This is a genomic window from Shewanella atlantica, from assembly GCF_003966265.1.
GTDB classification, from domain to species: Bacteria; Pseudomonadota; Gammaproteobacteria; order Enterobacterales; family Shewanellaceae; genus Shewanella; species Shewanella atlantica.
Window position 1 is genome coordinate 692,058 of sequence record NZ_RXNV01000001.1, and the last position, 57,671, is coordinate 749,728.

The window sequence follows — 57,671 nt, forward strand, 5'->3', positions numbered from 1 at the left end:
ATGTACAAGATGGGTGAGTGGATGCGTGACGCAATGAAACTCAACCGTGACCAGCGTAACCTGCGTATCTTCAGCCCGGATGAAACTTATTCGAACCAGCTTCAAGCCGTATTCGAAGAGACAGACAGAGCATGGACGTGGCCAATCGAAGAGTGGGACGAAGATATGGCCCGTGACGGTCGTGTCATCGAGCTGCTATCTGAGAACTTGCTTTTCGGTATGATGCACGGCTACACAGTGACAGGTCGTCACGCGATGTTCCCAACTTATGAGTCATTCTCTCAAGTTGTTTCATCAATGGCTGACCAATACTGTAAGTATGTATATGCGAGCCAGGGCGTACACTTCCGTAAGCCGGTACCATCATGTAACGTCGTTCTCTCTTCACTGTTAGAGCGTCAGGATCACAACGGTTACTCACATCAGAACCCATCATTCCTGGGTGCTATGCTTGAGAAACACCCTAAGATTATCTCTGCATATCTACCTGCAGATGGTAACAGCACATTGGTTTACACTGAGCGTGCCTATGCGGATCGTGACAAGCTAAACATCATCGTTGCAGGTAAGAAAGACTTGCCACAATGGTTATCACTTGATGAAGCACGTCAACAGGCTAAAGACGGTGTCATGGTTTGGGACTTCGCATCAGATGACAATCCAGATGTTGTTCTGGTTGGTTGTGGTGATTATGTCACTCAAGAAGCGATGGCAGCTCTGGTATTAATCAGAGAAATTCTACCACGCGTTCGTATCCGTTTCGTCAGTGTTACTGAATTAACCAGCAGCGGTCTTGGTAGCCTCGACTTCCAAAGCAAGCCATGGTTAATGGACGAAGTATTTACAGCCGATAAGGGTGTTGTATTCAACTACCACGGTTACCCGAACACCATCAAGAAACTTGTATTCGATTATAAGGGCAGCGAGCGCTTCAGAATCAAGGGTTATGAAGAGGAAGGTTCAACGACTACTCCATTCGATATGGGTGTTCGTAACGGTACTTCACGTTATCACTTAGTTATTGATATGGCTTACAAGCTATTCCAACAAGGCGTGATCGATGAAACTCAGCATGTTGCAATAACAACCGATATGCTACAGCGTTTAGTTGACCACAGAAACTACATCAAGGCTAACGGTGTAGACCCAATCAGCCTTGAAAACTGGGTATGGACTCGATAGAGAACCAACCAGAAGTCATAAGCTGATAACAGTAAGTGCACTCTTTTAGAGTGCACTTTTTTTTGCCTGAAAAACTATGAATAAACGCTGAAAAATCACTGCTTAGCCAATAATAAGCTTGCTTGAGATCACAAAAGCAATGGATAATATCGCCAGCTGGCAGATAAGCCAAAGGATCCCCTCTTCAAAATGCTAGCCGTGTTTTATCAGATGATAAGACAGCATGGGGAACGGAAAACAAAAAAGGATTTGAGATGATGAACCAAACAGTAAAAGCAATTCTGCTTACTTCAATGCTTCCATTCGCTGCAAACGCAGCACAAGAACTCACCCCCTGGTATGTCGGTGGCGGACTGGGTGTTAACAATTACGAGCCCAGCTGCGACATGAAAACCATGAAGGTCTGCGGTGAGGATGCTCCTTATGCATGGGACGTCTTCGGTGGCTACCTGTTCAACGACTATTTTGGTGTTGAACTCGGTTATCGGGATCTTGGGCGCGCCGAATGGATAGACTATTCTAACAAACTCAATGATGTAGGCGCTAAAGGGATGAGTTTAGGTGTGGTCGGCTTCTGGCCTATTGCTAACCGCTGGAGCCTATCTGTAGAAGCCGGCGCAATGAACTACCTGCTATCAAACAACAAAGAATACGGTAGTGAGTATTATAGTGATAGTGGTGTTGCGCCTTACTTAGGGGCTGGTATCGGGTATAACATCACCGAAAACCTCAAGCTTCAGGCTAAATACCGCAGATATGAAAACCTTGATGAAGACAGATGGAACACCCTTGAGATGGAGAGCAACTACTGGGGACTGGAGCTAAGCTACCGCTTCGGGAAATCTGCTCCAACCGTCCTCGCACCTGTTATTGCAGCCGTTATCGACTCTGATAACGACGGGGTTATCGACTCGCTCGATAAGTGCCCGGATACTCCAGCAACTCATAAAGTCGATGCTAATGGTTGCTCTATCTATAAGCAGATCACCGAACAACGCGATCTGGGCTCAATCTTATTCGCCAACGACTCATCCGTTGTTAAGAGTGAATCTATCGCAAGAATTGAAAAACTTGCTAACTATATGAATAAGAACCCGCAATCTAAAGTGCTTATCTCAGGTCACGCATCGGATGTAGGAAAAGCCGATTACAATATGCAGCTTTCCGATAAGCGCGCAAATGCAGTTGCCGAGATACTTATTAATAAGTTCGGTATCAGCAAAGATCGTGTATCGGCTAAAGGTTTTGGTATAACCAAACCCGTTATCCAAGGTCGTAGCAATGAAGCCAACAAGGCTAACCGACGTATCGAAGCTCATGTGACAGGTGTTAGAAAAGAAGCCTTGATAAAATAACCGGGCTCACATTTATATAAGAAACCGCTACTTCAGTGTGGCGGTTTTTTTATCTGTATCCATATCGACCTAAGAGCTATACTCTCAAATACTCATTTTTGGCTAGTATTATTTAGCAATCTTACGTTTAAAAACCCTTTTTACTGATATTTTACAACTTTCCTGTAATTTTTTTTCATTTATGGTTGGAAATATCATCAAGATCGCTTCTAATACCTGTTGCAAATCACGAACCTTAAGCTGCTTCTTAAGAAGGATGTTATTTTTATGCCTAATACACTCGAACAATTCAAATCAATTACGACTATTGTTGCCGATACCGGTGACATTGAAGCCATAAAGCGTTACCAACCGGAAGACGCAACGACCAATCCATCTTTAATATTAAAAGCAGCTCAGATCCCCGATTATGCTCACCTTATTCAAAATGCTATCGAGTGGGCAAAATCACAGAGTGACTCCTTAGAGCAACAGGTCGAAGATGCCGGTGATAAGCTTGCGGTCAATATTGGTGTAGAGATCTTAAAGATTGTCCCTGGCAGAATCTCAACTGAAGTCGATGCCAGACTCTCTTTCGATAGAGCAGGTTCAATAACTAAAGCTCACAAACTTATTAAGCTGTATAAAGAAGCCGGAATTGATAAATCTCGTATTCTCATCAAACTCGCCTCGACTTGGGAAGGTATTTGCGCCGCCAGAGAGTTAGAGCAGGAAGGCATCAACTGTAATCTAACCTTGCTCTTTAGTTTCGCCCAAGCGCGTGCATGTGCTGAAGCTGGGGTCTACCTTATCTCTCCGTTCGTTGGCCGCATACTCGATTGGTACAAGAAAGACACAGGTCTTGAGTACTCTGCCGCTGAAGATCCTGGCGTTATCTCGGTGACAGAGATCTACAACTACTATAAGCGTCACGGTTTCAACACTGTCGTTATGGGCGCAAGCTTTCGTAATACAGGTGAGATCATCGAACTGGCGGGCTGTGACCGTCTGACTATAGGTCCGGCGCTTCTCGAAGAGTTAGCAAATTCACAAACTGAAGTCGTGCGTAAACTTGTTCCAACAGAAACTGTTGTTGCTGCAGCAGAGCCGCTGACTGAAGCGCAATTCCGTTGGGAGTTTAACGAAGACCCAATGGCAGTCGAAAAGCTAGCCGAAGGGATCAGAAACTTCGCTATCGACCAAGGTAAGCTCGAAGTCATGCTGAAAGATAAATTGGCCTGCTAGGGAGATTATTAAGATGACCGAACTGACTCAAGGCAAAGCCTGGAAAGCGTTAAAGGCTCATACTGAAGGCTTGGCTCATATGAGAGCACTTTTTGAAAGTGACACTCAACGTTTCGACCATATGTCTACCTCGGCTTGTGGCCTGTTTTTAGATTACTCCAAAAACAGGGCAAACCAGGAGACAATGTCTCTCCTGTTCAATCTTGCAAAAGATGCTCAGCTCGAGTCGAAAATCAAAGCCATGTTTAATGGTGAAATGATCAATACGACTGAGAAGCGGGCCGTGCTACACACTGCGCTTCGTGCAAAGCCTGAACAAGAAATAATGCTTGATGGTGTTAATATTGTTCAAGAGGTGCAAGAGACGCAGCAGCAGATGGAACAGTTCGTCGACGCTGTCAGTTCCGGTAATTGGAAGGGTTACACGGGCAAGAAGATCACCGATATTGTCAGTATCGGAATTGGTGGCTCTTTTCTGGGACCAAAGATAGTTTCACAGGCACTAAGACCCTATTGGAGCAAGCAGCTAAATTGCCATTTTGTTGCTAATGTTGATGCGAGTTCTATTGTTGAGAAGTTAAAACCTCTCAATGCTGAAACCACACTATTCATCATGTCCTCTAAATCATTTGGTACCCAAGAGACACTAACTAATACCTTAAGTGCAAAAGACTGGTTTATCGAACAAGGTGGCTCTCAGGCTGACGTTGCTAAGCATTTCGTCGCTGTTACATCCAATGTAGCCAAAGCCACTGAATTTGGTATCGATGCAGATAATATCTTCCCCATGTGGGATTGGGTTGGTGGTCGTTACTCTCTTTGGTCTGCCATCGGACTCCCGATAGCTTTATTGATTGGGATGGATAACTTCAGAGCCTTGCTAAGCGGCGCAAATGAAATGGATCAACATTTTATTAATGCGCCACTTTCTGAGAATATGCCGGTGATCATGGGTCTATTCTCATTGCTATATGGCAATTTCCATGACGCTCAGTCTCATGTGGTCTTAACTTATGATCATTACTTGAGAGGCTTACCTGCATACTTCCAGCAACTGGATATGGAGAGTAATGGCAAATCTGTGACCTTAGATGGCACAGAGGTCGATCACAGCACAGGGCCTGTTATCTGGGGCGGAGAAGGTACAAACGGCCAGCATGCATACCACCAGTTATTGCATCAGGGAACCGCCCTTATCCCGGCTGACTTTATCATGCCACTTCAGAGCCATAATCCTCTTGGTGAGCATCATGTACAACTTGCCTCAAATTGTTTTGGTCAAACCCAGGCACTCATGCAAGGTCGCTCATATGAAGAAGCACTCAAAGAGCTCGCCGATAGCAAATTGCCAGCTGATGAAAAAAGCGTAATAGCCAAGCATAAGGTGATGCAGGGTAATAAGCCCAGTAACACCATTTTAATGGATAAGTTAACCCCACAGACACTAGGTGCGTTAATCGCCTTATATGAGCACAGAACTTTTGTTCAGGGTGCCATCTGGCAGATAAACTCATTCGATCAGTGGGGAGTCGAGCTTGGTAAGACATTAGGTAATGATGTTCTGGATAGACTCAGTGCTGAAAATAATGCAACTGAACTGGACTGTTCAAGCAATGGCTTGATCAACATGTTCCGACAGAAAAAAATCTAGCCAAAATATCTGCCGTAAAAAAAGCCAGTTTTCACTGGCTTTTTTTTATTCGCTAGCCCATAACTCCAAATTTTCAACTTTTCTTTATAGTTAGCTCTAAAATTAAAAATTAATCGCCACAAAACCTTCATTCCGATTTAACAATTCCGAAACATTCTTCTTGCACACTATTTTAAAAGTGTGGTATTTAATTGTTGAACAAAAAATAAAACAACAGGAGGTTGCCATGAATCGATTAGATTATGGTAGTGCGCTAGATACAGTCGTAGAAAGACCGAGTCGCTCAAGAAGCTCCAACAAGAAGCGTAAATGGCGTGAGATTGAAGCGTTGAAGGAAAAACATCGCTTACTTAAGGAACTTCAAGACATAGATACCAACTTCAGCTGCGAACTCGATAACCTCCTGATGTAAATAAGTTAAAATTCAAATGAAAAGAGCGCTTAAGGCGCTCTTTTTTGTGTCTGGAACACTTATGTAAATTTCCCATGGATGGATGGAAATTTACCTTGTGTCTGGACTTCTAGTAACAAAGAGATATGTCGCTCTTTATATACAAAGAGTCCATGGATAAAAGATATTCCAGACATTTTCATGACATTCCCTTCATCTGACCCATAAGGATATGGGAAATGTCTTCGAAGCGAATGGAACGCTTTAGACCCTGAACGTCATGGATAGAAATTTACCTAAAGTCGTGAAAATCACTCCCTTTAAAAGGTCTCATCATCCGTAATATAATCTCTAAGCTCTTCAAATAGTACATTATCATTATCGCTGAACAAAGGATCGTCGATAAGCTTTAATGAACACAGATCCTGAACATTTCCCCAATCCTTTTTGTCCATCTCCTTGGCCAAAAGTGGAAAGATTATAGTATCTTCATAATTCATATGTTGCTCTTGCAATGCAACATACTCTTTCAGGTCAACCACGAGTTGCTCTCTGGACACAACCACATCACTTAAAATCAAGTTCAGTGTCGTCATCAGAGATGCCGAAGCATCGATCAATTGATGATGTTCTTCCGCTAATTTGTTTGGGCTATCCTCTTGTGAAACTTTTTTCAGATAGTAGTTATAGATAATATCTTCTAAAGGATGATGGCTATGCTCGGCGTAACTTTGCATATACTCAACGACATCCCTGATAAGGTTAAAGTTGACAGCCTCACCTTCGGCTAACTTCCTATATTTAACCTTTAAAACATTTAGCAAAATGGCAATGTGCTTATGATCACTGTTCAGCCTTGCAAGCATAGTTGTCTCCATATCAAGAACATCGTTACATACAATATTAGTAAATAGATGAAATAATACCCAATATATCAAAGACTATTGTTAAATGGATGTGACTAAGATCAACTGAAATAAAACTAAATCAAGAAAGTAGCCCTTAAGAAACGCTGGATTCAACAACACTTTTAACCGTGTTCAACGACCCCTGTAGGCGATAAAAAGCCTCACCCGCCGAATTAGCCTCTTTTAAGTTTCTTTCAACCATAGACGCAAAGTAATCCTCCTGCTCCTCAGTCATGTCTAGTACATGAAAACTGGTTCGGATCTCCGCAGTCATTCCAGTAAGAGCCGCACTGAACTTCTCATCATGCTCTAAAATTGCACCACTGATATTCCCCAGTAGCCCCTGGATCTCCATAAAGACATGCTTCAAAGTCTGCTGTCGTCCAATATCCAACACCCGCGCCTCAAGCCCCTCTACAATAACGGCAATGATATCCCTTAACCTGCCATATAAGACCTCATCATCCAGTGGCATATTCTTTATCAGGAAAGAGACATGCTTGTCATTACAGATAGTCCTGCAGCCAAAGTCATATAAGCGTCCATGTTTATCCAGAAGTTCAAGAATGTTGGCTTCTATGGGGCTGATCTCCCCATGTGATGGAGCAAAATAATGCACTTGGGCATCTCTGATCTCCAAACAGGTATTTAAGTTAAGTTGCTGCATCAAATCAAAAAAGGCATCCGCCAGACTCTGATAATCATTACACAGGAAGCACTGCCTGAAAAACTGCAACACAGCACCATATTGTGACGACTCCGTCATGGATTGAAATGCCATATTTCGTGACATGGTTTCAGCCTGCACCAAGCAGCGCTTTTTTGTCTGATATGATGCAACAGCCTGAACTTTAGCCACCAGCTCCTTCAGCTCAAAAGGTTTAGCAATGAAATCCACTGCACTGGCATCATAAGCTCTGAGACGCTCCTCCAGAGTATTCATGCCAGACACAAATATTACCGCCGTATCTTTACCCGACGCGGTCAGTTCCTGACAGAGTTCGATACCGCTTATATCGGGTAGGTTAATATCCATCAATACAAGATCCGGTGTAGTCGACTCTAAAGCTTCGCGATAGGAGAAGGCGTCATTAAATACCTGAACCCGGTAATCACCATTGATCACCTCCTTGATAAGATCGCAATAGTCCTCATCATCGTCTACAACCCAAACTAATATCTCTTCCATGCTAGATCTCTCCTTGCAAAAATACGTTACGGTTTCGCTTAGTTAGTATGCTCGGCCTACAAGGCTCAAATGGTTAACACTGAGTCATATGCCTACGAAAAACGGATCCCAACCTGTTGCAGTGCAGTAACCAGCTCGTCTAACTCGAATGGCTTATGTAGTACTTTATAAGGCATCTGTGCATTGTTAGTGATGCCTATATCACCGATAAAACCTGAGATTAGCAATACTGAGATAGGCTCCTTCGATGACAGGTCATTGGCTAATTCATAGCCATTTATTCCACCGGGCATCAACACATCGGTAATAAGAAGCTCAATACCATTTAAACCCTCCTTATACTTTTCTCTCACAGCAACCGGATCTGCATAGGCTTCAACATCCATTCCAAGTAACTCACAATAATCAGTCAGGACGGTTAATAACTCCTCTTCATCATCAACAATGAGCACTTTTAATTTATTTGTTACTGTCGGAATCCCCCCCTTTTCATCTGACACTATTTCCTGACGAGCCAGCTTCTTAGCCACTGGAAACCAAAGCCTGAACTCTGTCCCTTGCGAGTCAGATTTAATGACACTCATATAACCCTTAGAACGTTTCACGAAGCCATAGACCATAGAGAGGCCTAATCCAGTCCCTTTACTCTTATCTTTAGTCGTGAAAAATGGTTCAAAGATTTTCTCTAACAATGCTGCCTGGATACCGCTACCAGAGTCGATAACAGAGATAGTGATATACTCACCCGACTCCACATGTGGCCTGCCGGTAATGCCAGGTAAGAGACCGCTGAGGTATGACTTATTGGTTCTTATGGTGATCTGCCCCTCTCCAGACATAGAGTCCTTCGCATTTAGCACCAAATTAATCAGAGCATCCTCCAGATCTCCCCTATCGACATAGATATTGCCAAGATCAGGTTTCACCTCGGTGATTAGTTCAATTTGTGTCGTTAACGACTTGCCGAGTAGCTCCTCAAGCCCTTCAATAACATCATTTACCTCACAAGCCTGAGCACTAAACTGCTCCTGTCTTGAAAACTGCAATAGACGCCGGGTAAGATCAGTCCCCCTTTGACATGCTTTAAACGCTGTTCCCAGATAACGTTCGACCTTATCACCGCTACTCTTAAGTGACATCAATTCAAGATTGCCTTTTAATACCCCCAGAATATTATTGAAATCATGAGCAATACCTCCAACCAACTGCCCCATTGCCTGCATCTTCTGCGTTCTCGCCATCAACTGCTGCAACTGCTTCTGCTCTGTGATGTCCCGGCCGACGAGTGCGAATAAACTGCCGTGTTCACTGCGCTCTTCAAGCGCAACGAGGTGCATGTGCAGTAAGGCAGTTTCTTTATCAGCCTTAGTACATATCAACTCTCCATCGAACTCTGTTCTCGTATTGATCGCATGTAGCAGCTCGCCCTCATCATATCCGCTCGACATACCATCCTTGGAAACTTGATTTTCAAAAAGCAGGGTTATGGGCTTGCCAATAAGTTGAGTTCGAGGGTAGTGGCTGATACTTGTAGCGGCTGCGTTAGCGTACATAATGCTGGGAACACCAAATGAGGAGCGACTGGCTACAAGGATAAGGTCTTCACTATTGCTCACTATGGATTGGAACATCTCACTGTCTATCGATTGCACGACACGACTCTTCGCTCTCTCCTGCCAGTCAACAGTTTGCTGAACAAGCATGCCCATAATAATATCGGACAAGAGATCACTTGAGTCGATAAGGAATGACAACCAAAGCTCGCTCGATGAATGAAAGAAGATCTGAATATTGACATCCTTCGCAGGCCACACGATAAATGATTGCCAACGGTGAACTATGGGCTTCTGGCTTGCAAATGGCCAATCTTTTGCTTCTTTCCATAGTGTGAGGTATCGAACAGGATCACGACACCAACAGGTTGATGAAGCAGGCATATCATCAAAATCGAGACAATTCTTAGGAACAATCAATACCGCTTGAGATTGACTTACATCGGCCAAAATTCTGCATAGTGGTAATAGAATATCTTCGCCGTTGATAAAGCTGGCTTGCAACTTACCAAGCTCAGCGAGTAGCCGGGGCCAAAAGGTGTTGAAATCAGTTTGAGAGAATTCATTAAACACTGTAGAGTCCGTTCCAGTTGTCCTTGTGTCCATTGATTATTCACCAATCATCCAAATTAAGTGGTTGTTAATAGCATAGTTTAGCTTGGCTATTTCGCGACATTATTCGGCATAAAGCTTGTAACTAAATTTAAACTCAATTGAGAGGAGCAGTAGAAGATGACATCTTCAAGATGGATAGGTGCCCATGTCAGTGCAGCTGGTGGAATTGAGAATGCCCCCATCAATGCAAATAAGATAGGCGCTAATGCATTTGCACTTTTCACTAAGAATCAGCGCCGCTGGCAAGCCTCCCCACTGGCTCAAGAAAATATAGAAAAATTTAAGGAAAACTGCAGACAGGCTAATATTCCCGCTAATGCAATATTGCCCCACGACAGCTACCTGATAAATCTTGGTCATCCGGACAATATTCAGCTGGATAAATCGAGGCAGGCCTTCTTTGATGAGATGGATCGCTGTGAACAATTGGGGTTATCCTTACTCAATTTTCATCCAGGTAGTCATCTGAGAAAAATAGAGATCGATGAATGCTTAACGAGGATAAGTCAGTCGATAAATATGGCGTTGGAGCGTTCGACAGGTGTTACCGCTGTCATTGAAAATACAGCGGGACAAGGTTCTAATTTAGGTCATAGCTTCGAACAACTGGCCCGGATTATTGATGGTGTAGAGGATAAGTCTCGTGTTGGTATATGCATAGATACCTGCCACATGTTTGCAGCGGGGTACGATTTGACAACAAAAGCTGCCTGTCATGAAAGCTTTGAATTATTTGACCGCATAGTGGGTAATCAATACCTCAAAGCCATGCATTTAAACGACAGTAAAACCCCGTTAAATAGTCGGGTCGACAGGCATGAATCTCTCGGGCTTGGCCATATAGGTAAAGAGGCATTCAGCTTCTTAATGAACCTTGAGGCAACAAAAAATATCCCTATGGTATTAGAGACTATCAACTCAGATATTTGGGAAGATGAGATAAACTGGCTACGTAGTTTGAGCGATGAACGCTGACAAATGTAAATCAACTAAAGCACTGTAATGGCTACAGTGCTTAAAACAACCAACAATATGCGACAGTCTCTTTATTCTTTTTGAGTCGCTCTACTGCAAACACTTATAGATAACTGCTACCACCCTGGTCGGATCGCCATGATCGACTTGCGACCAAACGATATGCGTTCCATTAAGCTCTTCACCATGTTTCTTTGCATTGAGCTTAGCATCTCTCAATGCAAACTCTCCCCTGCCAATTCCTGTAACCATGGCAAAGCTATCACAATGAGTCACTTCAAAGTCATAGGCTTCATTTATTCGATGGTAAAGTTGAGGCTCATCGCTTGATACGCAAGCACTCAGCGTACAACAACAAAGTAAAGCAATTAAAAGTCTTAACACCCTTTTGGAACCTGTCAGAAAAACCGGGGGAAAAGATATAAAAATTAACAATTCAAGATCGTGAGACAGATCACAGCGAAGGCTAATTGCGAATTACATTCCGTTACACAGATTAAGAGAAGCCTGGCAAGCGAAACACTTAGCTAATCTTATTAACAAACCCGCAAACCGTCGGCAAGCAGCAACAGAATAACCAACACTCATCTCAGCGCCTACAACTTGTTATATACCCAAGCCACTTGGAAATGAAGGATTCAGTGGGAATTTAATGCGCTTTAGGCAAGGCATTGATTGCAGGTAATAGTTGTTCCCTTAGCAAAATCAATAACGCAGAATAAATCACATTAAAACCCATCAACGAAGGCATTGCACGAGCCCACTTCGTTGTTGCAGTAGCTTAAAATGGGATGACCATTCCTACGCCAGTGCGCCTAGAATTGAACTCGCGCAAGGCCTCTGAAACGAGCATTTCCAGGTCGTTTGGGTATATGGGACGAAAAAGAGGCTGATACTCTTTAGATCGTCCCATAAAACCTCATCCTGCTAAAACCTAGAGCACCTTAAACAGATGAGATTTTAACTCTGTAAAATTAGCCTCTAATGTTACTGATAATATCTCTTTGTCAGCGACAGCAGCTAAAGCCGGAGGAAGTGGCACCTCAATGTTTAGCTCGCTTTCAACCACCTCTTTAAACTTAGCAGGGTGAGCCGTCCCCAGGAATATACCTCTCTCATCGTCGGACATAGTCAAGGTTAACGCTTGAGCCGCAATGGCTGCATGAGGCTCAGAAAGATAGCCTGCACGATTTAACTCTTTGAGCGCCTCAGAGGTATCCGACTCGGATAAAGCGACACCGGAGATATCCGATAGAGACCAACCCATGGCATCGACTATCGCTTCCACTCTTGGCCAGTTACTTGGCTCAGCGACATCCATAGCATTAGACATGGTTGCAACGGTTGCATGAGGAAGCCAATCACCCTGGTCTAAATAACGCGGCACAGTATCATTGCTGTTTGTGGCGGCAACAAAGCGTTTAACGGGTAATCCCATCGCTTTGGCAAACAATCCCGCAGTTAAATTACCAAAGTTACCACTGGGAACGGCAATCACAGGCTCTTGATTATGCTCACGTTTAAATTGAGCTACAGCCTCAAAGTAATAACAGATCTGGGCAAGCAGGCGACTAATATTGATGGAGTTAGCCGAGTTCAGATGCAAGCCGTCCCGAACATCGCTATCTTCGAACGCTCGCTTAACTAAGTCCTGACAAGCATCAAAGTCTGACTCAACCGATACCGTGTGTATGTTGTCACCCAGGGTCGTAAACATCTTTTCCTGCAGCAAACTAATCTTACCTTTAGGATACAGAACCACGACTTGGATGTTATCCAAACCAAAGAATGCGTCGGCAACGGCAGCCCCGGTATCACCGGAGGTTGCAGTTAAAATACTAATTTTTTCATCTGAAGCGAGTTCGTTCAGACACTGCGCCATAAATCGTGCGCCAAAATCTTTAAATGCTAATGTTGGACCATGAAATAACTCTAAACAATGCCGTTTATCATCGGCTTTAGCGAGAGAAAGCTGAAAATTAAAGGCTTTCTCAACCAGGGTGTCTACCTTATCCTGACCAAGCTCAGATGATAACCAGGCGCCGAGTATCTTTTTGCATCGTTCAACAAAAGGCAAGGCTAAAAGGGCTTCAACATCATCCAAAACCGGGATCTGCTTCGGAAAAAAAAGCCCTCTGTCTTTCCCCAGGCCTAACTTCAAGGCTTGGGTAAAATTCACCACCTGCTGTGGGTGCTTTAGGTTATACAGTTCCATGATTCTAATACCTTTTTAAAATTCAAATCTTTAATTCAGAGAGCAATGAGCAGTTGGCATACATGTTCGAATAACTAGATATCTTCCGTTGTACGGGCGCCTTGGGCATCTATTCGGCAGATATGGGAAAAGCCCCCTTGCTCTAAGTAATTCTGGTCCAGCCATTCTTGCGCTTTGTTGGCCTTGTCTAAGCTGTCCGTGACAGAAAACAGAGTGGGACCACTACCGGAAATTCCGGTCGTTAGCATGCCTATCTTCGCGAGTGCAGCTCTTGAATCTTCATAACCGGGAATAGCCGATGCTCGATAGGGTTCGGCCAATACATCTTTCAACACCGAGATCGCCATAGTGGGATCTTGACGGTATGACGCATGAACAAATGCACTGAGATAACGGCCAAAATCGATTGCCACAGACTTATCATATTGACTCGGTAATAACTCACGCATTTTGGCGGTCGAGAGTGAGATCCCCGGATAGGCAACAACCCAATACCAGTTCTCAAATGTCGGAATGTCATCACAAACTTTCTCAGGGGTATCTAACATCAACTGCATCCCACCTAAGAAACATGGCGCGACATTATCATAATGAACAGAGCCGCTAATCTTGCCCTCGAACTTCCCCATCAACCTCAGTAAATCTTGCTCATTATAAGGGTGAGAAAAATGTTCATTTAACGCATACAGAGCCGCTACGACGGAGCTAGCACTCGAGCCTAAGCCACTGCCTACGGGAAGGTTTTTCTCTAATGTGAGTAAAAGCCCCTCCTCTCTGCCCAGCTGCTCGAGAAAGAACTCCGCACATTGATAAACAATATTCTCTTGCGGATCTTGCGGTAGCTTCTCAGCCCAGCGACCGGCAAGAGACAGATTGATCCCCTTATCGGCGTCGCAGATACTGACTCGATCGCCGAGCAGGCTGCCATCGATTGGAGCCAGTGCAGCACCGAGTAGATCAAACCCAACGCCGACATTACCCATAGAGGCTGGAGCATATACAGTTAAACTCATAACGACACCTCGACGACTTCACCTTGGAGCAGATTAAACCCGAGCACACAAGCATTCCCCATAGAAGCCGGAACATACACAGTCAGACTCATGAGCTCATCTCCCGTGTCCAGTTTAATGTCCTGAGCAGATCGGCAAAGGCGCCCGCAGCGGTAACATCGGTTCCTGCACCATAGCCCCTAAGCACAAAGGGGATCGGCTGATAGTAACGGCTATAAAATGCCAGTGCGTTCTCTCCACCTTTAACACTATAAAGTGGGTCGCTTGCATCGACTTCAGCTATTTTAACGCGGCAGCCATCATCATCGATCTGCCCCACATATCTAAGGACTTTTCCTTCACTGCGGGCTTTCTCTACCCAGAGAGCGATCTGCTGATCAAGCTTTGGCAGGTTACCCATGAAAGTCTCAACATCACCATCTGCATCAAATGAATCTGGTAACACAGACTCGATGTTAATATCATTTAGCTCTAAATCTAAGCCTACTTCACGGGCCAGAATAAGCACCTTTCTCGCGACATCCATACCACTTAAATCATCGCGAGGATCGGGCTCAGTAAAACACTTATCTCTGGCAATAGCTGTCGCTTGTGAAAGTGTCATCCCCTCATCGAGCATGCCGAATATATAAGAGAGCGAACCGGATAAGATACCATTGAATTTTAGTAACTTATCCCCGGCAAACAATAATTTTTTCAAATTATCGATCACAGGTAAGCCGGCTCCAACGGTTGTTTCGTAAAGGAACTGTCTACGTTGTTTCAGAGCCGTTGCGCGTAATGCGCGGTAATATTCGATATCGCGGGTATTCGCTTTTTTATTGGGTGTGACGACATGCAAACCGGCATTCATCACATCTAAATATTTATCCGATACATACTCACTGGAGGTACAATCAACCAACACAGGATTGAGCAGTTGCTGTTCTTTAGCCCACTTAAGCATCAGGTCCAAGTCACACTCGGCCTGACAATCTGACAACAGGCTCTGCCAGCCACTGAGATCGACGCCTTTGGCATCGAGCAGCATATGCCTGGAGTTAGCAATACCACACACACGAATGGTGATGTGTTGCTGTTTCAGCATTTCAGCCTGCTGCTTTATCTGTTCGAGTAGACCGGCACCAACATTGCCGCAGCCAACTAAGAACACGTCGAGATAATGTTGAACATCGAAAAAGCTTTGATGACAGGCTGAGATCGCATGCTTAGTTTTTCGCTGTTCGATAACCGTCGATATTGAACGTTCGGAGGATCCCTGAGCGATAGCCACGATATTAACTGTCGCTTGAGCCAATGCCTGGAAAAACTTACCCGCAACCCCTTTATGAGTCCGCATCCCATCCCCAATTAACGAGACGATGGCTAATTCATGTCTCATCTCTATTGGTTCAAGAATTTCACTTTTTAATTCCAGCTCGAACTCCAGCTCCAGAGATTCTTTTGCCTTAGCGGCATCTTGAGTCGCCACACAAAAGCTAATGCTATATTCAGAGGAGCTTTGAGTAATTAGAGAGATGGAGATCCCCGAACGCGAGATGGCGCCGAGAGTACGGCTCGCCATGCCCACCATGCCTTTCATTCCGGGCCCCGAAATATCAAACATGGTTTGCTCATCTAAATTCGAGATAGCCTTTACATTCAAGCCACTTTCATCGGCTTCATTAGAAACAAGTGTTCCGGGGGCCTTTGGGTTAAAGCTATTTCTGATATAGCATGGGATATGGTACTGAGCGATAGGTGAGATAGTTTTTGGATGCAATACCTTTGCACCAAAATATGAAAGCTCCATCGCCTCCTGGTAACTTAACTGAGAGAGTAATTTCGCATCGGTAACGACTCGGGGATCGGTATTATAGACTCCGTCAACGTCGGTCCAGATTTCACAACAACTGGCATCCAGGCATGCCGACAATACCGCAGCAGAGTAATCTGAACCATTCCTTCCAAGTGTGACCGTGCGCCCTTCTTTATCACCGGCAGTAAAGCCCGGCATAACCCAGACACGATATTCATCCAGTGCTACTCGATTGAAGCGGGCCTTGCTCGACTCTATATCGACCACGGATTCTAATGGGTCACCCGAAGCAAGAAACAGAGAGTGTGGTTCAAAAACTTTAGAGCTGAGACCTTTAGCAACCATTAATTGCGCCATAAGGGCTGCGGAGAGCTTTTCTCCACCAACAAGAATTTCGGCGCGCACGAAATCGGGACATTCCTTTAAAAGACTGATACCGAGTAATTTGTTTTCCCAGAAGCTAAGTTGCTGAGATAAACGCTCCATTAAAGGAGCTAACTGTTGGGATTGCAAAACTGAGGAGGCATTCTGGTACAAGGAACTGAACACCTGTTCAACACCCGATAAGACAGGTTTGAAATTGCCGCCGCTAACTGCAACATCGACCATCTCAAGCAAACCATTGGTTACCGTCGCCGGTGCCGACAAAACAACGGCAACTGGCTCGCTCTTAGCGGTATCGACCACGATGTCTGCAGCCGTATTAAATCGTTGCCAATTTGCCAGCGAGGTACCGCCAAACTTCATTACTTTCATACTATCTCCTTGTACCACGCTACCTAAGAAACAAAAAAGCCCGCTCCTTGTTATGGGAGCGGGCTATTATTTACATTCTTTCAGAGTGTGTTCAGCCTGCCCCCACGAATATAATCGTGGTGGTTGTAATAATGGTGGTTACAACTGTATTCAGGCAATGCATTTGAAAATCACTTAATCCAAAAGAGTTTAAAATTCGATGGATACAGAATTGCTTTTTTCTTGGGCTGATGTCAACCCCTTATTCGCAAATCTTTTAAAAAAACTCAGTTCGTATCATCGCAGCACCTTATTCACAGGTGAGGAATTATCAGCAGGCAATATTGCAGATATCGAATAAGTTAGCTTGACAACACCACAGATTACGTAAACGTAAGCATTGTATGTAACCAGCTATTAGATAATAGGTTTTTTCTTAACAAACAAAAGTAAAACAACACAGAAATGATAAAAAATCGTGTTCACGACTATGTCCCCACCAACATAGCAAAATAGATGTTTTACTTATTATCATCTACAAAAACAGACGGACTCTACCGCATAAGTTTTGACTAAATATTCGAGTGAGCCACTTAAATATTCTGCTAGATAAAAATCTGTCTCTCTCCGATGCAGGAAAAAATGAGTAATCTAAGGTGAACTCGACCGCATAAGCTGATGCAAATCATCGCCAACAATTAAAAAGCAAGATAGAATGCGCGCACATTCTGAATTGGAGGCGACATGAAAATCACTCAACACAGTGCTGTAAGCATTCACTACCGTTTATCAAACGCAAAAGGCGAATTGATCGAAGACTCTTTTGAAGGCGAGCCAATGCTCTACCTGCATGGGGCAGAAAACATGATCCCAGGCCTTGAGTCTCAACTTGAAGGCAAGGTTGCCGGTGATAAACTTGAGGTGTCTGTTAGCGCTGAAAATGGCTATGGCCCATATCATGATGGTTTAAAGCAAGAAGTGCCATTGAGTGCATTCGGTGATATTCAGGATATCGTTCCTGGTATGCGCTTTATCGCAGAAACTGAAATGGGCCAACGCCCGGTTCAAGTTAAAGAAGTGAAAGATGATATTGTAGTTGTCGATGGTAACCATCCATTAGCCGGTCAATCGCTAACCTTTAACGTTGAAGTTCTTGATGTTCGTGAAGCTACGGCTGAAGAGATCGCCCACGGTCATATCCATGCACATGGTGGTTGCGGATCAGAAGGTGGTCACGAGCACAGTCATGAAGGCGGTTGTTGTGGCGGTTCTGACCATGAACATAGCCATGAAGGTGGCTGCTGCAGCGACAAGCATGATGAGCCAGCTAAAGAAGGCTGTGACGGTAATGGTGGTTGCGGCTGCAGGCACTAACTCGTCAAATCAGATTTAGATGAGACGGTTATTATTTAGTACCAACTCATATTAAATCAATCTAAGCCCATAACACTAAAAATAGTGTTATGGGCTTTTTTTCATCTATAATCCGCTAATGTTTATTCGCGATGGATCGCAGTGATTCAGACAAAGGAATGTTTATGATCGCCAAATCAGTTTATGAAGCCCTACCCTTTAGCTATATCTCCATTGGCACTGCCAGTATATTGATGCTGGAACAGAAAGTGGCAATCTTCTTTGCAATTATCGTATTTGCACTAGGTGCAAAAATCTACGATATGCGCTCACAAAACAGACGTACGGATCCACTTCGAAAACGTAAGGCAGGCAAACTCCCCGCCTCGCTCTATAATTTTGTTCCCTTTATCTATCTATTCACAGCGACACTGGTATTTAAACTATATCCAACTAAGTTTGGCGCAATGTTCGGAACGTGTTTAATGCTTTACTCCCTTTACATTTTAGTTCAACGCTCCTCAAACAGACGTCATAGCATTTCTAACTCACAAAGTTACCCTAACATTTAACCATTAACTTACTCTAATATCAGATGTTTAATCTTTTCTCGCTGCTCAGCTGACATATGTTTCAGATAATTTGAGCAGCGCGTAATGGTCGCAATACTGATTTGAAATTCGCAAGCTATCTGACGCTGACTCATCTCCCCTTCAAGCAATGCCTGAAAAACCTTCAACCGACCAGCAATAGCACTGCGCTCATCTTCTGTCAGTAATAATTCAAACAGTTCCAGCAATGCGTTGTGATCATGGTGATTCACCACTTTCTCTAACACAAGTCCCCATTCAGCTCTCATTCTCACTCCAATGTACTGGCATAGCATTACACGGAGTTTACCAATATTCTAAGAGAATCCAAACCATTTACCTCTGTTTCAGCCAATTTTGAAGTAAACGCCAGACAAATAAACAGTCATAATTTGTTGCATCTTTACATGTAAACGACTGAAAATTAGGATGGTATATCTATATAGAAAAAGAATACAATAGTGGAGCAATGTCACATAACCATAAGAAAACGTGAGAGCAATATAATGAAAAGCAACCTGAAAAAATCCATTTTAGTCTGCATCGCAGGCTCTGTTTTGGCCACTACAGCACAAGCAAACAATTTCAAAGAAGCCGATGATGCCATTCACTATCGTCAATCTGCATTTAGTCTGTTGGCATATAACTTTGGTGACATGGGTGCCATGTTAAAAGGAAAGAAGCCTTTCGATGCTCAAGCCTTCAACCTTCGCGCCGAGAATGTAGCAGCATTATCTAAGCTCCCCTTAGAAGGCTTCATTTCAGGCTCTGATAAAGGGGAAACGGGAGCCCTTGCAAAGATTTGGGCTGAAAAGTCTGATTTTGATGCCAAGATGAAACAACTTCAGCAAGATTCAGCCGCTCTCGCCATTGCCGCTAAGTCGGACGATAAGAAAGCACTGAAACAAGCCTTTATGAAAACGGCTAAGAACTGTAAAGGCTGTCACGACGTGTATAAGAAAGACTAAATTCGAATTAAACTCCACTCAAGACTGAGCAGTGAAAGCTACCTGCTACGGGCAAAGGGCTAGAAGCCCGTTGCTCGTAGCTCGCAGCCCGAAAAAGCATTCGCGGCTAAAGCCGCTCCTACATGGAACGCCGTAGCTCATGGCTAAAGCATCTCGATTATCGGCCAGATCAAATAGTTAGTTACCACCCCGCCTACGGCCATCAACAAGACCAGAGCCATCAGTAACGGTTTAAACGTTAATTCTACATCCAGCTTCCCCGGCATCTGCTTATAACCACTAAGCATAGGGCGCACAAGCTTGTCCCCTTTCACACCATGAAAAATCACAGCTAAGACGTGAACTGCCGCAAAACCGAGCATGACATAAAAGATTTTTTTATGTAGCCAACTCATCGAGGCACCGGTTTCGCTGGAAACAAATGAATACAAAGGCCCTTCTGTGAAAATTTCATCGGTAGAAAACAGTCCGGTTGAGAGTTGCATTGTCACTAAAGCAATCAGTGCCAGTACCATATACCCGCCCAATGGATTATGACCTATGCTCGCCGATACGCCTTGATGCTTAGTATACTTTACATAGCCTAAGACGGTTTTAGGGTGTTTTATAAATTGACTGAAGCGAGCGGTATCGCTACCAACGATGCCCCACACCAAACGAAAAATAATGAAAACCATAAGGCAATAGGCCAGCACCTGATGCCACTCCATCTCTCCTGCATCGGCGGTCCACCAAAGCCCGCCTAACAGGGCTATCATTCCCCAGTGAAAGATCCTAACAGGGAGATCCCAGACTTTTATTTTTGTTTGCATTTTCTGACCTGAATTGAAATTCGATGAACGACGTTTATGAATAGTGTGGTTGATGATATTTGAAGCAGTTTTGTGAGGCAAATATAAAAAGTAACTAAAGTTATCTATTCGAATATGAGCCTGTTTAAGTTCCTTTTCAAGCGTTTTATCCGAGTTATTTTCGAAAATTGCTTAAGTGATCAAATAAAAAGCGAACGGGTTAAAACAGCTAAAAAAACGTGATTTAGATCACGACTTTCGTGGGGGATATTGGTAGTCTGAATTCAAGGAAACAACAAAAGGTTCGACATATGACAAAGATTACAAGCAAACACCTTGAAGTCACTGCCCTTATCCGCGAACGCATAGAAGCCCGTCTAGAGAAGCTCTCCAGACATGATGTGCAGTTGATTAACCCTCATGTAATCATAACTCAAGAGAAACAACTTTTTAAAATTGAAGCTTCCGTAGGTATCCCGAATAACACGCTTTTTGCTCAAGCAAAACATGAAGATCTTTATAGCGCGATTAACGCGATGGGGCAAAAGCTAGAGAAACAGTTGAACAAACTCACCCATAAGTCAGAAGCGCAACGAAATGCCTCACATAAACGTCAAGAGGAAGCGCCAGAAAAGGATTCTGATCTGGATTTAGAAGAGGAATACGCAGCTTAATATGCTGGTAACCGGCGGAGCAGAGTGTTCCGCCGAGAAATCACACATGAAACGCTTCACCATGCTACGCTTATATATAGGGTGAAGTTTTAAAGATTCATTATTCAAAAGGAGCCCAGAGCAGTTTTAAGTTTTTATACAGGCGAGCATGAAAACCCCAGATGCCACTTTTTGTAAGTGAGGCATAAGGACACTAAGCTGACAACAGCAATCGCGCCTGAACATATAACGCTGGACCGAGTGCAAACCTAGAGATCTCACTTCCCTTATGAAGAGGTCATGAAGTAACAGATATAGGTTTCGAAAACTAAAAGGAGCGATACCAAATAGTCGTTTTAGTTTCACCCTTTGTAAGATATCTTTGAAGATAAATGTTAGACGTAAGATGTTAGATGTTAGATGTTAGATGTTAGATATAAACTTATACACAGGCGGACTATAGACCGATACGCAGCTTTAAATAAGCGATGCAACCGGACATTAGCTGACAACAGCAACTCCGCCTGAATTAAACCGTTAAACAGACCGGAACCTGATATCCAGCTTCGCTTTTCAAAAGTTAATGAAGCATATGATCCGGGTCCCAAGCACTAAAAGGAGGATTTTGCAGTTTGGTTTTTTTATTTTGCTCCACCCAAAGCGCACCTCAGGTGCGCTTTTTTATGCCTATAAATCACTTTTAAATTCTCATTTTAACCCCTTCCCCCTTAACCCTCATCCAACTTGATTCTCGATTATCTGAATTAGTCGTTGACACTAAAGAGCTCCGGCTTTACTTTGATAGTGATGACATTACATAACGTTCACTTTTTTACTTTCTTTTTTATTCCACCCATCTCGGGAGGCGGAATTTCGGTGTAAAAACGAAAGTAAAAATTCCAAAGCCTCCCACTAGGGAGGCTTTTTTGTAACAGAATTTGGTTAAGATATTGAGGACAGCATGAACAAACCACAGCCTTTGAACCATACACGTGAACAGATAACTGCACTAGATAAAGATCTGTTGGCACTTCTGGCTAAGCGACGGGAACTGAGCCTCGATGTTGCCCGCAGTAAAGAGGTCGATATTCGGCCAATAAGAGATACTCACCGGGAAAAAGAGTTGCTGGCTAGGCTCGTCAAGCAAGGGCGGGAACAGGGGTTAGATGCACACTATGTCATCTCTCTCTATCAGAGTATTATCGAAGACTCAGTGCTTAACCAACAGGCCTATCTTCAGGGCCGTGCTAATCCGGACACTCAAAAGCAACAATATTGTGTTGCTTACCTTGGCGCCAGAGGTTCCTATTCATATCTTGCAGCCAACCGCTACTGCGATAGACGTCAGGTCGACATGCAGGACCTTGGCTGTAAAAGCTTCGATGAGATTGTCCAAGCGGTTGAATCCGGCCATGCTGACTACGGGTTTCTGCCTATAGAAAACACATCATCTGGATCGATTAATGAAGTTTATGATGTACTTCAGCATACCAGTTTAGCCATCGTTGGTGAGACCACCATTGAAGTTGGCCACTGCCTATTAGCCAAGGCGAGTAGTAATGTCAGTGAAATTAAGACGGTATACGCTCACCCTCAACCAATTAGTCAATGTAGCCGCTACCTGAGCCAGCACCCGGATTTTAAACTCGAGTATTGCTCCAGCAGTGCTGAGGCGATGGAAAAGGTCATAGAGAGTGGTGATCCGACAGTAGCAGCAATTGGCAGTGCCGAAGGCGGTGCACTCTATCAATTAGAAGCGATTGCCCAAGACTTAGCGAACCAAAAGATTAACCAAAGCCGTTTTATCGTCGTGGCCAGAAAAGCCATAGCCGTTCCCGAGCAGCTTCCGGCAAAATCGACACTAATCATGGCTACAGGCCAAAAACCTGGCGCCTTGGTCGAAGCCTTGTTAGTCCTTAAAGCCCATAACCTTAATATGAGTAAACTCGAGTCTCGCCCTATTCCCGGCACCCCATGGGAAGAGATGTTTTATCTGGATCTCGATGCTAACCTGTCCAGTGAATCGATGCAGTCCGCATTAAAAGAACTTGAACGTATCACCCGTTTCATCAAGGTATTAGGTTGTTACCCTTGCGAAACAGTTAGCCCTACTCAGCTTTCAAATAGTCAGCTGATGATAGAGCCCGATACCAGCCGCGCCGAACATACTAACGAACTAACAGAGCTGTCAGCTATCGCCGCAAACGAGCAGATAAGATATTGCAAGAAGTATAAACAGGACGCTACGCGTATTACCAGCGGTCAATTAGACATAGGTGATAAGCAGTTTGGCGCAATCGCGTTAATCTCATTACCACAAGATAGTGCCCTCTATAGCCAGAAGGCAAAATCAATAAAAGAAGCAGGATTTCAGGCTGTTGTCCTGGAGGGCTTATCAAGACAACAAGATGCAACAGTCAACGTTATCGAGTTCAAAAAAGCGCTGCACCAATTTGATCTCGAATGCATACTCTCTATCGAACATGAAGCCGAATTAAAACTTGCGACCGAGCATGCCAGCATTTTACTGGTATCGGGAAAGCAGATGAATAATCAAGCCCTGCTTAAACGCATCGGATCGTTACATATTCCTGTGATTTTAGAGCGAAACACCATGGCAAGCGTCGAAGAGTTCTTAGGGGCTGCGGAGAGTATCCTGGCAGAAGGAAATCAGCAGGTTATCTTGTGTGAGTCGGGTGTCAGAACCTTTAATGATTCGGTTATGCCATCGCTGGATTTGGCTGCATTAGTGGACATCAAAGCGATAAGCCACTTGCCGATACTGGTAAATCCAAGTTATGCATCGACTGCTGAGACGCTCTCTTCACACGCTAATGCTGCAAAGCACCTTAGTGCCGATGGTCTAGTCCTCAACTTCTCATCAGTTGCAGACGCCTTTGCAGAAGAGTTGATCACTAACGGGGACATTCTCAGAAGCTTATACCAATAAATATTGGTCAAAAAAAAAAGAGGACTGCGGTCCTCTTTTTTTTGTATCTGATTTTAGGCCGCTATATGGCAACACCGTCGGTTAAATTCAACCAACCTTTCAATATTCGATGGAAAAACCAGAGTGTAGCAATAAGGTAGATGATTGCGCTCAGCCAAATTTGTGATAAAGAAAAGCCCACCCCTCCTAACACCATAAAACCGATTGTCGAGCGTCTCTGCCAGCGAAGATGAGAGCTGACTAATGCGCCGGCTGAGGATGACTTCTGGCCAAGATTAATGATAAGCCCCAATAAGGTAGGAAGGAAAAGAAGCGGAAATGCGGTCATTAACGCATACAATAGATGCGCTAAGCTTGGATCGTCTATGGCTAGTCTCTGAGAGGTTGTCGATATCATAGATAAGCTCCAAAGTGACAAGGTATGCAAAAAATCAGATAACACTCATCTTTAACAATACGTTGTCACTGGCCATAGCGCAAATCTACAGATATAAAATACTTAACCCTTTACAAGGCTAACGAGATATCCGACTTCATTTTTGTAGAGCAAGCAAGTACATAGCCTTGTGCTATTTCATCAGCTGTCAGTGTCATTTGACTGCTCGATTCTGTCTCTCCCTCCAGCACCTGGCACTTACACGCACCACAAACACCCGAACGGCAAGCTGCTATGATTGGTAACCCTTCGGCTTCAATCCCTTCAAGCAAGCTTTGATCTTGGCTCATACTTCTGCGACGCTCGCCTATGCTGAGCATAAAATCTGTTTGTTCTGACACTGCACCAGGAGCAGCCTCAGAGGTTACAGCTGCGCCACCGAAACTCTCTTGGTGGTACATAGACATATCGAAGCCTATCTCTTCTAAGAGAGACTTCACCCCGTTCATAAAAGGTTCGGGGCCACATACAAAAATAGTTCGCTGGTGAAAATCTTCGACCAAGCTCTGGAGGTTACCGGCATTGATACGACCAGACTCACAGGCTAATGTACTCTCTATCTGATCTGCACCTGACTCTAGGATCAAACTTAGCTTGAAAGCTGGGTTATTGAGACTAATTCTATCTAAATCGGACTTAAAGATAAGGTCCTCAGGACTCTTAGCACAATGCAGAAAGGCGATGTCGGCCCCAACCTGAGTATCAGTTAACCAACGAGACATAGAATACATAGGCGTGATACCACTGCCGGCACTCAGGAACAGGAATCTGTCGGCTTTAATATCAACCAGGTTAAATACGCCATCGGGCCCGGTTGCAGTGATGGTATCACCCACATTGAGTGAATCGGCTAAATGATTCGATACAACCCCGCCTTCGATACGCTTAATCGTCACGACGATAGAGTAAGGGCGAGAGGGCGATGAAGAGATCGTATAACTACGATAAGTTAGCTGACCATCAATTTCTGTCTTAAAAGTTAAAAACTGGCCAGGCTTAAACTGAAATTTTACCGGTTGAGCACCTTGAAAACGAAAGCTAATCACATCATGGGTTTCGTGCCACTTTTCTACACATAAAAGTTCAACTTCCCCATGTTGCCAACTAGGAGAAGTTAGCTGCAACTCATCAGAATATGGCTTTGAAATTGTGTCGGTAGTCATGACGTTCCCATAAATTTAAATACTATCGAAATAGAGGGCTAAAAATTGAAAAGTTAACTGACCAGCTTGTACCTGTCTCTATGACTGATACAAGGCGTGGTCAGTTAATTCACTTGCAGATTAAGCGACGTTTAACATTGTCTTAAGATCTTCTTCAACGGTCGTTGTATTACGAAGACCAAACTTATCTTCCAATATTTTAAGCAGATTAGGAGTTAAGAATGCCGGAGGAGTTGGACCTGTACGAATATTCTTTACGCCTAATGACAAGAGTGTCAGCAAGACAACTATCGCCTTTTGCTCAAACCATGAAAGCACAAGACTCAATGGCAATTCATTGATCTCGCACTCAAATGCTTCAGACAGAGCGATAGCAAGCTGAATCGCCGAGTAAGAGTCATTACATTGGCCGATATCGAGAAGACGCGGGATACCGTTAACGTCACCAAACTCAAGTTTGTTAAACTTATACTTACCACAACCCAAAGTCATAATAACTGAATCGTCTGGCGCCTGAGTCGCAATATCGGTGAAGTAGCTACGCTCAGCCTTATCACCATCACAACCACCGACGAGGAAGAAGTGCTTGATAGAGCCATTCTTCACGTTCTCAATAACTGCAGGAGCCGCTGCCATCAACGCATTTCGGGCAAAACCTATGGTGATAAGATGGGGGATCTCATCATAGGTGAAGCCGTCAAGTTCTAATGCTTTTTCGATAACCTGAGTAAAGTCATCACCCACTAAATGAGTCACTCCAGGCCAGCCAACGATACTACGAGTGAAGATACGATCTGCGTAGCTACCTACGTTCGGATCGATAATACAGTTAGAGGTCATAACTACCGCACCAGGGAAGTTAGCAAACTCTTTCTGTTGGTTCTGCCAAGCACTACCATAGTTACCCACCAAGTGTGGATACTTCTTAAACTCAGGATAAGCCAATGCGGGTAACATCTCACCATGAGTAAAGACGTTGATGCCCTTCCCTTCGGTTTGCTTAAGGATAAGTTCAAGGTCGACCATGTCATGGCCAGAGACCAGGATAGCCTTACCTTTTACTGCAACTGTGTTCACCTGAGTAGGCTCTGGGTGGCCGAAAGATGCTGTCTCACCTTCATCCAACATTGCCATCACTTTGTAGTTTAACTGGCCAATCTCCATTGATGTAGCGAAAAGCTTATCGACATCAACTGAATCTTCACCAAGGAAAGCCATAATTTCATGGAACTGACCTGCAACCTCATCATTCGTCTGACTAAGAACGCGCGCATGCTCCATATAAGCTGCGGCACCTTTCAGGCCGTATAAACATAAGAGGCGCAGACCCAAAATATCTTCATGAACGTCGCCACGATTCGGAGCAGCTAATGCAGCCTGAGTGATCATCTCTGGCTTTGAAGTGGCTAAAATTAATTGCGCTGGAGCACTCAATTCTGCAGGGGTAACACCTTTAGCGGCACATGCAGTCTCATAAGCATCTTGCAAACGGCCACGGTATGCGTTTGCTTGCTCAACATACTCGACGAGTCTGGCGTCATCAAAGTTAACGTTGGTCAAGGTTGCAAAGAAGGCCTTAGGAACGAAGGTGTCGATTTCATGGTCGATAATATCGAACTCACGAGCCTTTACCGCGTAGGCTGATACACCTTGAAGTACATAAATAAGTAGATCTTGTAGATCGGAAGTTTCGGCAAGCTTTCCGCACATTCCTTGAGAATAGCTACAACCATTTCCTGCTGGGGTTCTAATTGTTTGTTCACACTGAATACAAAACATTACGACTGCTCCTGTTTTTAATCATGCTTTTTATTTGCATGTTTTAGGCGATTATAAATCCATTAGTGCCAGCTTCGAAGCAATATTAATTTTAATGATGAAAACTATGAAGTAGATCAACTTCTCAATTAACTAATAAAGTCAGAGAATAATTAGTTAAGCAGGAGATAGAAAAGGATATGGACTCGTCACATTGATAGAAAATTAAGGCTAAAATATCAGGGATTTAAAATATAAATGGGAGCCAACGCTCCCATTTTATACAAATTCAATCAGGCATAAATCTAGTCAGTCTTCATATCATTAACCGATTGCAGCATGGCTCGGCTCTCACGCTGGAATTGAGGAGCAAAATCTCCAAACCATTGCGCCACCTCTTCGAACTGAGAAACAAATGCTTCGCGGTCACCTGATTGCAACAGTGACAGAGCCTGGGAGTAATTATCTAAATAATCCCTGATAGCGTTAAGACTCTCTTTTTGGGCAAATATAATATCCGCATACAGTTCCGGACTTTGCGCGAAGAGTCGACCCACCATAGCTAACTCGAGTCGGTAGATAGGTGAGCTAAACTGCAACAGAGACTCAATATCAGCTTCTTCCTTGTATAGGTTTAACCCATAGACGAAAGAGGAGAAGTGACGCATAGCCTGAACCAGTTGCATCGCCTTATCATGACGCTCAGGCTCAGCTTCTACAATACGGGCCCCCCAGATCTGTATCTGTTCGAGCAACCACTGATAATCTTGACTCTTACGACCATGACATACAACGACAACCTGTTTAGCTAAGCTACCGACGTCAGGGCCAAACATTGGGTGTAACCCCACGACAGGGCCTTTGTGAGCCTCAAGCATTGCATTAACAGGCTCTCCCTTAATAGAAGTCAGGTCGGCAAGAATACAATCTTGAGGTAGCTCGGTAAGTTTTTCTTTGATCAGATCGCATGTGATAGCGATCGGAACAGTGACAATCACTAACCCTGCCCCATCGAAGATCTCTGTCGCTCTACACCAATCATCTTTATCGAGTACCTGAACCTGGTAACCGGATAAGACCAACATTTGTGAGAACAGGCCGCCTAACTTCCCCTCCCCTCCGACCAGAACCACATGACCAAGATCCGGATTCACCTGTTTAAAGCCAACATCCTTCTCATTGAGATAGGACTCACGCATCAAGCGTCTCAATATATCCTCAATCAGTTGAGGAGAGACATCCATCTTCTGCGCCTCGCCCCGACGCTTAGCCAACATTGAAGCTTCACGTTGAGGCGCATAAATAGGAAGGCCAGCCCCATGTTTAACCGCTCCAACCTGAGCGACTAAATCCAATCGCTTCCTTAAAAGGTGGATCAATTGTTGATCGACGCCATCTATCAGGCCTCGTAAGTTTTCGAGTTCAGCCGTTGTTTTTTCATTCATCGATCATCAGCCCATTACAAAAAAAATCATCAGATATTAGCAAAATAACTACACAAGCCAGCTATGAGCCAACCAATCAGGCATTGGCAACCTTAAGCATATCAAATCGCGTCGGTAAAACAGAAGATAATAAGGCCGAACCTTCACGTAATATCTGCTCAGTAGTTTCCCAATCGATACAAGCATCGGTCACTGACACCCCGTAAGCGAGTTCGTCCATGGGCTTATCGCTGCTCTGATTCCCCTCATTCAGATGGCTCTCTAGCATGACGCCTATGATAGATTGATTGCCGTCTGAAATCTGGCCGAACACATCTTCACAGACGCCCTTCTGCTTGCGATGATCCTTCGATGAATTACCGTGGCTGCAATCGACGATTAAACGCGCATTTAGATTGGCACTGTGCAGCTGACTTTCGCACTCGGCAACACTGACAGAATCATAGTTCGGTGTTTTGCCACCTCGTAAGATCACGTGACCATCAGGGTTACCCGCGGTTTGCAGCAAGGCTACCTGGCCTTCCTGGTTAATTCCCATGAAACGATGACCACTGGCGGCAGATTCAAGAGCATTAATAGCCACTCCAAGCTTGCCGTCGGTGCCATTTTTAAAGCCTACAGGCATAGATAAACCTGACGCCATCTCTCTGTGGGTTTGTGACTCTGTGGTGCGAGCCCCAATTGCCGACCAAGTCACCAACTCAGACATGTACTGCGGGCTGATAGGGTCAAGCGCTTCGGTAGCAACCGGCAGACCAAGCTCAGCTAAATAGATCATCAACTCACGGGCCTGTCGTAGCCCCTTCTCGACATCGAATGACTCATCCATATCCGGATCATTGATCATCCCTTTCCAACCAACCGTCGTACGCGGTTTTTCGAAATACACTCGCATAAGAATGTAGAACTCATCACTGAGCTCATCATGAAGTCTCTTAAGCTTTAACGCGTACTCTTTCGCCGAGGGAATATCATGGATTGAGCAAGGCCCGGTAACGATAAGCACGCGATTATCACGCTTATGCACGATATCGGCCACAGTCTTACGAGCATTGAGCACGTAGTGATAAGCATGCTCAGATAGAGGGAGCTCAAGTTTCAACTCCTGGGGAGTGACTAATACTTTCTCTGAACTGATATGAACATTGTTAATTGTATCTTGTTGCATGCTAACCACCTGATGACTTCTGAAAAACTGAGCTTCGCTACATTGCTAACCTGTATTCGACCTTAAGGATGTAAAGGCGTACTGCTACACCATTACAAGTTAAGGCTAACTATGCCTGTGCTTTAGAATAAGATCAAGGGCGATCTGCTAACAAGAGGAAAATTCATGGAAAAGGATTGAGGGCAGTTCTAAGTTCTAAGTTCTAAGTTCTCAGTTCTAAGTTTTAAGTTGTAGGTTCAGGATTCTCAGTTTGAGACATGTATTTATCAACCCTATCTTCTTATTGTCTTAGCTTTTCTTGACTTAGCTTTTCTTGAGTTAAGACTTACCACTTTTTTAGCTTTATCTTGAGACTTATAGCTTTCTTGGCTATTAGAACTTTCTCAGCTCTCAGAAACACAAAAACCCGCCATAAGGCGGGTTATTGTGCGAACACTGCATCTTTTTTTTACTGCGTACTACTAAATTACTTAGTAGAAAGCTTCTCACGGATACGTGCAGACTTACCTGAACGCTCACGTAGGTAGTAAAGCTTAGCACGACGAACACGGCCGCGACGCTTAACTTCGATGCTAGAGATGATTGGGCTGTGAGTCTGGAACGCACGCTCAACACCTTCACCATTAGAGATCTTACGTACTGTGAATGCAGAGTGAACGCCGCGGTTACGCTTAGCGATTACAACGCCTTCAAACGCCTGTAGACGCTCTTTACCGCCTTCTACAACACGTACTTTAACAACTACTGTGTCACCTGCACCAAACTCTGGTACATCTTGCTTCATTTGCTCTTCGTTGAGCATTTTAATGATGTTATTCATGAAATAAACTCCATACTAGATATAACTGTCCGTAACTATCCGCTTTGGTTCGTTTGGTCAACAAACTCACTCAATAGCTTCGTTTGTTCGTCAGTCAGAGCTAGATTTTCTAATAAATCTGGTCGTCTTAACAAAGTTCTACCGAGACTCTGTTGTAGACGCCAGCGTCTAATATGTTCGTGGTTGCCACTTAACAACACTGCCGGTACATCTAAACCATCCAAGGTTTCAGGACGAGTATAGTGGGGACAATCCAATAATCCGTCAGAGAAGGAATCCTGCTCTGCCGAGGCTTTCTTTCCTAGTACACCAGGAACCAACCGTGATACCGAATCAATCAGAGTCATCGCAGGAAGTTCACCGCCCGAAAGCACGTAATCTCCAATTGACCACTCTTCATCCACTTCAGTCTGAATAATGCGTTCGTCTATACCTTCGTATCGACCACACACTAAAACCAAACTGTCTGACTTAGCTAACTCTTCGACGCCTTGCTGTGTCAGCTTGCGTCCCTGAGGAGATAGATAAATCACCTTCGCACTGTCACCAGTTGCAGCTTTCGCCGCATGGATAGCATCGCGTAGAGGTTGCACCATCATTAACATGCCAGGGCCACCGCCATAAGGTCGGTCATCCACAGTCTTATGTTTATCATGGGTGAAATCACGAGGATTCCACGTTTGCAACTCCAGCAGGCCATTTTTAACGGCCCGACCCGTTACTCCAAAGTCTGTTACGGCGCGAAACATCTCAGGAAACAGGGTTACTACCCCTAACCGCATATGTTCTACCTCGACTTAAAAGTCCGGATCCCAATCCACTGTGATCTGTTTTTCCGTTAAGTTCACCTCAATGATGAACTGCTCGGTGACAAAGGGGATCATACGTTCCGCTTTGCCGAAGCCATCTTTAGCGTTAGCTTTAACAAGGAGCACATCATTCGATCCCGTTTCCACGATCTCCTGTACTTTACCCATGTTGTAGCCTTTGGTATTAATCACTTCACAACCGATAAGATCTCGCCAGTAGAATTCATCTTCCGGCAAGGTCTCCATCTGTTCTGGAGTAACCGCAATCTCACAATTTGTGAGCATCTGCGCGTGTTCCCGTGATTCTACGCCCTCAAGACAAGCGACAACCGCTTTACCCTGATAACGCCACTGGAGCACTTTAACCTCACGCCATTCGCCTTGCTCTTTAATCAACCAAGGTGAATAGTCAAAAATACCTTCAACAGAATCGGTATAGGTAGTGATCTTCAACCAACCCTTAATGCCATGACTGGATCCTAATTTCCCCAGCACAACAGGTTCTTGTTTACTACTCATCAATCTATACCTTAACGCTATTAAGCAGCAGCTTTACGAGCGTCTTTAATTAGCTTTGCTACACGATCAGATGTAGCAGCACCAGTAGCAACCCAGTGCTCAACGCGATCTAGGTCTAAACGTAGAGTTTCTTCCTGGCCACGAGCCATTGGGTTGAAGAAACCAACACGTTCGATGAAACGACCGTCACGAGCATTACGGCTATCAGCAACTACGATGTTGTAAAATGGACGCTTTTTTGCGCCGCCACGAGCTAAACGAATGGTAACCATGCGTCTTTTATCCTCTAATGATTTGCTTCTTATGAAGCAAAAATAAAAACTGGAACCCCGTGTTCGCGAAGAGTCCCAGATAGAAAGCCGGACGATTTTACCTTACTCGCCGACGAATGCAACCAAATATACCGATTCTGATTAAACTCTATTCAATTAAATGAAAACCGGTATCAATGATTTTTACTCTTTTTTACCATTACTCAGGCGACATTGACCCTGACAGTGACGGTAAATAGAAAGCCCACAGATACCAATATTAGCATCTGTGGGCTCATTAACTTGTAAAACTGGTTCGTTCTAGCGACCCGGCATCTTCATTCCCGGAGGCAACATGCCCCCCATGCCACGCATCATCTTCTTCATACCACCTTTACCAGACATCTTCTTCATCATCTTCTGCATCTGACTGAACTGTTTAAGCAGACGGTTAACGTCTTGGATCTGAGTACCTGAACCTTGAGCAATACGACGCTTACGCGAACCTTTAATCATATCAGGACGAGCGCGCTCACCTTTGGTCATAGAGTTGATAATGGCTTCCATCTGATTAGTCATCTTGCCATTTTGCACTTGAGCTAAGGCTTCAGGAGGCAACTGTCCAACACCGGGAAGCTTCTCAATCATGCCCATCATGCCGCCCATGTTCTTCATCTGCTGAAGTTGCTCACGGAAATCTTCAAGGTCGAAACTGCCACCTTTCTTCACTTTAGAAGCAAGTTTCATCGCCTTGTCTTTATCGACGCCGCGTTCAACTTCTTCAATCAGTGACAGAACATCGCCCATACCTAAGATACGTGATGCAATACGATCCGGGTGGAATGGCTCTAAAGCATCGGTCTTTTCACCCACACCTAAGAATTTAATCGGCTTGCCGGTAATGTGACGAATAGATAAGGCTGCACCGCCGCGAGCATCACCATCCACCTTGGTCAATACGACACCGGTCAGAGGCAGAGCTTCGTTAAAGGCTTTAGCCGTATTGGCCGCATCCTGACCCGTCATGGCGTCGACAACAAAAAGCGTCTCGACAGGGTTTACCGCAGCATGTAGCGCCTTGATCTCATCCATCATGCCTTCATCGACATGCAAACGACCTGCTGTATCGACAATCACCACATCGATAAACTTCAACTTGGCATGGCTCATTGCCGCATTAACGATATCGATAGGCTTCTGACTAACATCTGACGGGAAGAATTCGACTTCCACCTCAGCGGCCAATGTTTCAAGCTGTTTAATCGCCGCCGGACGATAAACATCGGCACTTACAACCAGTACCGATTTTTTATCTCTTTCACGTAGAAACTTAGATAACTTGGCGACACTGGTTGTTTTACCGGCACCTTGCAGACCCGCCATCATAATGACTGCCGGAGGCTGAGCCGATAGGTCTAACCCTTCGTTCGCCTCGCCCATCGCGTTTTCTAACTCGCTCTGGACTATCTTGATAAATGCCTGACCCGGACTTAAACTTTTTGAAACCTCCAAGCCTACAGCGCGTTCCTTTACGCCGTTGACGAAAGCTCGTACAACAGGCAAAGCAACATCAGCCTCAAGTAGCGCCATGCGCACTTCTCGTAAGGTATCCTTAACATTATCTTCAGTTAAGCGCCCACGACCACTGATATTTTTCAGCGTTCGTGACAGTCTGTCCGTTAGGTTCTCAAACATTATCGAGTTCTTTACCGTTTAGAATTTACATTGATGCGGCGTATTATATACCCAAGCCAACTTAAGATGCCAGCGTCAGGGCGCCCGTCGGCTCACCGGCCAAGAGTGTTCATAACAAGGAGGTCCTCGCCGATATCAAGCATGAGGTGCCGATATTAAATGAAAACTTCCACGGGGCAAGCTCAGTGCAATCTATCCCCCTCTCTTTCTTATAAAGCAAACATTCAATAACGACTACTTATTAACGGCTACTATCAACGGCTAGGATTAACCCTAATAGTAACAACCAAATAGTGCTGAAGGCCGCGTAAAGCAGGAGGCTTAACGGGGGGGAGTTAATAACCCCGGATTTATTCCGTCCCGGCTTTTTAAAGCCGTATTTCCGATTGCGCTTTAGAATCCCTTTGCCCGAAGTTCGTTAAAGCATCGTACTAAGGGGAGCATCAATATCAATAAAGCTATATGACTTATAAGTGTAACTTGTATATGTGCAGTGTAAAAGCCCGTCACGGCGCTAAGAAATGTGTAAAACTTAGGCCTAACGCTCAGAAAGAATTAATTTTTGTACGCTAACCTACTGCACAATTGGTTGTCGCTCGTGTTATTCTAGGAATAAGATTTACATGTGAACTTTTCCTGTTCGATACATCTGTTTGTATCGTCAACAATCGGTGCACTGCAAACACAAACGATAGGTTAATACTCAATGGTCATATTTTCCGCTTCAGCCATGTTATTTTACTGCATTGCCTTAGTGCTAGTGGTTAGCCGCCTCTTTCATTCCGACGGCCCTAATCGACGTATTGTCGCCGCCTTCGCAGCGATAGCCGTAGTGCTCCATGCAGCCGCTCTCTCTCAGGCAATTTTTACCGGCGACGGTCAAAACTTTAGCCTAACCAATGTAATATCTATGGTGAACTGGATTATCGCTTTCAGCTTCACTGTGCTGTTATTCAGGCTGAAAATGATTGTCGTCGTGCCCGTTGTTTATGCCTGCTCAATCATCTCCGTCGCCCTTCTTTGGCTGGTTCCGCCTGAGTATATAACTCACTTCGAACTAAACCCGGATATGTTGTCTCACGTGGTGCTTTCGCTCATGGCCTACAGCGCCCTGATGATTGCGGCGCTATATGCGATACAGCTTGCCATCATTCAACATAAATTAAAGAGTAAGAAACTCATCATGAGTCCCTCTATGCCGCCTCTGATGACAGTTGAGAAACAACTTTACCATCTGGTTATAGTAGGCGTGATCCTATTGAGCCTTTCGTTAGCGACCGGCTTTATTTTCCTCGATGATATGTTCTCAGAAGGAAAAGGACACAAGGCGATACTCTCTATCATCGCCTGGTTTACCTATATTGCCATGCTCGCACAGCAATACTGGGTAGGCTGCAAAATAAGAACCGCCGTGCTCTATACTCTGACCGGAGCCACCATGCTCTCACTCGCCTATTTTGGCGCACGAATTGTCAAAGAGCTTATTCTTACCCAGTGATGGCGAGAGTTTACCTAAAGCTCTAGCCTGAGTTAGCCTTATTTGCATCGATATTCAGCGACTTGAATTTATCCTAAACAATAAGGCTAACTTGACACTTTCCCCGATTAGCTGTAATTACTAGTTTCTTACGCTTACTTCATGTTTTTTTAACATGTTCTCACCCAATACTGGAGCTCCTTTTTGGACGCGATATCGACAAGCGCACTCCTGATCATTCTAGTTGTACTACTGATCATTTCAGCCTATTTCTCAGGCTCAGAAACCGCGATGATGTCCCTCAACCGCTATCGACTAAAGCACCTCGCCTCTAAAGGTCATAAGGGAGCTAATCGGGCAATTAATATGTTAGAGCGACCGGATAGGTTGATTGGCCTAATTCTCATCGGGAACAACCTGGTCAATATCTTAGCAGCATCTTTAGCCACAATTTTGGCCACTCGCCATTTTGGTCCAGTCGCAGGCCCTGCTATTGCAACCGGGGTACTCACCTTAGTCGTGCTGGTTTTTGCCGAAGTCACACCAAAAACAGTCGCCGCCCTGCACCCAGAGCGTATCGCCTTCCCATCGAGTTTCCTACTCAAGTGGCTGTTGGTCGTATTCTCCCCCCTCGTAAAGGTAGTCAACGCAATTACTTCCGGCGTATTACGTCTTATTGGAATTCACTCGGTTAAAACTTCAGATGCGCTGAGTCAGGAGGAGCTGAGAACCGTCGTCCATGAAGCCGGCGCCCTTATCCCTACGCGTCACCAGGAGATGCTGCTATCCATCATGGATCTGGAGAAGGTCACGGTAGAAGACATCATGGTTCCGCGCTCCGATCTCTACGCTATTAACGTTAACGACGAGTTCAAGAGCATCAATAAGCAGGTGATACAGAGCCCTCATACCCGCGTCCTGCTCTATAGAGATAACATCGATGATGCTGTCGGCTTCGTTCACCTTCGTGATGCGCTGAGATTACAATCTAAAGAGCAGTTCAGTAAGTCCTCGCTGCTTCGTGCCGTAAAAGAGCTCTATTTCATCCCCGAAGGTACACCTCTGAACGTACAGCTGGGTAACTTTCAGCAGAATAAGGAGCGTATAGGCCTAGTGGTCGACGAATACGGGGATATTCAGGGATTAGTCACCTTAGAAGATATCCTCGAGGAGATTGTCGGTGACTTCACTACCTCCATGGTCACCACTCCCAGCGAAGATATCAACCAGCAACAAGATGGCAGCTTCTTAATCGAAGCAAGCATCAACATTCGCGAGATGAATAAAGAGATGCATTGGGACTTTCCTATCGACGGCCCCAAGACGCTAAATGGCCTCATCGTCGAGTATCTCGAAGAGATCCCGGCGCCTTATACCAGTATGCGGATCGCCGGTTATCCTATCGAGGTGGTGGATGTAGCCGAAAACATGGTCAAAACGGTTAGGGTGATGCCCCAGCACTATAAGGCGCCGAAAAAGGCTGACAACTAACCCCCCCGAACTGCCGAATATAAAAAGGCGCCGAGGCGCCTTTTTACTTTTCTATCGCAGCTTGCTCAATCATGAGCGCGCCGCACGACGCTCAGCTTCCAATAAGCGGCGCTTATCTACCGCCATCGGCGTTATCTTTTCATCTAACGCCCTCTCGAGCCCAAGCATAAAATATACCTCAGCCATCAGGAAAAACGGCCCGATAAGTAACTGATTCAAATCATCCACGAAGGCAGGCTTCGCCTTCTCATATTTATGGCCAATCAGTTGAAACACCCAGCCAATAACAAACACGCCGAGCGCAATCCAGATAGCGCCCTGTGACTGGGCCACAAGATGTGAGGTATAGAACACCGGGATGATAAACAGGGTTAAGCCAATGGCCAGACGGACATGCAAGCTGATGTAATAGATGAGTACCCCGATGGTGAAGGCGCCGGCAACATTGATGCTGATGGCAGGATCATCCAGGGCAAAAAAGTTGACAGGAATAAGATTCAGCAGCAAGAACAGCGACCAGATAATCAGCGGGATCCCCACAAAATGAGTCCTGATATTCTTCGGGTTCAGGTGAACACTCTTATAGGTCGATAACTGCTCTTCGGCTGATTTCATCTGTTCTCCTCGCATATAAGTGTGACGTTAGTCTCATTTATCACTAACTTAATTCATTTCTTACTACATTAATAGCGTCAAGATTTAAAAAGACAAAAGTCAAAACAGCCATCAGCGAATTGAGATTGACCTCCTGCACCTAAAAGCGTCGGTTCGCCTTAAACAGAAAGTGATGTTACAGCTGATATCAATACACAGATCAGATGAGAAACTAAAAGATTAATTTGTTTTAGCCCCCCCAACTCAACTATATTAAATAAAATAATACAAAATCAATGTATAAGCATTACATGAACGATACCTACAAGCATAAAAAAGTTACAGAGTCTGATACCACCCTAAACGCCATCCTGGATTTAATAGTTGAGGGGACATGGGACTGGAACGGTGAGACTGGCCATGTAACCCGTAGCCCCGGGTGGTATCGAATGCTGGGCCATGAAGTAGGGGTATTTCAGGAAAATGTTTTTACCTGGGAAAACATCATTCATCCCGATGACTACCAAAGAGTGATGACACACTTCGAGCAATATATAAACGGGAAGTCGACGCAATACCTTATCGAATACCGCTGCAGAAAGTCTGATGGCAGCTACTTATGGATAATGGACCGAGCTAAGATAGTGGCTCATAAAGCCGACGGTACAGTGGCCAGGATGATTGGCGCACACCACAATATTCATAATAAAAAGTTGGCAGAAGATGAAGTCAGCAAGCTCAACAACCTCCTGAAAAAAGGCAATATGTCACTGGATAACCTAATAAAGATTAATGCAAATGAGCTGGAAAAGAAAAACCAGGAGCTCGAAGAGAAAATTAAAGAGGTAGCTCTCCTCTCTAATATAGACCCACTCACCTCTATCGCTAACCGAAGAAGCTTTGAAAAAGAGCTAAGCAAAGAGGTATTACGTTCAAGAAGGTACAATCACCCCCTCTCTTTAGCCATTTTTGATATAGATCTATTCAAAGACGTCAACGACACCTACGGCCATAATAAAGGCGACCTTATCCTGCAAAAACTGTGTGAGCTGATATCCGCTAATATCAGAGAGCTGGATTGCTTTGCCCGCTGGGGAGGCGAAGAGTTTGTTCTCATATTTCCGGAGTTAACACTGGAAAAAGCCCTCATCGTAACCGAGAAACTAAGAGCGACAATCAGCCAATATGAGATAGAACCCAACCTGTATATTACCTGTAGCTTCGGTGTCACCGAATGCACAGATAAGGACACGATAGAGGATCTATTTCAGCGCATCGACAACTCGCTCTACCAAGCAAAAAGCAACGGCCGCAACAGAATCGAAAGCCTGTAACTCAAAGCCTAAAGATCGATATACCAATCTCCCGAACCAAGCAACAGACATTCCAGAGTATAAACGACCTCTAAAGTCTGGCTTATCATTATGCTTTCCCAGCCACTATTTGGTGGAAAACTCAATTAGAAGAGAGCACTTGCTTGTAAATCAACTAGTGTCGATGCGTCTGAGGGTATCGAAAACAGGGATGTTTTCGTTAAGCGGCCAGGGACGGCTTCACAGCGCCCCGAAGAAGTATCTGCACATTCCCCGCGGGAAACGATAAATACCAGTGAAGGAAGGACTTCAAATAAACATTCAAATGACAGTTTAAAATTATCGAGTCTTATTTCTAAGACTCAAGAATGACTGTTGCCGTCGCATAGTGCTTCTCATCGGCAATCGAGATATGCCCGCGAACGCCACCTAGAAGCGCGAGCCTTTCGGCCGCCCCGCCGCTGAAACTCACCATTGGTGCACCATTGGCATCATTGGATATTTCGATATGTTGAAACGAGACACCGCGGCCGATGCCAGTCCCCAGCGCTTTGGCTGCAGCCTCTTTGGCGGCGAAACGCTTGGCCAGATACCGCCCGGGTTGAGACGAGGCGACAAATATCGCCATCTCCGCTCCAGTCAGCACTCGCTTAGCCAGACGGCAGTTAACCAGAGCCTCATGATCGCCGGCCTGGGGGACTTTTTGCTCGATACGTTCAATCTCGGCGATATCGGTACCTAAACCAACAATCATGAATACTCCTTAAAGCAGAGAAGCTGTAAGTCTTAAGCTCAAGACAGAGCAAAGAAAGTTATAAGTTCAAGAAAGCTACGAATCACGGCGCTCAAGCTTACAGCTTATAACTTATCGCTTATAGCTCGTAACACCTAGCTCGTAGCCCGAAACTCGTAGCTAATAGCTATTATTCCCCTCTGCGACCTTCGTTCATCAGTTGCTTCATATCTTTTACGGCTGTCGCCAAGCCATCGATAGCGGCGCGAGCGATGATGGCATGGCCGATGTTTAGCTCATATAGCTCTGGAATCGCTGCTATCGGCTTAACGTTATGGTAGTGAAGTCCATGGCCGGCATTGACGATTAAGCCCTTAGAGTGTGCGTATTTGGCCATTTCAGTGATACGTGCCAGCTCTTTAGCCTCTTCTGCTTCATTTTCGGCATCGGCGTAACAACCGGTGTGGATTTCGATCAGAGGTGCCCCCACTTCGACAGCGGCATCGATCTGGGTTTTATCGGCATCGATAAACAGAGATACCTTGATCCCGGCCTCATCGAGACGTTGCACCGCAGCGCCAACCTTTCCCATCTGACCCGCGACGTCTAAGCCGCCTTCGGTGGTGAGCTCTTCACGCTTCTCGGGTACCAGACACACATAGGTAGGTTTGACTTCACAGGCAATATCGAGCATCTCGTCTGTTACAGCCATCTCAAAATTCATGCGTGTTTTTAATGTTTTAGCCAAAAGATAGATATCGCGGTCTATGATGTGACGTCTATCTTCACGCAGATGAACCGTGATCCCTTCGGCGCCAGCGTGCTCAGCTACCGCTGCGGCATGAACAGGATCCGGATACGATGTTCCACGGGCCTGACGTAAGGTCGCGATGTGATCGATATTAACACCCAGTAAAATACGGCTCATGGAAATTCCTCAGAATATAGGGGATAGGGCGACGTTATTTTATGTTCACGTCGTCAGAATATTAGTGAAGCTATTGTACTAATGTCGCGGGGAAAAACCAGTGAAAAACTACTTACGCCGATTGGTATTGCCTATCGGTGATGTTGGCCGGTATTTAAATAACGCTCTCGACTTCAAAGGCTTGTCACCCAGACAAGGGGCTAACATGAGCCGCATCAAATTCCTGGCCTGTTTGAAATGTGCAGGCAGCAACTTATGTTCATTCAGTGCCAGCAACATCTCTCCGCTATAGTGAGTGGTCTTAGGCCCCAGAGCGCTGACAAAACCTTCATCGGGCAACAGACGATAGTAGTAATCGACTTCGATTGCATCCTGCCTGATGTCGACGGTAAGTGTCGGCATCAAGCCTATCTCTTTGAGCAGTTCGAGCTCAAAATATCTCAGCTGACTCTGACAAAAGTCTGCAACCATCGCCATCAAGGTCCTGTGGTAGTTGAAAAATAGTGCCTCACCACCATGATCGACACTGGTACAACGCACCAGCAGTTCGTTGAGGTAGAAACCAGAAAAGCTCACCTCTCCACTTAGAGGAATAGCCGGACTCGCGGCTTCGACCTGAGTGAGGTTCTTAAGACTGGTGCGGCCGGACAGTTCAAAAATAAGAGGCTGAAAGGGTTGTAAAACACTCTTAATCGAGCTCTTACCACTCCCCAGACGAGCGACGCAATCGACCCTTCCCTGACCATCGACCAACATGTTCACTAAGACACTGGAGTCACGAAAGGGACGAGTGTGCAGCACATAACCGCGCAACATTAATCAAGCTCCAACGGTACTGGGTGTAAGAAGATTTTGGCGCAAAAAAAATGCCCATCAAGTCGGCAATGAATCATTACCGAGTCGAGAGGCATTATTGTACGAAGAGTATTACTCCTCGCCATAACCTAAGCTACGAAGTGCACGTTCATCATCGGCCCAACCGGATTTAACCTTGACCCACATCTCAAGGAACACCTTGTTGTCGAACAAGACCTCCATATCCATACGGGCAGCCGAGCTTATCTTCTTGATGCGCTCGCCTTTGTTGCCAATCACCATACGTTTCTGCGTCTCGCGCTCGACAAGCACCAAGGCATTGATCTGATAGACGCCATTTTCCATCATCTTAAACTGCTCGATCTCTACCGTTGCATCATAGGGCAATTCATCACCCAAGAAGCGCATCAGCTTTTCACGAACGATTTCAGATGCCATAAACTTCTGTGAGCGATCGGTAACATAGTCTTCGGGGAAGAAGTGTGGCGACTCAGGCACAGATTCCACTGACATATCTAAGATACGCTGAACGTTGGTGCCCTGAGTGGCTGAAATAGGCAGTATCTCATCAAACTCAAACTTCTTCGATAACTCTTCGAGATAAGGGAAAAGAGCTTCCTTATCTTTGATATTATCGACCTTGTTGATAGCCAATACTGTCTTACGACCATCATCACGGCTTTGCAGTTTACGCAGCACCATCTCATCATCTTCGGTCCAGGTCATGCCATCGACGACAAAGATCACCAGGCTAACTTCGGCTAATGAACTGGCGGCCGCACGGTTCATCAGACGGTTGATGGCTCGCTTCTCTTCCATATGCAAGCCAGGAGTATCGATAAACACTACCTGACGTGCGCCATCGGTATGAATACCCATGATGCGATGACGGGTCGTTTGTGGCTTCTTAGAGGTAATACTGATCTTCTGACCAAGTAATTTGTTGAGTAACGTAGATTTACCCACATTTGGTCGACCAACAATCGCCACCATGCCGCAATACGTCACATCGTATTTTGCCGCCGATGAGGAATTGTTCATCTGTGCCAACAGCTCATCTAAGCTAGGTTCGTTCTGCTTACCCGCTTCATTGTTTGCTGGCGCGTTTTTCTTGGTCATCTCTTAATTAACTCCAAAGCGTCCGCAGCCGCTAGCTGCTCCGCTTTTCTACGGGAACTTGCAATACCGATAACCGGCTTGCTTAACTCTTCAACATAACACTCCACCGTAAAGGTTTGCGCGTGCGCTTCGCCTTTAATGTCTATGACTTTATAGACCGGAAGTGGCTTTTTAAAACCTTGCAACAACTCCTGTAGCAAGGTTTTTGGATCTTTCTGGTTTACCGGCTGGATAGTCGCAAGACGTGACTCATACCAACTCAGCACTAAACGACGACACTTTTCGACGTCTGAGTCGAGGTAAACGGCACCGATAATCGCTTCAACGGCATCGGCAATGATGGACTCTCGTCGAAACCCACCACTTTTCAACTCACCCGGGCCTAAATTCAGGTAATCACCTAACTTAAACTCGAAACCGATCTCTGCCAGCATCTTTCCACAGACTAATGTGGCACGCATACGGCTCAGATCGCCCTCAGTAGCCTTAGGAAATTGATGAAACAGCGCATCCGAGATAATAATGGACAGTATAGAGTCTCCAAGGAACTCCAGCCTTTCATTATGTTTACTGGACGCACTACGATGCGTTAATGCATGCTCGAGTAACGATTGGTCGTTGAACTCATAACCTAAAGTTCGACATAATCTAGGCATGTTTTTAATCGGTTCCATCTTATGTAATTCCACCTACACGCTCAAAACGTACACCCGTCGGGATCCAGCTTGGTAAGAAGTCGGCTGCCGTTCGTTCAAATTCAAAACTAATCCAGATAGCCACCGCTTTACCGACTAAGTTCTCCTCGGGTACAAATCCCCAGAAACGACTATCGGTACTATTATCACGATTATCACCCATCATGAAGTATTGCCCTTCAGGAACGATAAACTCTCCGACAGGAAGGTTTCCTTCGCGGAAGTAATATCCTAAAGGATCGGGGCGACTTGGGTTGATAAGAATATCATGACTCACCTCACCCAGCTGTTCGGTGTAACGCAGTAGCGGTGTACCATTTTGAGCAAATTCGCCCTGATTAACAGAGGCTCTGGATACCTGCTTTAGTTCAGGACAGCTCTCAACGCCTTCACCGCACGCCGGCTGTATGTAGAGCTGCTTATTACGGTAGACAATTCTATCACCAGGCAGACCAACTACTCGCTTGATATAATCGATTCTTGGATCGACCGGATACTTAAATACCGCGACATCACCACGTTCTGGCTTATTGGTCTCAACTAACTGATTACGCCACACAGGATCTTTAAGCCCGTAGGTAAACTTCTCAACTAAGATGAAATCACCAACTAAGAGTGTTGGCATCATAGAGCCCGACGGGATCTGAAAAGGTTCATAAATAAATGAACGTAAAATAAGTACAAATGCGATCACTGGGAAGATAGAACGAGACGTCTCAACGAGAGCTGGTTCACGAGTGATTTTTTCGGCGACTTCTTCACTGATATCCGCGTCTACCGCTTGCGCCATCGCAAGCTTTTCACGACGCTTAGGTGCCAGTAACAGTGCGTCGGCCATCCAAACCAGGCCACTACTCAATGTGACTAACACTAAGATAAGGGAAAAATAGGCTGCCATAGGTAATTAACTCCTGCCTTAAAACAAATAATGCTATCTCTGAGCGATACCCGGTTTAAAAAATCGAGTATCTGAGAGGGATAGGTCAGTTATACGTTAGTAACGAAAGCGCCGCAAACTGCGGCGCCTTATTTTGCTCACTATTAACAATTCTTAACGAATGAGTCTCTAATCATTGAGCTTAAGCACGGCAAGGAAGGCTTCTTGTGGTACTTCCACATTACCCACCTGCTTCATACGCTTCTTACCCTCTTTCTGTTTCTGAAGCAGCTTCTTCTTACGAGAAACGTCACCACCATAACATTTAGCCGTCACATCCTTACGCATCGCCTTAATAGAGGAGCGCGCAATAATCTGACTGCCAACGGCGGCTTGAACAGCGATATCGAACATCTGACGTGGAATAAGTTCTTTCATCTTATTCACCAATGCTAAACCTTTATGACGGATCAATCCTTTATGGATAATCATTGCCAGGGCATCGACTCTGTCACCATTGATTAGGATATCGAGACGCACCATGTCAGCAGGTTCGAAACGAACAAAGTTATATTCGAGTGACGCATAACCGCGACTGGTCGACTTAAGGCGGTCAAAGAAATCCATTACCACTTCGGCCATTGGCAATTCATAGGTGATTGCCACTTGATTGCCATGGTAAACCATACTTTTTTGAACACCGCGCTTTTCAACACATAAGGTGATCACATTGCCCAGATAATCCTTAGGCACCAAAATATTGGTCTCTACGATCGGCTCGCGCATCTCTTCGATATTATTTATAGCAGGAAGATCTGACGGGTTATCCACATAGATGGTTTCCCCTGTCGTCGTCACAATCTCATAGACAACCGTAGGCGCCGTAGTGATCAAATCCAGATTATATTCACGCTCTAAACGTTCCTGGATGATCTCCATGTGTAGCAGACCAAGGAAGCCAATACGGAAACCAAAGCCCAATGCAGATGATGTTTCAGGTTCGAAGAAGAGAGAAGCATCATTCAAGCTAAGCTTGTTCAATGCATCACGGAAGTTCTCATAATCATCGGTCGAGATAGGGAATAAACCCGCATAGACCTGCGGCTTAACCTTCTTGAAACCAGCAAGAGGTTCAACGGCACCATGCTTAGCATGAGTCAAGGTATCACCGACCGGGGCACCGTGGATCTCCTTGATGCCGGCGATAACGAAACCAACTTCACCGGTTTTTAGCACTCCGGTATCGGTTTGTTTAGGTGTAAAGATACCCACGCGATCTGCGTTATAGGTCTGTCCCGTAGACATAACCTTAAACTTATCGCCCTTCTTCAGGACACCATTTTTGATACGTACCAGTGACACAACCCCCTGGTAACTATCGAACCAGGAATCGATGATCAGCGCTTGCAGAGGCGCTTCAGAATCACCTTCCGGCGGTGGTATTTGCTCAACGATAACTTCAAGCACATCTTTAATACCGATGCCGGTTTTTGCCGAACAGCGCACCGCATCGGCCGCTTCGATACCAACGATATCTTCAATCTCATCGGCTACACGTTCAGGGTCGGCCTGAGGCAGATCGATTTTATTCAGGACAGGAACAACATCCATATCCATCTCTAGCGCGGTATAACAGTTTGCCAGAGTCTGGGCTTCTACGCCTTGTCCGGCATCGACCACTAAGAGTGCACCTTCACAAGCTGCAAGGGAGCGCGATACCTCATAGGAAAAATCGACATGGCCAGGCGTATCAATAAAGTTCAACTGGTATGTTTCACCATCTTGAGCTTTATAATCGAGAGTAACACTCTGTGCCTTAATGGTAATGCCGCGTTCACGCTCAATATCCATTGAGTCCAGAACCTGGGCTGCCATTTCACGCTCAGAAAGACCGCCGCATTCTTGAATCAAACGATCGGAGAGTGTTGATTTGCCGTGGTCGATATGGGCAATAATCGAAAAGTTTCTAATGTGCTTCATGTTATGGATTGATTACTACTCGAAGTTGAAATTATCAAAAGTGCCGAATTGTACCCGATCGACGGACTAATACCAATCGAATACCCGGATAAAGCTCATTTTTAAGGCTAAAAAGTGGCTTTACAGAAATTAAATGGAGTGACCTAAGTGAGAGAGAATGATCGGCTGACTAGAGGACTCCATCTGGCGGGCTTTGCTCTTGGCTAATCGCCAGAAAAGAAATGCACCGACTAACGCAAACGGGATCACAAATAAATCGCTGCTGATCACCCCTATTTGATGTGATATCAGCGAGGCAAGCATCGCGCCGATAAAGAGCCCAAGCAGAGGCATTAAGTATACCAGCGCAGCCGCTTTCAAGATAACACTCTCAGGCAAGCCGAGCCTGAGTAACTCTCCAGGCTCGTAATAAGTATCGGATGAAATTGAAAACTCTTGTACCTTAGGAGAGAAGGCCTTTGAAACGGCTGAGGTACCACATGACTCAGAATTATCGCAATGGTTACAGGCGTTCTTGACCTGGACTTCTACCGTCACCCAGCCCTGATTATCGCACTTGATCACCTTCGCCATCTCTTCCATCATAGGACTAACTCCACCACGACCTCATTACTCAATCGTTATACTCTTGGCTACGCGAGCCAAGGTCTCTGTAGGAACCTTACCCACAGCGACAACTTCAGCATTACCCACTCTCTCAGTGACTAATGACAAACCATTTCGTGTCACTAACTCTTCTGGCATCTGCGCATCACCGGCCCTTGCAACATATACTGAAATATTGGCAATTCCATCGCTTAAGGCGATGTATTCTACAGATTCATCACTGCCCATGAGCCTGTGGCTATCTTTAACCAACACCTCAAAACCAGCGGGTAACCACTTAAATTTCCAGTTATCGCCTGCATCTCGTTCAGATTGAGAAACAACAGCTGGCCAATCCTGTTTATAGGCTTCATGGAGAATAGCCGGAACTTCATCGAGTACTAATAACTCGACTACAAGTATCTGCTCCAACAACTGCTTGTCTTGAGTCAGCATGTCATAACGCAGCGGAAGCGATGTTTCCATATCCAACCATACCTGGTAACCGTAACGATAGTTGTCATTGGGGATAATGCGTACTAACTGGCCGGGGCGACCGGCTAAACGGGTTCGTCCACCAAGAACGAACTGATAACCAGACTCTAAAGCGGAAAAGTCATCGGCAAATGCAGGCGGAAAGAGCCCTTGTATGCGTTTTGCAGCAACACTGTACGCTGGTTGGTCATGCTCGATAAAGGTAACAGTCTGGCCAACTCTGACTGCATTTTTTGGCGGACCGTTGAGGTGCTCGAGAAAAGCCACTTCCTGATCTGCAATTTTACCGTGGATATAGACCAATGGCCTAATATGATCAGCTTGAAGCTGTATCAGGGAGATCTTGAACTCTTGCTCACGCAAGGCTTGACTCATATTTTCCAGCCAAGCCTTAGCCGATATAGCTTCCTGTGCCATCACAGGGAAATTAAGAAACAACAGACCCAATAGGATAAGACGCAAGCTAACTCCTTACGAGTAAAAGTATAGTTTTAATGATTCACAGGTATTGAATCTAATTCACTATGGCTATTGTCGTCTATTTGCACCCCATTATTCAATCTTTGTTGCAGCATATGGTCCTGAATATAAGCATTAATACGCTGACGCTGCTCCATAACCTGGTCGTTGGTGAAACTTTGATTCTGTTGAACAGGGCCGGTTTGCAGGCTCACAGGTGTAACACTGCCAACGAGTGGACGAGTGTTAAGCACGGGTAGAGGAGATGCATCGATTGCACTCTCTTGCTGGCCGTAGTTTTGAACACCGACAACCGCCACTAAAGCTACGCTTGCAGCGATAGCATACTGACCAAATTGTTTAAACATAGGAATGACATTACTCAGTCCCTTAGTTTCAACTTTTACATCTTTAGGCGTTTCACGCTTAACGGGTGCAATAATTGTGGGTTCATTTTCGATTGCCGCTGCAATGTTGGCAGAAAGGTCTAAGTGCATTGTCTTAGGTAACTCTCCACGCATCGCGTCGCCGATCATATGATAATCACGCCACTGCTCATGTGAATCCTTGTCAGCTGCAAGTTCAGCTAACATCTGCTCATCGATTTCACCATCGACGGCAGCGGATACCCATTCCTGACCTAATTTATCCATTTTTCACCTGTATTCATTTAAAGGATGCTACTGCTCCAGCAAAGGCTGCAGCTTTTTATCAATCGCCTCACGAGCCCTGAAGATCCGGGATCTTACAGTACCAACGGGGCAATCCATGACGTTCGCTATCTCTTCGTAACTCATACCATCGAGCTCTCGCAACGAAATAGCCATCTTTAATTCTTCTGGCAATGTATCCAAGGTGTCAAAGACAACCTTCTGGATCTCATCCGACATCATCAAACGTTCCGGAGATGCAAACTCCTTTAATGCGTCGCTGCCATCATAATATTCGGCTTCCTCTGCATCGATATCATTTGCAGGTGCGCGTCGCCCCTGTGCAACCAAATGATTCTTCGCTGTGTTAACCGCAATTCGGTATAACCAGGTATAAAAAGCACTTTCACCACGAAAATTGGGCAAGGCTCGGTAAGCTTTTATAAAGGCTTCCTGAGCAACATCAGCAACGTCTGCCTGATTACGCACATAGCGTGCAATCAAACTCATGACCTTGTTTTGATACTTCTGCACCAAAAGGTTAAAAGCGTTTTTATCTCCCTGTTGTACACGTTCAACTAATTGTTGATCACTTATTTGTCCACTCATCCGAGCCGACTACTCCTAAATCTAAAATGCTGATTTCTCAGTCGCTCGAATCATATTCACATATGTAGACTAGCTTACTTCCGAAAAGTTCTAAAAAAATTGCATAGAGATGAATTTAATTTCTGTTAACCGGTAATCTATCCAAAATTCTTCTCTTGGTTTACCATAGTTAACACTCACTGAACAGACTATGATACCTGATGAAACAAGTAGTTGAACACCAATCTGACGTTTTGGTTATCGGCAGCGGTGCTGCGGGACTCACTTTAGCCTTGCATCTTGCTGAAAAATCACAAGTTACATTACTTTCCAAGGGGCCTCTAAGTGAAGGTTCAACTTATTATGCCCAGGGCGGTATAGCCTCAGTCTTCGATGAAGGCGATACCGTTGAGTCCCATGTTACCGACACTTTAGTTGCCGGAGCTGGACTTTGTGATGAATCAGTGGTCACTTTCACCGCAGAAAATGCCAAACGGTCTATGGAGTGGCTCATTCAGTGTGGCGTCGCATTCGATAAAGAGGAAACCCTTGACGGTGACTCGACAAATGCGCCCTATCATCTAACCCGTGAGGGTGGTCATAGCCATAGACGAATTCTTCATGCCGCCGATGCAACAGGTAAAGAAGTTCAGGTAACCCTGCAAGACAGAGCCAGAGCACATCCTAATATCCAAGTGCTCGAACGCTATAATGCCATCGACCTTATCACCTCACGTAAGCTAAACAGACCCGGAAACCGTGTACTCGGAGCCTATATCTGGAACCGTGACGCCGAACAGGTCGAAACGGTTAAGGCACGTTTTGTCGCCCTCGCCACCGGTGGCAGCTCTAAGGTTTATCAATACACATCTAATCCGGATATCGCTTCGGGTGATGGTATCGCTATGGCCTGGCGTTCGGGTTGCCGTGTGGCAAACATGGAGTTCAATCAATTCCATCCCACCTGCCTTTACCATGCCGATGCCAGAAACTTTCTGCTTACCGAAGCACTTCGAGGCGAAGGCGCTTACCTGCGCCGCCCGGATGGTAGCCGCTTTATGCCCGACTTCGATGAGCGAGCCGAATTGGCCCCGAGGGATATTGTCGCCCGTGCAATAGATTATGAGATGAAACGTCTGGGATCAGATTGTGTCTACCTGGACATCAGCCATAAGCCCGCTGACTTCGTTATCAAGCACTTCCCCACGATCCATAAACGTTGCCTCGAGTTCGGTATCGATATTACCACTGACCCAATTCCTGTCGTACCGGCCGCTCATTATACCTGTGGCGGGATCATGACCGACCTTCATGGTCAAACCGATCTCAATGGACTCTATGCCATTGGTGAGGTGGCTTATACCGGCTTACATGGCGCAAATCGCCTTGCGAGCAACTCGTTACTGGAATGTTTAGTATTTGCCAGAGCCGCCGGTGAAGATATTGAAAGTCAGCTCCATAAAATTCCAATGCCTGACGCTTTACCCGCCTGGGATGAGAGTAAGGTATCTAACTCAGATGAGGAAGTTGTCATCGCCCATAACTGGCACGAGCTACGCCTGTTCATGTGGGATTACGTTGGAATAGTGCGCTCAGATAAACGTCTCGAACGCGCCTTGAGGCGTTGCATCATGCTGCAGCAAGAGATACAGGAATATTACAGTAACTTCCGCGTCAGCAATAACCTGTTGGAGCTAAGAAACTTAGTTCAGGTCGCCGAGCTTATTATTCGCTGTGCAATGGAGAGAAAAGAGAGCCGCGGCTTGCATTACAACATAGATCACCCACAGCAAGTAGAAAATCCGACACCGACAATTCTGCAGCCCGATTAACCCAGTCCCCTACGCTTTAGTTGCCCGACGCTTTAGAGCTAAAGCCGGGTCATTAATCATCTTTTTTGAGCCAGAAGCAGACGACACAAGTGACGGTAACTTGTGTCGTCGAGCATATCTGACCAGACAATGATCAATCGTTTGCCACTATCGGTCTGGATATAAAACAGAGACACAAATGGAGTAACCAGCCTCCTACCCACAAGCTCGAAACTTTCACTCCTATTGTTCTCATCTAAGCTCCCCTCGCCTTTTACATTTAGAGAAAACCGGCAACGCCAATGCTTTAACGACCAAAACTGATAACAGAAGAACAGAACTAACAGAGTAAAGGAGAGGTATTTAGCGAAAGAGTAATAAAAACTATCTATATCCGGCCAGGCAAGAAAAGAGGTAAGACACACACCGCAGAAGACGATCAGCGATAATCGCTGATCGAATGAAGCGTTTACACTGAAGCTATGGAGCCGCTCTGCCACGAACGCGTTTAACCATATCGGCAAGCTCGGGATCAGGACATTGCTCGTGACCCATAAACCAGGCGAATAACTCCGGATCTTCGCCCTCTAATAGACGAACGAAGATATTCTTATCTTCAGTGGATAACTGTTCATATTGGGATTCAACAAAAGGTTGAAACAGGACATCAAGTTCAAGCATACCTCTACGGCATGCCCATCTTACTCTGGCAATATTCATCGGTTCAGACACGCAAATGCTCCCTTATTTTTTGGTTAGTGTAACGCGTGTGACTCACAGAGTCGATGTCACTTCGTTATAGTAATTTAACCTGCGGGTCTCTGCCCTCGAAGAGATCCGTAAAATCGGTTTCAAGCAAACGTTTAACCGCAGGATGCTGGATCATCCGTTCGGCAAACATCACATGATAAACCTCCTTGACGTCGCTCGTTTCGCCTACCAAGTTCATACCATGGGAGAGAATATCCTGCTTATAGATTGAGGGAGCCACAAAAATACCTTGCTTGAAATAGCCGAAGGCTTTCATCATAGCGGCATCATCGAACTCACCTAATATATTGACGTTGAGCCCGTTTTCATCGAACCAGTGATGCAGTTGTTGTCCCAGAGAGGTGCGTTTACCCGGAATAAGTAATTTCCCCTCCTCCAGACACTCCGGAAATGGCTTGCTGTATTGCTCGGAGGAAAAGAAAGCGATACCGCACTCGCCCAACTTCTTTGACAATATCTCTGGGTATTTCAACGACTCACCGGCACAGTCAGATAAGATCATATCCAGCTTATGTTCGCGTAACCTTTCCATCAAACTTTCATGGGTTGCCTCGAAACAGGCAAGATGCATAGAGCCGTCACTGGGTACAACAGAGAGCAATACCCGACTCGCCAAGGCTTTCGATAAGGCATCGGCAATACCGACTTCAAATAGAATATTCTCATCTTTTTGATAGTTGAGAATATCCAGCATCTCATAACTTAAGCTAAACATCTTATCGGCATAACGAAATACCAGCTCGCCGAGTTCTGTCGGCTCCAATGACCGACCCACACGCTTAAATAGACTGCCCTTAAGCCGTGTTTCAAGGACGCGGATCTGCCCGGTAACCGTTTGGGGGGCTAGACATAAAGCCTCGGCAGCTTTCGCTACCGAGCCCTTTTTATGTACCATCCAAAAGTAATACAGGTGGTTATAGTTTAAATGTGACATTACTTGAGACGCTGGCAGTCCATAAGACTGTACATCGCATTATTCAGGTCTTCGACCGTTTTCACACTACCGGAACTGAATGCTTCAGCCAAACCATCAACCAACACCTCTCGATCCGGAATACGGCTCTCACAGTAGGTGCGATTTGCCTCTTCGAAGCGTTTACCGCCACGGTATTTGAGTGCACGAGACTCGTAACTGTTACTCTCAATACGGGCCCCCGTAGCACTTGGCTTATACATCATTGCGCCATCAACCACGCCTTCGAGATAGTGCTGACAGGTTTCGCTCTTAATATCAGTATTGCAGGCATTCAACTGATCAGCTTGAGCTGTGGAAATAAAACCTATACACAAGGTAAGTGTTAATAGTATTAATCTCATGCGACTCCTCCTTTCTCATTTTCTTTAGCTACGCTCGCGGCAGGCAATACCTTATCTAACCAGAAGTAACCAATAATAGCCGATGCGAACGACCCCACTAAAATACCTAATCTTGCAAAATCACCATAAGCCTCGGCATCGCCAACAAAGGCCAGCGAAGAGATAAACATCGACATGGTGAAACCGATACCGCACATCACAGCCACCGGAGCAATATGTTTCCAGCCCATCCCTTCCGGCAATACAGCCAGCTTAAGCTTCACACCTATGTAGCTGAAAAGAAGTACACCTAATGGCTTACCTAACAATAGACCTAAAGCGATACCCACAGGTACAGGCGATAAGATATCACCGAAACTCATCGGGCTAAGATCAACACCGGCATTAGCAAATGCAAATATCGGTAAGATGATAAAGGTGCTCCAGGGATGCAGACTGTGCTCCAGGCTTTCAGAGGGCGAACTACCATCTTTTGCTCTGAGCGGAATACAGAAAGCGATGATCACACCAGCTAACGTTGCGTGAACTCCGGACTTCAATACCGCGATCCACAATATAATACCGAGCACACCATATGGACCTAAGTCCGTCACCCCTTTCCGGTTAAGGCCGATCAATCCTAAAATCGCAATACCTGCCACGATCAGACTCAACATAGAAAGGTCTGTGCTGTAGAACATGGCAATGATAACAACAACACCCAGGTCATCGATTATCGCTAACGCTAATAAAAACACTTTCAAAGCAACCGGGACCCGGCTACCTAAAAGAGCCATAATTCCCAGAGCAAATGCAATATCAGTAGCTGCCGGAATAGCCCAGCCAGCTTGAGTAATAGGATCGCCATAGTTAAATAACAGATAGACTCCCGCAGGGAATACCATGCCACCAACCGCAGCAAAAGTCGGTAAAGATGCCTGAGCCGCACTCGACAGTGCCCCCTCAAGCAATTCCCGTTTAACCTCTAAGCCTATTAGCATGAAAAATAGCGCCATCAGACCATCGTTGATCCAATGTATCAGTGTCTTGTCGATATCTAAGCTACCGACGCGTATCTGCATTTCCGTATCCAGGAAGCCTTGGTACATTCCTGATAGTGGCGAATTTGCCATAATCATTGCGAGTGCAACTGCAATCATAAGCAGAATGCCACCCGCCGATTCCTGGCTTAAAAAATTCTTAATAGCCCTTTCCATAACTTGCTCCAATATATCTTAATGATCCGAGTGTATCGGAATACAACAAACGTGAATATTCGATTGCAACAGCCATTAACATCGGTATTTCCGAGGTGTTAAGTGTAGCGAGAGAATGAATAGATATCAAATGATTATTTTACAGGCAATTTTGAATTTGTTGCAGAAACAGCAAGATGTAGAAATAGATAAAAGGGAAGAAAACTTTTTATTCAGAAAAAACAGGTAACAACTAACGTTTTAATGATAAAAACGATACTTGTTACCTCTGATATTTCAGTTGATTACCTAAATAAGGAGGTTTAGAGAAAGTTAAACTGAAAACGGATATTTGATCGCTTCATGATGCTGATAACCCGACACTTCAAAGTCATCCATCGTCACCCAGGTCTCCAGATCTTCCAAAGATTTAATATCCGGATTGATCGACAGAGAAGCTGGCTCAAAAGGCTCTCTTTTAAGTTGTACATCGCGCATTAACGCTAATTGATCTTCATAAATGTGGGCGTTAACAATTTTATGATACGCCATTCCAGGTTTCTTACCGGTAATTTGCGCAATCAGAGCAAGCAGAGTAAATACCTGAACCTGATTAAAATTCAATCCAAGGGGAACATCACAAGAGCGCTGAAAGCTATTAAGATAAAGTGTATCTCCAAGCAGCGAAAAGTTATGGGTATGCATACAGGGACGCAGGCATCCCATATGGAACTCGCCCGGATTATAAAAGCTGAGGATCTCTCCGCGATCATCGACACCGGCTTTAAGATTATCGACAATCTTCTTTAATTGATCGATTGTGCCGCCGTCAGGCTTACTCCATGCCCTTCCCTGCACACCATAAACCCGTCCCATATCATCGACGCCCTTACGATGTGGATTATTTAACCACACCTGATTTTCATTGGCGTTGGCATCCCAGGTCTTGGCGCCCAGAGCGCGGAAATCGGCCGCATTATCATAACCGCGAATATAACCGAGCATCTCAGCAATCGCACTCTTCCAGAAACTTTTTCGGGTTGTGATCAGAGGAAACTCATTATTACCGACATTATAAGTTAAGTCAGCATTGATAACCGTCAGGCATCGTTTACCCGTTCGCTCATTTTCAATCCAAGTGCCTTCATCGATAATTCTGTTACATAGTTCTAAATACTGTTTCATTACAACTTACCCTCTGACGGCGCTTTTCTAAACATAAGATACAAACCCGGTAATTCTAACTTAATCTCGATGAGTTTCTAATATCATTTTAATGATAAATCTGAGTACTCAATGGGCGGTCGAGGCTATTAGGTTGGCTAAAGGTATGCACTAACCTCCCGAGGTCCCTGTAGAGCGGAACAATGAGAGGTTTAACAATCAAGCTAAGGCTAACTTGATCCCGGTAAAAATAAGCAATAGTGCAAATATCTTTTTCAAGAGAGGTGTAGGCCAATGAGTCGCAGCTCTGACACCGACTGGTGCCATAGTGACTGAGGTGATAATTATCCCCAAAAGCGCCGGCAGGTAGACGTAGCCTAATGTTCCTTGCGGTAAATCTGTTACATTCCATCCAGCCAACACATAGCCGACACTACCAAACAGTGCGATAAACACCCCCGATGCCGCCGAGAAACCGATAGCGTTTCGCATTTGAAGGCCACACCAGCTTAAAAATGGAACCAAGAGTATACCGCCACCAATTCCCATCAAGGCGGCAAATGAAGCAATTGCAGCGGAGGCAATAAATAGTGTTAAAGCTGCGGGCATCGGCTTTTCTTCACCTGTGACCCGTAGGGGAAATACCATCTGAACCGCCATTAAAATCACGAATATAGCAAAGGTCTGCTGCAAGTTATCGGCGCTTATCGAGTGCGAGATAAACCCGGAGCAAGAAGCCCCTAGGATCAAGCCGGGTAACATAGGTTTAAACAGCGGCCATGGAATATTGCCGCGCCTATGGTGCGCTAAGGCCGAAGAGCATGAGGTTAAAATAATCGCAGAAAGAGATGTCGCAATGGCCACATGGGGCAATACCCCCAATTCGAATCCAGCCGATGGCAGAAGGTAAAGAAGCACAGGCACTGCGATAATCCCGCCACCTATGCCCAACAGGCCCGCCATAAACCCTACAAACGCGCCTAAACCCAGGCAGCTAATAAAAAACCAAATTAAATTATCCACGAATAGACCTTTTCCATCTAAGTTCATAAACACGATAACGGACATTAACCTCAGCCCGGATAGATGCGTTAAAGTCCAACCTACACGCTTACTTTCTCTGCAATTATCACTAGTTAAGGATTGCTCCTAGCTCTCTTGATTCGAAATACTCCCTGACCAACTCCCTCACCTCCTGTCCAGAGGTTAGTGTCAGAGCCATCTGAAGCAGTTCACTGAGATCGGAATGAGACACCCTTCTAAGCAAATAATTGATTCTGGCTAAGCTCCCCTGATTCATGCTCAGCTGATCGTATCCCATAGCAACGAGTAAAATCACACCGATAGGCTCGCCAGCCAACTCACCACACACGCTGACAGGAAGGTTATATTGCCAACAATCAAACCTGGCACGTTTCAGTGCCCTTAAGATCCCCGGATGATAGCAATCATATAAGGTACTCACCCGAGGGTTGTTTCTATCTACCGCTAACAAATATTGAGTCAGATCATTAGAACCGACTGAAACAAAGTCAACCCGCCTTGCCACCTCCGCAAGTTGATACAGGAGGGCGGGGACTTCCAGCATAATCCCAAGCTTGGGTTTTACGATATTCTTATTAACATCATTTTTCAGTTCATTATAAGCCTGTTCAAGGTAGGCGATAGCCTGATCGATCTCCTCGAGATTACTGACCATAGGCAGTAAGATATGCAGCTGCTCTTTTTCATCTCCAGCCTGTATCATCGCTCTTAGCTGTACAAGAAACAGTTCCGGATGATCCAGAGAGAGTCTTATGCCACGCCAGCCCAGAAAAGGGTTTTCCTCGTTAATGGGAAAATAAGATAAGGGCTTGTCACCACCGACGTCTAAGGTGCGCATGACAACCGGCCTGTCACTCGCCGCTTCCAGCACCTGTTGATAAACTTTTACCTGCTCAGATTCACTGGGAAACCTTTGATGCAACATGAAAGGAATTTCGGTGCGATATAAACCGACGCCATCCGCCCCATTGGCGATCTCTGAGGCTAAACTACTTAATAAACCGGCATTGAGGTACAGGTGAATTCTTTTGCCGTCCATAGTTTCAGCAGGAAGGTCTAACTCTTGAGCGTATTTATTCTGCAGGGCCTTTTCGGCCGAAATCAGATTTCGGTATTCTGCAATCAATGGTGGGGTGGGCGAGACCAGTAGTTGCCCACGATTAGCATTAATAATAAGTAACTTGTTGTCGATGCCGGCAGATAAGACCCCTTCGACACCAATAATCGCTGGCACTCCCAGCGCTCTGGCAAGAATAGCGGCATGAGAGTTGACACCACCGAGCTCGGTGACAATTCCGACTAACTTATGTCTTGGAAATTCGGCAAGCATAGTGGCATCGGCTTCCTTGGTAACAAGAATAACCGGCACATCTGGCTCTAACTCCATTCTCTGAGGCTCGATGAGCAGTCTCAACA

55 protein-coding genes and 1 other annotated feature (2 of these 56 cut by a window edge) are annotated in these 57,671 nt (G+C 45.2%); of the genes, 16 read left to right on the forward strand and 39 right to left on the reverse strand.

Features of this window, described 5'->3' with window-relative positions; all coding sequences use genetic code 11:
• From EKG39_RS02985 to EKG39_RS03005, 5 genes are all read left to right on the forward strand, one after another.
• Positions 1–1,182, forward strand: partial view of a phosphoketolase family protein gene (locus EKG39_RS02985; RefSeq protein WP_126504056.1) — the 3' portion only. Its footprint begins 1,185 nt before the window's first position; only the last 1,182 of its 2,367 coding nucleotides appear in the window; its start codon lies off the left edge, out of view; it ends in the stop codon at positions 1,180–1,182.
• Between the two features lie 254 nt (positions 1,183–1,436).
• Positions 1,437–2,537, forward strand: coding sequence for an OmpA family protein (locus EKG39_RS02990; RefSeq protein ID WP_126504058.1), 1,101 nt, complete (start codon positions 1,437–1,439; stop codon positions 2,535–2,537).
• A 267-nt stretch (positions 2,538–2,804) separates the two neighbouring features.
• The gene (gene tal, locus EKG39_RS02995; protein ID WP_126504060.1) at positions 2,805–3,761 is read left to right on the forward strand and encodes a transaldolase; all 957 of its coding nucleotides are present in this window, start codon (positions 2,805–2,807) and stop codon (positions 3,759–3,761) included.
• Positions 3,762–3,774: 13 nt separating this feature from the next.
• Complete coding sequence (pgi, locus tag EKG39_RS03000) at positions 3,775–5,412, forward strand: glucose-6-phosphate isomerase (RefSeq protein WP_126504062.1); 1,638 nt, start codon at positions 3,775–3,777, stop codon at positions 5,410–5,412.
• A 226-nt stretch (positions 5,413–5,638) separates the two neighbouring features.
• On the forward strand, positions 5,639–5,824 hold the full coding sequence (locus EKG39_RS03005; RefSeq protein WP_126504064.1) for a DUF3545 family protein: 186 nt from the start codon (positions 5,639–5,641) through the stop codon (positions 5,822–5,824).
• A 299-nt stretch (positions 5,825–6,123) separates the two neighbouring features.
• Here EKG39_RS03005 and EKG39_RS03010 read toward each other — a convergent pair whose 3' ends face one another.
• From EKG39_RS03010 to EKG39_RS03020, 3 genes are all read right to left on the reverse strand, one after another.
• Positions 6,124–6,669: a hemerythrin domain-containing protein gene (locus EKG39_RS03010; RefSeq protein WP_126504066.1), complete on the reverse strand. Its 546-nt coding sequence runs from the start codon at positions 6,667–6,669 to the stop codon at positions 6,124–6,126.
• Between the two features lie 136 nt (positions 6,670–6,805).
• Complete coding sequence (locus EKG39_RS03015) at positions 6,806–7,900, reverse strand: response regulator transcription factor (protein WP_126504068.1); 1,095 nt, start codon at positions 7,898–7,900, stop codon at positions 6,806–6,808.
• A 92-nt stretch (positions 7,901–7,992) separates the two neighbouring features.
• On the reverse strand, positions 7,993–10,059 hold the full coding sequence (locus tag EKG39_RS03020) for an ATP-binding protein (RefSeq protein WP_126504070.1): 2,067 nt from the start codon (positions 10,057–10,059) through the stop codon (positions 7,993–7,995).
• 126 nt (positions 10,060–10,185) lie between these two features.
• Here EKG39_RS03020 and nfo point away from each other — a divergent pair, with 126 nt between their 5' ends.
• Positions 10,186–11,043: a deoxyribonuclease IV gene (gene nfo, locus EKG39_RS03025; RefSeq protein ID WP_126504072.1), complete on the forward strand. Its 858-nt coding sequence runs from the start codon at positions 10,186–10,188 to the stop codon at positions 11,041–11,043.
• Between the two features lie 90 nt (positions 11,044–11,133).
• Here the strand turns inward: nfo and EKG39_RS03030 are convergent, their stop codons facing one another.
• The 4 genes from EKG39_RS03030 to thrA form a co-directional block, all read right to left on the reverse strand.
• Complete coding sequence (locus tag EKG39_RS03030) at positions 11,134–11,427, reverse strand: hypothetical protein (RefSeq protein WP_126504074.1); 294 nt, start codon at positions 11,425–11,427, stop codon at positions 11,134–11,136.
• A 550-nt stretch (positions 11,428–11,977) separates the two neighbouring features.
• Positions 11,978–13,258, reverse strand: coding sequence for a threonine synthase (gene thrC, locus EKG39_RS03035; RefSeq protein ID WP_126504076.1), 1,281 nt, complete (start codon positions 13,256–13,258; stop codon positions 11,978–11,980).
• A gap of 74 nt (positions 13,259–13,332) precedes the next feature.
• Entirely contained in the window at positions 13,333–14,271 is a 939-nt protein-coding gene (thrB, locus tag EKG39_RS03040) for a homoserine kinase (protein WP_126504078.1), read from the reverse strand.
• 88 nt (positions 14,272–14,359) lie between these two features.
• Entirely contained in the window at positions 14,360–16,825 is a 2,466-nt protein-coding gene (gene thrA / locus EKG39_RS03045; RefSeq protein ID WP_126504080.1) for a bifunctional aspartate kinase/homoserine dehydrogenase I, read from the reverse strand.
• A gap of 199 nt (positions 16,826–17,024) precedes the next feature.
• Here thrA and EKG39_RS23315 point away from each other — a divergent pair, with 199 nt between their 5' ends.
• The 3 genes from EKG39_RS23315 (at position 17,025) to EKG39_RS03055 (ending at position 18,729) form a co-directional block, all read left to right on the forward strand.
• On the forward strand, positions 17,025–17,165 hold the full coding sequence (locus EKG39_RS23315) for a hypothetical protein (RefSeq protein ID WP_185817509.1): 141 nt from the start codon (positions 17,025–17,027) through the stop codon (positions 17,163–17,165).
• Positions 17,166–17,548: 383 nt separating this feature from the next.
• Entirely contained in the window at positions 17,549–18,178 is a 630-nt protein-coding gene (gene slyD / locus EKG39_RS03050) for a peptidylprolyl isomerase (protein WP_126504082.1), read from the forward strand.
• Positions 18,179–18,342: 164 nt separating this feature from the next.
• A complete protein-coding gene (locus EKG39_RS03055; RefSeq protein ID WP_126504084.1) occupies positions 18,343–18,729 on the forward strand; it encodes a hypothetical protein in 387 nt (128 codons plus the stop codon).
• Between the two features lie 8 nt (positions 18,730–18,737).
• Here EKG39_RS03055 and trpR read toward each other — a convergent pair whose 3' ends face one another.
• Positions 18,738–19,016, reverse strand: coding sequence for a trp operon repressor (gene trpR / locus EKG39_RS03060; protein ID WP_126504086.1), 279 nt, complete (start codon positions 19,014–19,016; stop codon positions 18,738–18,740).
• A 249-nt stretch (positions 19,017–19,265) separates the two neighbouring features.
• Here trpR and EKG39_RS03065 point away from each other — a divergent pair, with 249 nt between their 5' ends.
• Positions 19,266–19,715: a c-type cytochrome gene (locus tag EKG39_RS03065; RefSeq protein ID WP_185817523.1), complete on the forward strand. Its 450-nt coding sequence runs from the start codon at positions 19,266–19,268 to the stop codon at positions 19,713–19,715.
• A gap of 143 nt (positions 19,716–19,858) precedes the next feature.
• On the opposite strand, the gene EKG39_RS03070 is transcribed toward EKG39_RS03065, so the two are convergent.
• The gene (locus EKG39_RS03070; RefSeq protein ID WP_126504090.1) at positions 19,859–20,527 is read right to left on the reverse strand and encodes a cytochrome b/b6 domain-containing protein; all 669 of its coding nucleotides are present in this window, start codon (positions 20,525–20,527) and stop codon (positions 19,859–19,861) included.
• Between the two features lie 290 nt (positions 20,528–20,817).
• Here EKG39_RS03070 and hpf point away from each other — a divergent pair, with 290 nt between their 5' ends.
• Positions 20,818–21,180: a ribosome hibernation-promoting factor, HPF/YfiA family gene (gene hpf, locus EKG39_RS03075; protein ID WP_126504092.1), complete on the forward strand. Its 363-nt coding sequence runs from the start codon at positions 20,818–20,820 to the stop codon at positions 21,178–21,180.
• A 788-nt stretch (positions 21,181–21,968) separates the two neighbouring features.
• Positions 21,969–22,090: a sequence feature (Phe leader region), on the forward strand.
• Positions 22,091–22,120: 30 nt separating this feature from the next.
• Positions 22,121–24,109, forward strand: a complete 1,989-nt coding sequence (locus EKG39_RS03080) for a chorismate mutase (RefSeq protein WP_126504094.1) — start codon at positions 22,121–22,123, stop codon at positions 24,107–24,109.
• Positions 24,110–24,170: 61 nt separating this feature from the next.
• On the opposite strand, the gene EKG39_RS03085 is transcribed toward EKG39_RS03080, so the two are convergent.
• From EKG39_RS03085 to ffh, 10 genes are all read right to left on the reverse strand, one after another.
• Entirely contained in the window at positions 24,171–24,506 is a 336-nt protein-coding gene (locus tag EKG39_RS03085) for a hypothetical protein (RefSeq protein ID WP_126504096.1), read from the reverse strand.
• Between the two features lie 110 nt (positions 24,507–24,616).
• Positions 24,617–25,708: an FAD-binding oxidoreductase gene (locus EKG39_RS03090; RefSeq protein WP_126504098.1), complete on the reverse strand. Its 1,092-nt coding sequence runs from the start codon at positions 25,706–25,708 to the stop codon at positions 24,617–24,619.
• 120 nt (positions 25,709–25,828) lie between these two features.
• Positions 25,829–27,487: a hydroxylamine reductase gene (gene hcp, locus EKG39_RS03095; protein ID WP_126504100.1), complete on the reverse strand. Its 1,659-nt coding sequence runs from the start codon at positions 27,485–27,487 to the stop codon at positions 25,829–25,831.
• 284 nt (positions 27,488–27,771) lie between these two features.
• Positions 27,772–28,911, reverse strand: coding sequence for a bifunctional chorismate mutase/prephenate dehydrogenase (gene tyrA, locus EKG39_RS03100; protein WP_126504101.1), 1,140 nt, complete (start codon positions 28,909–28,911; stop codon positions 27,772–27,774).
• Positions 28,912–28,987: 76 nt separating this feature from the next.
• Positions 28,988–30,079 (reverse strand): 3-deoxy-7-phosphoheptulonate synthase, encoded by a 1,092-nt coding sequence (locus EKG39_RS03105; RefSeq protein ID WP_126504103.1) that lies wholly within the window; start codon positions 30,077–30,079, stop codon positions 28,988–28,990.
• A 466-nt stretch (positions 30,080–30,545) separates the two neighbouring features.
• On the reverse strand, positions 30,546–30,899 hold the full coding sequence (gene rplS, locus EKG39_RS03110) for a 50S ribosomal protein L19 (RefSeq protein ID WP_076407746.1): 354 nt from the start codon (positions 30,897–30,899) through the stop codon (positions 30,546–30,548).
• 35 nt (positions 30,900–30,934) lie between these two features.
• Entirely contained in the window at positions 30,935–31,681 is a 747-nt protein-coding gene (gene trmD / locus EKG39_RS03115; RefSeq protein WP_126504105.1) for a tRNA (guanosine(37)-N1)-methyltransferase TrmD, read from the reverse strand.
• Positions 31,682–31,696: 15 nt separating this feature from the next.
• Positions 31,697–32,227 (reverse strand): ribosome maturation factor RimM, encoded by a 531-nt coding sequence (gene rimM / locus EKG39_RS03120; RefSeq protein ID WP_126504107.1) that lies wholly within the window; start codon positions 32,225–32,227, stop codon positions 31,697–31,699.
• Between the two features lie 20 nt (positions 32,228–32,247).
• The gene (rpsP, locus tag EKG39_RS03125) at positions 32,248–32,499 is read right to left on the reverse strand and encodes a 30S ribosomal protein S16 (protein ID WP_076407737.1); all 252 of its coding nucleotides are present in this window, start codon (positions 32,497–32,499) and stop codon (positions 32,248–32,250) included.
• A gap of 300 nt (positions 32,500–32,799) precedes the next feature.
• On the reverse strand, positions 32,800–34,173 hold the full coding sequence (gene ffh, locus EKG39_RS03130) for a signal recognition particle protein (RefSeq protein WP_126504109.1): 1,374 nt from the start codon (positions 34,171–34,173) through the stop codon (positions 32,800–32,802).
• A 706-nt stretch (positions 34,174–34,879) separates the two neighbouring features.
• On the opposite strand from ffh, the gene EKG39_RS03135 reads away from it, so the two are divergent.
• Both EKG39_RS03135 and EKG39_RS03140 read left to right on the forward strand, forming a co-directional pair.
• Positions 34,880–35,671, forward strand: coding sequence for a cytochrome C assembly family protein (locus tag EKG39_RS03135; RefSeq protein WP_126504111.1), 792 nt, complete (start codon positions 34,880–34,882; stop codon positions 35,669–35,671).
• A gap of 183 nt (positions 35,672–35,854) precedes the next feature.
• On the forward strand, positions 35,855–37,141 hold the full coding sequence (locus EKG39_RS03140; RefSeq protein WP_126504113.1) for an HlyC/CorC family transporter: 1,287 nt from the start codon (positions 35,855–35,857) through the stop codon (positions 37,139–37,141).
• Positions 37,142–37,210: 69 nt separating this feature from the next.
• On the opposite strand, the gene EKG39_RS03145 is transcribed toward EKG39_RS03140, so the two are convergent.
• Positions 37,211–37,756 (reverse strand): Mpo1 family 2-hydroxy fatty acid dioxygenase, encoded by a 546-nt coding sequence (locus EKG39_RS03145; protein WP_126504115.1) that lies wholly within the window; start codon positions 37,754–37,756, stop codon positions 37,211–37,213.
• Between the two features lie 290 nt (positions 37,757–38,046).
• On the opposite strand from EKG39_RS03145, the gene EKG39_RS03150 reads away from it, so the two are divergent.
• On the forward strand, positions 38,047–39,069 hold the full coding sequence (locus EKG39_RS03150) for a sensor domain-containing diguanylate cyclase (RefSeq protein ID WP_126504117.1): 1,023 nt from the start codon (positions 38,047–38,049) through the stop codon (positions 39,067–39,069).
• 334 nt (positions 39,070–39,403) lie between these two features.
• On the opposite strand, the gene acpS is transcribed toward EKG39_RS03150, so the two are convergent.
• The 11 genes from acpS to rpoE all read right to left on the reverse strand — a co-directional run bounded on the left by acpS (position 39,404) and on the right by rpoE (position 48,994).
• Positions 39,404–39,802, reverse strand: a complete 399-nt coding sequence (gene acpS, locus EKG39_RS03155) for a holo-ACP synthase (RefSeq protein ID WP_126504119.1) — start codon at positions 39,800–39,802, stop codon at positions 39,404–39,406.
• A gap of 169 nt (positions 39,803–39,971) precedes the next feature.
• Positions 39,972–40,709 carry a pyridoxine 5'-phosphate synthase gene (gene pdxJ / locus EKG39_RS03160; RefSeq protein ID WP_126504122.1) on the reverse strand — a complete coding sequence of 246 codons (738 nt, stop codon included), beginning with the start codon at positions 40,707–40,709 and terminating at the stop codon, positions 39,972–39,974.
• Between the two features lie 108 nt (positions 40,710–40,817).
• The gene (recO, locus tag EKG39_RS03165; RefSeq protein ID WP_126504124.1) at positions 40,818–41,525 is read right to left on the reverse strand and encodes a DNA repair protein RecO; all 708 of its coding nucleotides are present in this window, start codon (positions 41,523–41,525) and stop codon (positions 40,818–40,820) included.
• A 111-nt stretch (positions 41,526–41,636) separates the two neighbouring features.
• A complete protein-coding gene (era, locus tag EKG39_RS03170; protein ID WP_126504126.1) occupies positions 41,637–42,644 on the reverse strand; it encodes a GTPase Era in 1,008 nt (335 codons plus the stop codon).
• Entirely contained in the window at positions 42,641–43,318 is a 678-nt protein-coding gene (rnc, locus tag EKG39_RS03175) for a ribonuclease III (protein WP_126504128.1), read from the reverse strand. Before rnc ends, era begins: the two co-directional genes overlap by 4 nt.
• 1 nt (position 43,319) lies before the next feature.
• On the reverse strand, positions 43,320–44,237 hold the full coding sequence (gene lepB, locus EKG39_RS03180) for a signal peptidase I (protein WP_126504130.1): 918 nt from the start codon (positions 44,235–44,237) through the stop codon (positions 43,320–43,322).
• 168 nt (positions 44,238–44,405) lie between these two features.
• Positions 44,406–46,196 carry a translation elongation factor 4 gene (gene lepA, locus EKG39_RS03185; RefSeq protein ID WP_126504132.1) on the reverse strand — a complete coding sequence of 597 codons (1,791 nt, stop codon included), beginning with the start codon at positions 46,194–46,196 and terminating at the stop codon, positions 44,406–44,408.
• Between the two features lie 129 nt (positions 46,197–46,325).
• Positions 46,326–46,781 carry a SoxR reducing system RseC family protein gene (locus EKG39_RS03190; RefSeq protein ID WP_126504134.1) on the reverse strand — a complete coding sequence of 152 codons (456 nt, stop codon included), beginning with the start codon at positions 46,779–46,781 and terminating at the stop codon, positions 46,326–46,328.
• Positions 46,782–46,805: 24 nt separating this feature from the next.
• Positions 46,806–47,738, reverse strand: coding sequence for a MucB/RseB C-terminal domain-containing protein (locus tag EKG39_RS03195; protein WP_126504136.1), 933 nt, complete (start codon positions 47,736–47,738; stop codon positions 46,806–46,808).
• Positions 47,739–47,767: 29 nt separating this feature from the next.
• The gene (locus EKG39_RS03200) at positions 47,768–48,388 is read right to left on the reverse strand and encodes a sigma-E factor negative regulatory protein (RefSeq protein ID WP_126504138.1); all 621 of its coding nucleotides are present in this window, start codon (positions 48,386–48,388) and stop codon (positions 47,768–47,770) included.
• Between the two features lie 27 nt (positions 48,389–48,415).
• Positions 48,416–48,994: an RNA polymerase sigma factor RpoE gene (rpoE, locus tag EKG39_RS03205; RefSeq protein ID WP_126504140.1), complete on the reverse strand. Its 579-nt coding sequence runs from the start codon at positions 48,992–48,994 to the stop codon at positions 48,416–48,418.
• Positions 48,995–49,194: 200 nt separating this feature from the next.
• On the opposite strand from rpoE, the gene nadB reads away from it, so the two are divergent.
• Positions 49,195–50,805: an L-aspartate oxidase gene (nadB, locus tag EKG39_RS03210; RefSeq protein ID WP_126504142.1), complete on the forward strand. Its 1,611-nt coding sequence runs from the start codon at positions 49,195–49,197 to the stop codon at positions 50,803–50,805.
• Positions 50,806–50,861: 56 nt separating this feature from the next.
• On the opposite strand, the gene EKG39_RS23575 is transcribed toward nadB, so the two are convergent.
• The 8 genes from EKG39_RS23575 to ptsP all read right to left on the reverse strand — a co-directional run.
• Positions 50,862–51,284, reverse strand: a complete 423-nt coding sequence (locus tag EKG39_RS23575; RefSeq protein WP_126504144.1) for a protein YgfX — start codon at positions 51,282–51,284, stop codon at positions 50,862–50,864.
• The gene (locus tag EKG39_RS03220; RefSeq protein WP_126504706.1) at positions 51,265–51,504 is read right to left on the reverse strand and encodes an FAD assembly factor SdhE; all 240 of its coding nucleotides are present in this window, start codon (positions 51,502–51,504) and stop codon (positions 51,265–51,267) included. Before EKG39_RS03220 ends, EKG39_RS23575 begins: the two co-directional genes overlap by 20 nt.
• A gap of 76 nt (positions 51,505–51,580) precedes the next feature.
• Positions 51,581–52,489, reverse strand: coding sequence for a transcriptional activator NhaR (gene nhaR / locus EKG39_RS03225; protein WP_126504146.1), 909 nt, complete (start codon positions 52,487–52,489; stop codon positions 51,581–51,583).
• Positions 52,489–52,872 carry a hypothetical protein gene (locus EKG39_RS03230; protein WP_126504148.1) on the reverse strand — a complete coding sequence of 128 codons (384 nt, stop codon included), beginning with the start codon at positions 52,870–52,872 and terminating at the stop codon, positions 52,489–52,491. The genes nhaR and EKG39_RS03230 overlap by 1 nt, the downstream gene beginning before the upstream one ends.
• A complete protein-coding gene (gene nhaA, locus EKG39_RS03235) occupies positions 52,869–54,068 on the reverse strand; it encodes a Na+/H+ antiporter NhaA (protein WP_126504150.1) in 1,200 nt (399 codons plus the stop codon). The genes EKG39_RS03230 and nhaA overlap by 4 nt, the downstream gene beginning before the upstream one ends.
• Positions 54,069–54,380: 312 nt before the next feature.
• Positions 54,381–55,232 (reverse strand): thymidylate synthase, encoded by an 852-nt coding sequence (locus EKG39_RS03240; protein WP_126504152.1) that lies wholly within the window; start codon positions 55,230–55,232, stop codon positions 54,381–54,383.
• 198 nt (positions 55,233–55,430) lie between these two features.
• A complete protein-coding gene (locus EKG39_RS03245) occupies positions 55,431–56,174 on the reverse strand; it encodes a sulfite exporter TauE/SafE family protein (RefSeq protein WP_425470130.1) in 744 nt (247 codons plus the stop codon).
• Between the two features lie 169 nt (positions 56,175–56,343).
• Positions 56,344–57,671, reverse strand: the 3' portion of a protein-coding gene (gene ptsP, locus EKG39_RS03250) for a phosphoenolpyruvate--protein phosphotransferase (protein WP_126504153.1). Its footprint extends 907 nt past the window's final position; only the last 1,328 of its 2,235 coding nucleotides appear in the window; its start codon lies off the right edge, out of view — the gene reads right to left on this strand; it ends in the stop codon at positions 56,344–56,346.

Coding starts and splice junctions, on each gene's coding strand:
- EKG39_RS02990 (WP_126504058.1), top strand. CDS start 1,437: ATGATGAACCAAACAGTAAAAGCAATTCTGCTTACTTCAATGCTTCCA.
- tal (WP_126504060.1), top strand. CDS start 2,805: ATGCCTAATACACTCGAACAATTCAAATCAATTACGACTATTGTTGCC.
- pgi (WP_126504062.1), top strand. CDS start 3,775: ATGACCGAACTGACTCAAGGCAAAGCCTGGAAAGCGTTAAAGGCTCAT.
- EKG39_RS03005 (WP_126504064.1), top strand. CDS start 5,639: ATGAATCGATTAGATTATGGTAGTGCGCTAGATACAGTCGTAGAAAGA.
- EKG39_RS03010 (WP_126504066.1), bottom strand. CDS start 6,669: ATGCTTGCAAGGCTGAACAGTGATCATAAGCACATTGCCATTTTGCTA.
- EKG39_RS03015 (WP_126504068.1), bottom strand. CDS start 7,900: ATGGAAGAGATATTAGTTTGGGTTGTAGACGATGATGAGGACTATTGC.
- EKG39_RS03020 (WP_126504070.1), bottom strand. CDS start 10,059: ATGGACACAAGGACAACTGGAACGGACTCTACAGTGTTTAATGAATTC.
- nfo (WP_126504072.1), top strand. CDS start 10,186: ATGACATCTTCAAGATGGATAGGTGCCCATGTCAGTGCAGCTGGTGGA.
- thrC (WP_126504076.1), bottom strand. CDS start 13,258: ATGGAACTGTATAACCTAAAGCACCCACAGCAGGTGGTGAATTTTACC.
- thrB (WP_126504078.1), bottom strand. CDS start 14,271: ATGAGTTTAACTGTATATGCTCCAGCCTCTATGGGTAATGTCGGCGTT.
- thrA (WP_126504080.1), bottom strand. CDS start 16,825: ATGAAAGTAATGAAGTTTGGCGGTACCTCGCTGGCAAATTGGCAACGA.
- EKG39_RS23315 (WP_185817509.1), top strand. CDS start 17,025: ATGGATACAGAATTGCTTTTTTCTTGGGCTGATGTCAACCCCTTATTC.
- slyD (WP_126504082.1), top strand. CDS start 17,549: ATGAAAATCACTCAACACAGTGCTGTAAGCATTCACTACCGTTTATCA.
- EKG39_RS03055 (WP_126504084.1), top strand. CDS start 18,343: ATGATCGCCAAATCAGTTTATGAAGCCCTACCCTTTAGCTATATCTCC.
- trpR (WP_126504086.1), bottom strand. CDS start 19,016: ATGAGAGCTGAATGGGGACTTGTGTTAGAGAAAGTGGTGAATCACCAT.
- EKG39_RS03070 (WP_126504090.1), bottom strand. CDS start 20,527: ATGCAAACAAAAATAAAAGTCTGGGATCTCCCTGTTAGGATCTTTCAC.
- hpf (WP_126504092.1), top strand. CDS start 20,818: ATGACAAAGATTACAAGCAAACACCTTGAAGTCACTGCCCTTATCCGC.
- EKG39_RS03080 (WP_126504094.1), top strand. CDS start 22,121: ATGAACAAACCACAGCCTTTGAACCATACACGTGAACAGATAACTGCA.
- EKG39_RS03085 (WP_126504096.1), bottom strand. CDS start 24,506: ATGATATCGACAACCTCTCAGAGACTAGCCATAGACGATCCAAGCTTA.
- EKG39_RS03090 (WP_126504098.1), bottom strand. CDS start 25,708: ATGACTACCGACACAATTTCAAAGCCATATTCTGATGAGTTGCAGCTA.
- hcp (WP_126504100.1), bottom strand. CDS start 27,487: ATGTTTTGTATTCAGTGTGAACAAACAATTAGAACCCCAGCAGGAAAT.
- tyrA (WP_126504101.1), bottom strand. CDS start 28,911: ATGAATGAAAAAACAACGGCTGAACTCGAAAACTTACGAGGCCTGATA.
- EKG39_RS03105 (WP_126504103.1), bottom strand. CDS start 30,079: ATGCAACAAGATACAATTAACAATGTTCATATCAGTTCAGAGAAAGTA.
- rplS (WP_076407746.1), bottom strand. CDS start 30,899: ATGAATAACATCATTAAAATGCTCAACGAAGAGCAAATGAAGCAAGAT.
- trmD (WP_126504105.1), bottom strand. CDS start 31,681: ATGCGGTTAGGGGTAGTAACCCTGTTTCCTGAGATGTTTCGCGCCGTA.
- rimM (WP_126504107.1), bottom strand. CDS start 32,227: ATGAGTAGTAAACAAGAACCTGTTGTGCTGGGGAAATTAGGATCCAGT.
- rpsP (WP_076407737.1), bottom strand. CDS start 32,499: ATGGTTACCATTCGTTTAGCTCGTGGCGGCGCAAAAAAGCGTCCATTT.
- ffh (WP_126504109.1), bottom strand. CDS start 34,173: ATGTTTGAGAACCTAACGGACAGACTGTCACGAACGCTGAAAAATATC.
- EKG39_RS03135 (WP_126504111.1), top strand. CDS start 34,880: ATGGTCATATTTTCCGCTTCAGCCATGTTATTTTACTGCATTGCCTTA.
- EKG39_RS03145 (WP_126504115.1), bottom strand. CDS start 37,756: ATGAAATCAGCCGAAGAGCAGTTATCGACCTATAAGAGTGTTCACCTG.
- EKG39_RS03150 (WP_126504117.1), top strand. CDS start 38,047: ATGAACGATACCTACAAGCATAAAAAAGTTACAGAGTCTGATACCACC.
- acpS (WP_126504119.1), bottom strand. CDS start 39,802: ATGATTGTTGGTTTAGGTACCGATATCGCCGAGATTGAACGTATCGAG.
- pdxJ (WP_126504122.1), bottom strand. CDS start 40,709: ATGAGCCGTATTTTACTGGGTGTTAATATCGATCACATCGCGACCTTA.
- recO (WP_126504124.1), bottom strand. CDS start 41,525: ATGTTGCGCGGTTATGTGCTGCACACTCGTCCCTTTCGTGACTCCAGT.
- era (WP_126504126.1), bottom strand. CDS start 42,644: ATGACCAAGAAAAACGCGCCAGCAAACAATGAAGCGGGTAAGCAGAAC.
- rnc (WP_126504128.1), bottom strand. CDS start 43,318: ATGGAACCGATTAAAAACATGCCTAGATTATGTCGAACTTTAGGTTAT.
- lepB (WP_126504130.1), bottom strand. CDS start 44,237: ATGGCAGCCTATTTTTCCCTTATCTTAGTGTTAGTCACATTGAGTAGT.
- lepA (WP_126504132.1), bottom strand. CDS start 46,196: ATGAAGCACATTAGAAACTTTTCGATTATTGCCCATATCGACCACGGC.
- EKG39_RS03190 (WP_126504134.1), bottom strand. CDS start 46,781: ATGATGGAAGAGATGGCGAAGGTGATCAAGTGCGATAATCAGGGCTGG.
- EKG39_RS03200 (WP_126504138.1), bottom strand. CDS start 48,388: ATGGATAAATTAGGTCAGGAATGGGTATCCGCTGCCGTCGATGGTGAA.
- rpoE (WP_126504140.1), bottom strand. CDS start 48,994: ATGAGTGGACAAATAAGTGATCAACAATTAGTTGAACGTGTACAACAG.
- nadB (WP_126504142.1), top strand. CDS start 49,195: ATGAAACAAGTAGTTGAACACCAATCTGACGTTTTGGTTATCGGCAGC.
- EKG39_RS03220 (WP_126504706.1), bottom strand. CDS start 51,504: ATGAATATTGCCAGAGTAAGATGGGCATGCCGTAGAGGTATGCTTGAA.
- nhaR (WP_126504146.1), bottom strand. CDS start 52,489: ATGTCACATTTAAACTATAACCACCTGTATTACTTTTGGATGGTACAT.
- EKG39_RS03230 (WP_126504148.1), bottom strand. CDS start 52,872: ATGAGATTAATACTATTAACACTTACCTTGTGTATAGGTTTTATTTCC.
- nhaA (WP_126504150.1), bottom strand. CDS start 54,068: ATGGAAAGGGCTATTAAGAATTTTTTAAGCCAGGAATCGGCGGGTGGC.
- EKG39_RS03240 (WP_126504152.1), bottom strand. CDS start 55,232: ATGAAACAGTATTTAGAACTATGTAACAGAATTATCGATGAAGGCACT.
- EKG39_RS03245 (WP_425470130.1), bottom strand. CDS start 56,174: ATGGCGGGCCTGTTGGGCATAGGTGGCGGGATTATCGCAGTGCCTGTG.